The following is a 40702-nucleotide window of genomic DNA, read 5'->3' as shown; positions in this document are numbered from 1 at the left end:
TCGAGCCGTGGGCCGAGCGCGACTGGGTGGGGCGCGAGCTGCAGCTGGGCGACGTGCAGGTGCGCGTGCTCGAGGAGACCGGACGGTGCGCGGCGACCGAGGTCGATCCGACGACGGCGCGGAGGGACGTGCCGGTGGTGCGGCTGCTGCACGAGCACTACGGGCACGAGAACGTCGGGGTGTTCGCGGAGGTGCTGTCCGGCGGCGTGCTGCGTCCGGGCGATGCGGTGACGCTCGACGCGGTGGTGGCGGCGTGAGGCTCGTCGTCGCCGAGCGGCGGATGCTGACGGCGGACGTCTGCGAGTTCGTCCTGCGGCGGGCCGACGGCTCGGCCCTGCCTGCCGCCGAGCCGGGCGCGCACGTGACCGTCGCGACGCCCTCGGGCGAGAAGCGCAGCTACTCCCTCACCGGCGACCTGCGCGATCGGAGCCGCTTCACGATCGCGGTGCGCCGCTCGGCGGAGGGACGCGGCGGTTCGCGCAGCCTCGTCGACTCCGTCTCGGCGGGCGACTCACTCGAGGTCGAGGGGCCGCGCAACTCCTTCGAGCTGGTCGAGGCGCCCGCCTACCTCCTGATCGCCGCGGGCATCGGCGTGACGCCCATCCGGGCCATGCTGATCGAGCTGGGGCGCCGCGGACCGACGGACGTGGAGCTGCTGTACCTGGCCCGCTCGCGCGAGCAGGCCCCGTACCTCGACGAGCTGACCGCCGCGGTGCCCGCACTGACGGTGCACCACCGCCGTGAGCACGGGCCGGTCGACTGGTGGCCGCTGCTCGCCGACCCGGGCGAGCGGCACCTCTACGTGTGCGGGCCCGAGGCGCTGCAGGACGAGGTCCGCGCGCTGACGATGCACTGGCGGCCGAGCCGCGTGCACGCGGAGGACTTCGCGGGGGTGTCGGCGTTCGGCGCGCTGAGCGAGCCGTTCACCGTGGAGTGGCAGCCGACCGGGGCCGAGATCGCGGTACCTGCCGCCCGGACGATGCTGGCGACGCTCGAGGACGCGGGCATCGACGTGCCGAGCTCGTGCGGCAGCGGGACCTGCGGGACCTGCCGACTGCGCCTCGTGGACGGGGAGGCGGACCACCGGGATCTGGTGCTGACGCCGGCGGAACGGCAGTCGGCGGTGATGCCGTGCGTGTCGCGCGGTGTCGGACGGGTGGTCGTCGCTCCGGAGTGACTCCTGTTCACAACGAAGGGAGGATCCGTTCCCGCGGCCCCGGATCCGCGGGGATCGGGAGCTCGGGACGGATCCTTCCTTCGTTGTGAACGCGAGTGGCGTCAGCCCTCGGCCTTCGACGGCTTGCCGTCGGCCGGCAGTACCTCGACGGGGGTGTCGCGCGTGTCCTCACCCTCGGCCTGCGACGGCTTGTCGGACTGGTCGTCCGGGTCCTGGACCGGGGACGTCGTGTCGCTCATCGGAGGCCGTCCGGGTCGTCGGAGGCGGGCGACGGCTGCACGTCGGCCTCGAACTCGGTCCAGGCCCGGTCGAAACCGGCTTGCGCCTCGGCGGGCTCGCTCGCGAAATAGCCCTCGTAGATCGAGTGGCCGCCGTGCTCGGGCAGGTCGTCGCGGGCGGCGAACTCCTGGGCGAGGGTGCCCACCTCGTCGTCGCGCGTGCTCTGGTCCCGCAGCCATGCGGGGAAGGTCTGAGTCATGGGACTCCTTTCTCCTGCGTCCATCCCACGCCCCGCGACCCGGAGCGGCAACCCCTTGCGGGCGCGTCGATAACGGCCGAGGACCCCGCTCGAAAGCGAGGTCCTCGGCGGTGAAAGGTGGTCAGCTGTTGAGGTTCTGGACGGCGTAGTCCGCTTCCTCCGCGGTGAACTGCTCGCCGTACTCACTCGTGAGCTGGTCGCGGATGGCGTCGGGCGACATCGCCATCTGCTCCTGGTACATCTTCGCCTTGGCGAGTGCGTTGGCGTTGTAGTCCGCCGTGAGGTTGTCGACGGCGTACTGGGCCGCCTCAGGGGAGAACTTCTCGCCGTACTCCGACACGAGTTGGTCGTAGATGCCGGCCTTGCTCATCTGCAGCGTGTCGGAGTACATCCCAGCTTTGATCAGCGCGGAGGCGAACTCGACCGGGACAGCCGGTGCCGCGGGCTCCTCGACCTCTTCGACGGGCGGTGCCTCCTCTGCGGGTGCCTCGACCTCGACAGGAGCGGTCGTCTCCGCAGGAGCCGGCGTCTCTGCAGGAGCCGGCGTCTCTGCAGGCAGAGACTCGGCCGTCGGCAGCGTCGACTCCGCGATCGCAGCAGGAGGCTGCTCCTCCACCGCGTTGTTCACCGCGGCACCGATGCCGAAGACGACGCCGACGGACGAGATCGTCGCGATCGCACCCAGGACGATGCCGGTGACGGCCATGCCCTTCGACTGCCGCTTGCGGAGAGCGAGGACGCCGAGCACGACGGCGGCGATACCGACGAGGGCTCCGAATACCGGAACGAGGCCTACCAGGAAGGCGACGATTCCGACGATCAAGGCGGCCAATGCGAGACCCGCCGCCTTGCGAGGAGAGACGGGCGGAGGAGGCAGGGTGCCTGTCGCGGTGGGGTGCGGTGCGGAAGGGGCCGGATAGGCAGGGCGGGGCTCCTGCGAGCCGCCGGCGGGCGGTTCGGGGTTCGTCATCGGGCGAGTATGGCAGAGCGGATCATCACCCTGACAGGAGAGAAGTACCGGGTCCGGGTGACGACGGGACGGCGCGATGCAGCGCACCAAAGGACGTCCGCTCTGGTCACGATCCGGCGGGCTCCCTCGATCCGGCGAGGAAGGTCGCCGGATCGGGCCGGGGGGCACCGTCCGCGACGGATTGCTCCCCGCGCTGATCGAGTAGCGCGCGAAGCGCGCGTCTCGAGATCCACGATCTCCGGGACTCGGTCGGTCTCGATACGCGCCTCCGGCGCTACTCGACCAGCAAGGAGGGGCAGAACCTCAGTGGGGAGGGCGGCTCAGCCGCGATGGTGGCTGACGGGAACTCCTGGCTGGGGTTCTGCGGCGGCCGACCGCGATGGATCGGACCGTCCCCCTTGCTGATCGAGTAGCGCGCGGAGCGCGCGTCTCGAGATCCACGACGTCCCGGGACTCGGCGGGTCTCGATACGCCCCTGCGGGGCTACTCGACCAGCAAGAGGAGGGGCGCCGCGCGCAACCCTGCTGATCGAGTAGCGCGCGCAGCGCGCATATCGAGATCCCCGATGGCGGGGCTACTCGACCAGCACGCCCGCCTCCTCGAGCAGCACCGACGTGCGCACCACGCGCTCCGAGGCCGCCGTGACCACCGACACCGGGCCGGACAGCGTCAGCGACGCCGTCGTCTCCTTCGTCGCGCAGTCCGGGCCGACCCAGAGCTCCACCTCGCCCGGCTCGACGATCCGCGGGCCGGAGCGGCCGGTGAACGCGAGGCGCGCGGCGGGCACCTGGAAGCGCACCTGCGCCTCCTCCCCCGCTGCGAGCTCCAGTCGGGCGTAGCCCAGCAGCTGGGCGACGGGGCGGGTGACGCTCGCGTAGACGTCGCGGGCGTAGAGCTGCACCAGGTCGGAGCCGCTGCGCGAGCCCGTGTTGCGCACGCGCACCGAGACGGTGAACGCTCCGTCGGTCGGCACCGAGTCGTCGAGCAGCGACAGGTCGCCGCGCGAGAACGTCGTGTACGAGAGCCCGTGCCCGAACGGCAGCACCGGAGTGCTGTCGGCGCTCGTCACGTCGGACGGGCCGCCCAGGATCGGGTGCAGGTACGAGAACGGCTGCGCTCCGGCCGAGCGCGGCAGCGACACCGGCAGGTGGCCGGACGGCACGACGCGGCCCGAGACGACGCCCGCGATCGCGCCGGCCCCCTCCTCCCCGGGGAAGAACGCCTGCAGCACGGCCGACGCGCCCGAGAGGGCCCAGTCGATCGCGTAGGGGCGTCCGGTCAGCAGCACGAGCACCACGGGGGTGCCGGTGGCGACGACCGCCTCGACCAGCTCGCGCTGGCGGCCGGGGAGCTCGAGGCTCTCGACGTCGTTGCCCTCGCCGACGGTGCCGCGGCCGAACAGGCCGGCGCGGTCGCCGACCACGACGACCGCCACGTCGGCGGTGCGGGCGAGCTCGGCGGCGGGGGCGATCCCGGAGTCGTCGTCGCCCTCGACCGCGCAGCCCTCGGCCACGAGGATCTCGCCCGCGAACTCGTCGGCGAGCGCCTCGCGCACGGTCGGGATCTCGAAGCCCAGCGGCACGCCCTCGTGATGGGCCAGCACGTGGTTGGCGAAGGAGTAGCAGCCCATGAGGGCCTGCGCGCTGTCGGCGTTCGGGCCGATCAGGGCGAGGCGTCGCGGCGCCGCGAGCGGCAGGACGCCGTCGTTCGAGAGCAGCACGAGCGACTGCTCCGCGAGACGGCGGGCGACGTCGCGGTGCGCGGGCGAGTCGAGGTCGATCGACTCGGGCACGTCGTCGAAGCGGGCGTCGAGCAGACCCAGGCGCTCCTTCTGCGCGAGCAGGCGCAGCACCGCGCGGTCGACGAGCTCCTCGCTCATCGCTCCGGAGGCGATGCGGGCGGCGAGCGGAGCGAGGAACGCGTCGCCCGTGGGCAGCTCCACGTCGATCCCGGCCTCGAGCGCGAGCTCGGCGGCCTCGCCGAGGTCGGCGGCGACCGCGTGCATGAGGTGCAGGAACGCGACCGAGAAGTAGTCCGAGACCACCACTCCGTCGAAGCCCCACGCGCCGCGCAGCACGTCGGTGAGGTAGGCGGGCGTCGCGCCGACGGGGTCGCCGTCGATCTCGGCGTACGAGTTCATCACCGAGCGCGCGCCGCCGTCGCGGATCGCCATCTCGAACGGGGGCAGCAGCACGTCGGCGATCTCGCGCGGTCCGGCGTGCACCGGTGCGTGGTTGCGGCCGCCGCGGGAGGCGGAGTAGCCGATGAAGTGCTTCAGCGTCGCGTCGACCCCCTCCGACTGCATGCCGCGGACGTAGGCGGTGCCGAGGGTGCCGACGACGTACGGGTCCTCGGCGATGCACTCGTCGACCCGGCCCCAGCGGGGGTCGCGGATCACGTCGAGCACGGGCGCGAGGCCCTGGTGGATGCCGAGCTCGCGCATGGACGCGCCGATCAGGCGGCCCATCTCCTCGACGAGCTCGGCGTCGAACGACGCGCCCCAGGCCAGCGGGGTGGGGAACGTCGCGGCCTTCCACGCCGCGAGCCCCGTCAGGCACTCCTCGTGCACGATCGCCGGGATGCCCAGCCGTGTCTCCTCGACGAGGCGGCGCTGCTCGGCCCACAGCCACTGCGCGCGCTCGATCGGATCGACGGGTCGCGTGCCGTACACGCGGGTCAGGTGTCCGAGCCCGTGCGTCGTCGCATCCTCGTAGCGGGTGGAGGTGGCCATCTCGCCGGCCAGCGGCGCGACGACCTCCCCGCCCTGGTCGACCCAGTAGCCGACGAGCTGGGCGAGCTTCTCCTCGAGCGTCATGTGCTCCAGGAGCTCGGCGACGCGGGCCGAGGGGACGTGCGGTTCGGCCACGGCGTGACCCTCTCTGCTGGAAGCGGACGGCGGGGTGGAGGTCATCCCTTCACCGCCCCGGTGAGGCCGCCCACGATGCGGCGCTCGAAGACGCTGAAGAAGATGAGCGCGGGGATCATCGACAGCGAGACGAACGCGAGCACCTTGGCGGTGTCGACGGAGTACTGCGACGAGAAGGCTTGCACGCCCAGCGGGAGCGTGAAGGTCGACTCGTCGTTGAGGATGAACAGCGGGAGGAGGTAGCTGTTCCAGCTCGCGATGAACGCGAGGATGCCGGTCGTGATGACCCCGGGCATCGCCAGGCGCACGACCATGCGGAAGAAGAAGCCGATCCGGCTGCAGCCGTCGATGAACGCCGCCTCCTGGATCTCGTCCGGGATCGCCCGCAGGAACGGGACCAGGATGATGATCGTGGTCGGCAGGCCGAACGCGATCTGCGGCAGCACGACTCCGGCGAGCGAGTTCATCAGGCCGAGGCTCTTGATCACCAGGTAGAGCGGAGTGATCGCGACCGTCATCGGGAACATCAGGCCCGCCGCGAAGAGCGCGTAGAACACTCCGCGGCCCGAGAAGTCGTACCGGGCGAGGACGTAGCTGGCCATGAGGCCGAGCACGACGACGCCGAGGGTGGTGGCGAGCGCCGCGATCGTGGAGTTGCCCACCTCGCGCCAGAAGATGCCTCCCGTGATGACGTCGAGGTAGTTCTGCACGTTCCACGGCGAGGGGAACCCGGCCGGGTCGGTGGTGATCTGCGCGTTCGTGCGGAAGCCGCCGATGATGATGTACGCGACCGGGGCGAGCATCAGCGCGATCACGACGATCGCGACGACGTAGGCGACGGTGGTTCCGCGGCCCCTCGGCGGGCGGCGGCGCTTCACGGCGAGCGGACGCGGAGTCTCCGGGGTGATCGGCGGGGCCGTCATCGTGGTGGTCATCGCTTGCCTCCGGTCAGTGCGCCCTCGGTGTCCCGCCGCAGCACGAAGCGCTGGTAGAGCAGGGCGACGACGAGCGAGATCAGGAACAGGATCACCGCGACGGCGTTCCCGTACCCGTAGTTGCCGGCGTTGCGGCCGTTGGTGACGAGGTAGGTCGCCATCGTCGAGGTGCCGGCGGTCGACGAGACGTACTGGCCCCAGATGATGTAGACGAGGTCGAACAGCTGCAGGGCGCCGATGATAGAGAGGAACGCCCAGATGCGCAGCGTCGGGGCCAGCAGCGGCAGGGTGATGCGCCGCTGGACCTGCCAGTAGGAGGCACCGTCGATGGCCGCGGCCTCGGACAGCTCCTCGGGGATGCCCTGGAGACCGGCGAGGAAGAGGATCACGGCGAAGCCGATGTACTTCCACGTGATGATCAGCATCAGCGTCCACATGGCGATCGCCGGGTTCGCCAGCCAGTCCTGCTGCAGGGCGCCGAGCCCGATGTTCTCGAGCATGCCGTTGACCGCTCCGCGGGTCTGGAGCATCAGGCTCCAGCCGGTGCCGACGACGACCTCCGAGATGACGTAGGGCACGAAGATCAGCACGCGGATGATCGACTGGCCGCGCAGCTTGCGGTTGAGCAGGAGCGCGATCAGGATCGCGGCCGGACCCTGGAGCACGAGCGAGAGGATCACGATCGTGCCGTTGTGGGACAGCGCCTCGTGGAAGGTCGGGTCCTGGAGGATCGTGAGGTAGTTGCGGAAGCCGACGAAGTCGGTCGGCACTCCGTAGCCCTGCCAGCTGAAGAAGCCGTAGTAGGCCGCCATCACGACCGGGAAGATCACGAAGGCGAGGAACACGATCAGCGCGGGGCCGACCAGGATCGCGACCTCGAGCCGGCCCGCCCAGCCGAGGCTGCGGCGGCGCCGGCGCACCGGGGGTGCTGCGACGACCGCAGCACCCCCGGTGGTCTCGCGATCGCGGGGCGCATCCGCTCCGAGGAGCGGGCTCTCGCGAAGCGCCATGGTTACGCCTTCTTCGCAGCGGCGTTGACGGCCTCGACCAGCTGCTCCGGGTCGCTCTTGCCGGCGAGCAGGTCGACGACTCCGACGTTCAGCGCGTTGCCGACGTTGAGGCCGTAGACGGTGTCGAGCCACTGCGACACGTAGGGCGCCGAGTTGTAGGCCTTCAGGATGTCCTGGAGGTAGGGCTCGGTGACGGCCTCCTGGGCGACCTGGTTGACCGGCGGGGCGTTGAAGGCGGCGTAGTACTCCTTCTGCACGTCGGCGGTGGCCAGGTAGTTCAGGAAGTCCACGCACTCGGCGGGAGCGTCGACCGAGCAGGAGTAGCCGTCGACGCCGCCCATGATCGAGCCGGGCTCGCCCGCTCCGCCGTCCACCTCGGGGAAGGGGAACCAGCCCAGGTCGGGCAGAGGCTGCTCGTCCGGGGTGAGCGAGGCGATGACTCCGGGGTTCCAGGCGCCCATGAGCTCCATGGCGGCCTGGTGGTTGGCGAGCAGGCCCGCCGAGCTGCCGGCGCCCTGCTGGGCGGCGGTGGTGAGGAAGCCCTCGTTGAACGGCTCGGTCTCGGAGAAGGTCTGGAGGTCCTCGCCTGCCTTGACCCAGCACTCGTCCGAGAAGTCCTTCGAGTCGGCCGCCTCGGCCATGGTGTCGGCGCTGCACTCGCGCAGCGCGAAGAAGTAGTACCAGTGCGCGGCGGGCCAGGCGTCCTTGCCGCCGAGCGCGATCGCCTGGGTGCCGCTGCCCTTCAGGGCGGTCACGGCCGAGTCGAGCTCCTCGAGCGTCGACGGCGGGGTGCTGATGCCCGCCGCGCTGAAGAGGTCCTGGCTGTAGAAGACGCCGCCGGGGAGCACCGCGACCGGCATCGCCCAGACCTTGTCGTCGAGGGTGTTGGCTCCGAAGGAGCCCTCGGTGATCTCGCTCTTGGCCTCGTCCGAGATCTTGTCCGTCAGGTCCATCAGCTGGCCGCCGGCGACCATGGCCGCCATCTTGCCGCCGCCGCGCTGGAGGAAGATGTCCGGCGCGTCGCCGGAGTTGAGCGCGGTCTGCAGCTTGCCGTCCAGGTCCTCGTTCTGGATGGCCTGCGGGGTGATGGTGACTCCGGGGTTCGCGGCCTCGAAGTCGGCGACCGTCTTGTCCCAGAACTCCTGGCCGGGGCCCGTGGTGGAGTTCTGCCAGAGGGTCATGGAGACGGTGCCGTCGGAGGAGCCGGAGTCCTGGGAGGAGCATCCGCTCAGTGCCGCGGCCGCGCCGAGCAGGGCGACGGTGGCCACTGCGATCTTTCTGAACTTCATCGTTCGACCTGTTCTCTTCATCGAGTGGGCGCCGCCAGGGAGAGCGGCGCCGAGGTGCACCCGCCGCGTCAGCGGTGGGCGAGGTCAGTCTCCGTACTGCTCCGCAGGACCGTCAAACGTTTTCGAAATCATTTTCCACACGGCGTCGGCGCGGGTTACGGTCGGTCCTGTGAGTCACCGTCCGACCATCCACGACGTCGCCGCTGCGGCCGGAGTCTCGGTCGCGACGGTTTCGAAGGCGGTCAACGGCCGGTACGGCATCGCCGCCGCGACGGCCACTCGCGTGCTCGACGTGGTGCGCGAGCTGGGCTACGAGTCGAGCCTCGTCGCGAGCAGCATGCGCTCGCGGCGCACGGGGGTGATCGGCGTGCTGGTCGCCGATTTCGAGCCGTTCAGCGCCGAGATCCTCAAGGGCGTGGGCGCCGAGCTCCGCGGCTCGCGCTTCGACCTGCTCGCCTACAGCGGCTCGCACCAGGGCGAGGGCGAGGGCTGGGAGCGGCGCTCGCTGAGCCGCCTGAGCGGCACCCTGATCGACGGCGCGATCATGGTCACTCCGACGGTCCTCACCGCGGCGTCGGACATCCCGCTCGTCGCCATCGACCCGCACACCGGCCGGGCCGACCTGCCCACGGTCGAGTCCGACAGCTACGGAGGCGCGCTGCAGGCGACGCGGCACCTCGTCGAGCTCGGGCACCGGCGGATCGGCTTCGTGGCCGGCCGCCCGGACCTCCGCTCGGCGCGCCTGCGCGAGGCCGGCTACCGCGCGGCACTGTCGGAGGCGGGCATCGGGTTCGACGAGCGGCTCGTGCACGTGGGCCTGTACCAGCACGACACCGCGCGCCGGCCCGCCTCGGCGCTGCTGTCGCTCCCGGACCGGCCCACCGCCGTGTTCGCCGCGAACGACGTGTCGGCCATCGCGATCATCGAGATCGCGGCGCGGATCGGGCTCGACGTGCCGCGCGACCTGTCGGTCGTCGGCTTCGACGACGTCCCGGAGGCGTCGCGCCTGGATCCGCCGCTGACGACCGTCCGGCAGCCGATGCAGACGCTCGGCTCGACGGCCGCCGAGATGCTGACGGCGCTGATGGCGGGCGAGACGCCGCGCTCGCTGCACGTGCGGCTGCCGACGCAGCTGGTGCAGCGCGCGACGACGGGGCCGCCGCCGGGGCGGTGAGCGTCTGGCGCGGCGGGTCTCGAGACGCCCCTGCGGGGCTGCTCGATCAGCGAGCGCGCCGCTGCTGCCGCTGACCGAGTAGGACGCGCAGCGGCCGAGTCGAGGTCCGCCGCCACCCGAGCAGATGCGAACCGCTCGACCACCCGCGGTAACCTTATCAAGACCATGCGATTTGGTAATGTTATCAGCATGCGCGATGCCGTCGACAATCCCTTCAACCCCGGCTCCGACACTGTTCCCGAGATCTGGGCGGGACGCACGGCCCAGCTGAGCGACTGGCGCGACATCCTCCGTCCGCGCCTGCATCGCGGGCTGCCGGAGCGGGGCCGCACGATCCTCGGCGAGCCGGGACTGGGCAAGTCGTCACTCGTGCGGCGCATCGCGCAGGATGCGGCGGCGGGAGGCGACTGGGTGACCCCGCAGCTGCGCATCCCCTCGGGCGCCGATCCACTGAAGCTCCTGGCCGGCGCACTGCTGGTGCTGGCGGACGCCGCCGGGCTCGCGACGGCGCGCGAGAAGCGGCTCGCCGGCGTCCTCGAACGGGTGCAGGCCGTCGCCGCGTCCGGGATCTCGCTCACCCTCCGCGGGAAGGAGGGCCCCGAGCCCCACACCGCTCTCACCGAGCTGCTCGTCGAAGTGGGCCGCGCGGCGATCGCGCAGGACGTGGTCGCGCTCATCCACCTCGACGAGGTGCAGAACATCGTCGACGAGAGCGCCCTCTCGCAGCTCCTGATCGCCCTCGGCGACGCGATCACGCACGAGGTGCCCGTCGAGTTGCCCGGAGGAGTCCGGGTGACCCGCTTCCTGCCGCTGGCGGTCTACCTGACGGGCCTCCCCGACTTCGAGGACCGGGCCGGTGCTCAGAAGGGCGCGACGTTCGCGCGACGGTTCAAGACGACCGTGCTCACGGCGATCGACGACGACGACATCGTCGCGGCGCTCCAGGATTTCGTGCTGCCCGGCTGGGACGTTCCGGACGAGCGGGGCGGGTCGACCCGCATCCGCATGGAGAGCGACGCGGTCGCGGCGGTCGTGGAGCTGTGCCGCGGCGAGCCGTTCCTGTTCCAGCTCGCGGGCGAGAGCGCCTGGTACGCCGGGACCGGCACGACGATCACCCGGCAGCAGGTGCTCGCGGGGTGGCGCGGAGCGCAGAGGGAGGCTGCGGCGCACGTCGAGCGCATCCTCGGGCGGCTGCCTCCGCGCGAACTCGCGTTCCTCGAGGCGATGGCGTCGATGCCCGCGGGCGACCGCACCCTCACCCGCATCGCCCGGGCGATCGGCCTCTCGAAGCCGACCGAGGCGGGGACCACCGCGCAGCGCCTCGACACCGTGCGCGGGATCATCGACCGCGGAACGCTGTACCGGTTCCGGCACCGGGCCATCGAGGCGTACCTGACGAGCGAGTGGCCGCGGGCGGAGTGAGGGAGCCCTGCTGATCGAGTAGGGCGCGCAGCGGCCGTATCGAGATCCACCACCGCCCGGGACACACGGGTCTCGATACGCCCCTACGGGGCTACTCGACCAGCAAGGGGGGGCGTCCCTCCGCGCTGATCGCGGAGCCCTGCAGGGGCCCGCTCCCTGCTGATCGAGTAGGGCCGCAGGACTCCCTCCCTGCTGATCGAGTAGGGCGCGCAGCGGCCGTATCGAGATCCACCACCGCCCGGGACACATGGGTCTCGATACGCCGCGACCAGCAGAGGACGACGTCGCCCCCGACCCCCCCGTCAGTGGGTGTTTCTGTGACGATTCCCATCTATCCGCGCACCGGCGCCGAACCTCCGTGCAGAGTCGTGGGTGCACCGCTGGGGCGGTGCCGATCGCCCGCGCTCGGGACCGTCGACCGGAGGAGTCACGCCATGCTGGGAGACCGAGTACCGGATCCGAGGCTCGCAGCTCTGGACGAGCTGGACATCATGGGCACGCCCCCCGAGGAGCGCTTCGACCGGATCACCCGGATGGCGAAGGACCTCTTCGGCGTGGCGGTGGCCGAGATCCACTTCCTCGACGAGACCACCCTCTTCACGAAGTCGCCGCAGCTGCCCGGCTGGCCGCTCGAGTATCCGCGGGCCGGCACCTTCTGCGACGCGACGCTCCGCGAGCAGCGGATGCTCGTCATCCCGGATCTCGGGACCGACGGCGAGTTCGCGCAGCACGAGAACGTCGCGGGCGCCCCGCACGTGCGCTTCTACGCGGGCCGCCCGCTGATGGTGGAGGCCGACCTCGCGGTCGGCACCCTCTGCCTCCTCGACTTCGTCCCGCGCGACCTCTCGGCCGATCAGCAGGCGCTGCTCGACGAGCTGGGCGACTGGGTCGAGCGGGAGCTCCGCGACCGGGTCGAGCGGGACCGCGCTGCCGACGTCCAGATGCGCCTCAGCCCCGCCGACGAGACGCACCCGGCGGGCTACGAGCTCGCCGGCCTGTCCATCCCGCTGCACGGGCTCGCGGGCGACTTCTACAGCTGGCGCGGCGACGACGAGAGCATCGACCTCACCCTCGCCGATGTGATGGGCAAGGGAGCGGCCGCGGCGATCGTGGGGGCGGGGGTCCGCTCGGCGTTCCACGCCCGCTCCGGATCCACGCCGAGCGTCGCCGTGGCGGCCGTCAACGAGCAGCTGCTCGACGACTTCGCGGTGACCGGCACGTTCGCCACCCTGTTCCACGCGCGGCTCGAGACCGCGACGGGGCGCCTCGACTTCGTCGACGCCGGCCACGGGCTGTCGGTGCTCCTGCGCCCGGACGGCTCGTTCCAGCGCCTCGCGTCGCTCGGGCTGCCGCTCGGCATCGCCGCCGAGGGCGGCTGGGCCGACCAGACCCTCGAACTCGCGCCCGGCGACTCCCTCCTCTCGTTCACCGACGGCCTGCTCGACCTCTACGACGGCACCCTCGAGTCGCTCGCCGAGGCGACCGCGCTCGCCCGCTCGTGCGGCAGCACGCAGGAGTTCTTCGACGCGATCCGCGCCCTCGCCGCCTCGGAGAAGGCCCTCGACGACATCACGGTCCTGGTGGTGACCCGCACGTGAGGCGCGGAGAACCGCACCGAGCACGCGTCCTCCTCCTGGCGGCGTCGGCCCTCGCGCTCGCGCTCCTCGGCGCGCCCGTCGCGGCCGCCGCCGAGAGCGCGCCGTCCGCGGACGTGCTGGTCCCCGACTCCGGCGCCTACTTCGGAGCGAGCCTCGACTGGAGCATCGACAGCGCCGCGCAGCAGAGCGAGCGCCTCGGCGCCTCCTCCGCCGTGCTCGAGCACTCGGCCACGCTGCCGGTCTCGGACGACGAGACGACGTACCTGGCCCAGTTCCTGCGGCAGGCGGAGGGCGAGGGCGCGCTGGCCGCGATCACGCTGCGCCCCTCCGGTGACCTCGTCGGGTTCGACGAGTCCGACGCCGCCGAGACGGTCGACGCTCTCGCCCGCGCCCGCCAGGACGACGCGCTGCCGCTCTACCTGCGCTTCGCGCCGGACATGAACGCGGACTGGGTGCAGTGGGGCCAGGATCCGGACGCCTACATCGACGCGTTCCGGCTCTTCTCGGAAGCGGTGCGGGCCGACCTGCCCGGCGCCGTCGTGGTGTGGTCCCCGGTCGCGGGCGGCGCCTACCCCTTCACGGCGGAGCCGGACGGCGCCGACTCGGCGCTCGACACCGACGGCGACGGCCGGCTCGCAGCCGGCGACGACCCCTACGGCCCCTACTACCCGGGCGACGAGTACGTCGACTGGGTGGGCCTCTCGGCCTACCACGACCCCAGCGGAGGCGGGCAGCCGCTGAACGAGGTTCCTCGCGCCGGCGCCCTCGACACGGCGCTCGACGGCGGCGGCGACCTCGACTTCTACGAGCGCTTCGCAACCTCGACCGGCACCCCGATGATGCTCGAGACGGCGGCGTTCTTCAGCCCCGGCGCGGGCGGGCCCGGTGCTCTCGAGATCAAGCAGGAGTGGTGGCGCCAGGTCCTCACGGCCGCCTCCGAGCAGGAGCACCCGCTGCTGGACGTCGTGCTCTGGCGCGACTCGTCGTCGGCCCGCGCCGTCGTCGGCGAGGTCGTCATCGACTGGAGCATCTCGACCAGCGAGGAGACGGCGTCGGCGTTCCGCGCCGACGCCGCCGGCAGCGAGCTCGTCTTCGGTCCGCTCTACGCGCCCTACGGCACGGCCGGGCCGGTGAGCACGGGCGGCGGCACCATCGGCGGCGCCGCCGCGTGGATCGTCGTGGCCGCCGTCCTGCTCGCGGCCGTCGCACTGACGGTCTGGGGACTGCTCCGGGGCCGCACGAGCCGGCTCGCCTACGTCGGGCCGCCCTCGCGCGATCTGCGGATCGACCTCCTCCGCGGCGGCGCGATCGTCTTCGTCGTGATCAACCACCTCGCCCTCGTCTCGGTCTTCCAGAACGCGACGCAGGAGGCGATCGGCATGGTCTCGGGAGCGGAGCTGTTCGTGCTGCTCTCGGGCGCGGTCCTCGGACTCGTGCACCGCCCCAAGATCATCGGCGGCGGCATCGGCGAGGTGACGCTGCGCACCGGCGCGCGCGCCTGGAAGCTCTACGTCACGGCGATCGCGGTCACCCTGATCGTCGGGTTCGTCAGCCTCGTGCCGTTCCTGAACGCCGTGCCGGCGACGACCTACGTCGACCAGGGCACCGGAGCCGCGGGCAGCGAGGCCACGGGCCGCGTCTACGACCTGTACTCCGGCTTCGACGGGCTCGTCCGCTACCCCGTCGATCCGACGGTGATCGTGGACCTCGCGCTCCTGCGCATCGGACCGTGGCAGGTCAACGTCCTCGGCCTCTACGTCGTGATGCTCGCGCTCGCGCCGCTGATCCTGTGGGCGCTCTCGCGGCGCCGCTGGATCCTCGTGCTCGCCGTGAGCTGGGGCGTCTACGTGCTGCAGATGCTGCTGGGCCTGCGTCTGCTGCCCTCGCAGTTCGAGGACTCGTTCCCGCTGCTCACCTGGCAGGCGCTGTTCGTCACGGGCATGGTCGCCGGCTTCCACCGGCGCGAGATCCTGGGCTGGTTCGCCACCCGCGCCGGGCGGATCGTGCTCGCCGTCTCGGTGATCGCCACGGTCGCGCTCGCGCTGTTCTCGTGGAACAACCCGTACCTCTCGAGCGCCTACGACCTGCGGCTGGACCTCGTGCCGGCGAACACGTTCTCGTCGATCTACTCCGTCGCGTTCGAGCGGACCACGCTCGACCCGGGCCGCGTGCTGAACGTGCTGCTCGTGACGATCACCGGGTACGCGCTCCTCAGCGTGCTCTGGAAGCCGATCCACCGGGTCCTGGGCTGGTTCCTCATCCCGCTGGGCCAGGCCACCCTCTACGTCTTCGTGATGCACGTGCTCTTCGTGCTGATCGTCGCCAACCTCCCGTTCCTCGATCGAGGGAGCATCGTGATCGACTCGCTCGCCTACGTCGTCGTCCTGGCTCTGCTCTGGGTCATGGTCAAGACGCGCTTCCTGTTCGGGATCGTGCCGCGATGAGCGCCCACCGGGACGAGAAGAAGACGACGAGCGGAGTGACGGGGCCGGGCACCGAGAGCACGCTCGTCTCGCCGGGGCGCATGCTGCTCCTGCGCATCATCGTGCTGCTCACGATCGTGCTCGGCGTCAACTACGTCGCCTGGCGCTGGATCGCCTCGCTGAACTGGGACGCCTGGTGGATCGCCGTGCCGCTGGTGGCGGCCGAGACCTACAGCCTGATCGACGTCTGCCTCTACGGCATGACGATGTGGCGGGCGCGCGGCCGGCCGGCTCCGCCCGAGCCCGACCCCGAGGCCACCGTCGACATCTTCATCACCACCTACAACGAGCCGATCGAGCTCGTGATGGAGACCGCGCTCGCCGCGCAGGCCGCGCGGATCCCGCACTCGACCTGGGTGCTCGACGACGGCGACCGGCCCGAGATGCGCGCCGCCGCCGAGGGCGCCGGGCTCGGCTACATCACCCGCTCGCAGGCGTGGAAGGACATGCCGCGGCACGCGAAGGCGGGCAACCTCAACAACGCCCTCGAGCAGACGACCGGCGAGTTCCTGCTGATCCTCGACGCCGACCAGATCCCGCGGCCCGAGATCCTCGAGCACACGCTCGGCTATTTCCGCGACCCGGAGGTGGCGCTCGTGCAGACCCCCCAGGTCTTCTCGAACGTGGCCACCGGCGACCCGCTCGGCAGCCAGGCCCCGCTGTTCTACGGCCCGATCCAGCAGGGAAAGGACGGCTGGAACGCCGCCTTCTTCTGCGGCTCGAACGCGATGCTGCGCCGCGAGGCGCTGATGCAGCTCGGCATCACCGGCTACATCCGCGAGCTCGACCGGAGCATCGCGCGGGCGCTGCGCACCGCCTCCCGCGCCGTCGCCAAGGCCCGCTCGCACCCCGCCGCCCGCGACGCCGCGGTCGCCCGCGCCCTCGACGACGTGTCGGCGGCCATCGCGCACGCACGCACGGCGCTCGCCTCCGGAGCGCCGATCGGCTCGATCACGTACGACCTGCACCGCGCCGTCGACCAGGCGAGCTACTCCCTCGTCGCCTCCGACGTCGCCGGACTCGAGGAGGACCTCGCCGAGATCCGGGCGCTCGCGCGGGCCGACGGAGGCGACGGCGACACGATCGTCGACATCGAGCAGATCGTCTCGTCGCTCGCCGACCGCGACCTCTCGCCGCTGAACGCGCTCGAGTCGGTGCAGGCGGTGCTGCAGGGCATCGCCGTCGACCGGCCCGACGAGGCGCAGCCGATCATGCCGCTGGCGACCATCTCGGTCACCGAGGACATGGCGACCTGCATGCGCCTGCACGGCCTGGGCTGGAAGACCGTCTACCACCACGAGCTGCTCGCCGACGGCCTCGCCCCCGAGGACGCCGGCACCATGCTCGTGCAGCGGCTGCGCTGGGCGCAGGGCACGATGCAGGTGTTCCTCCGCGAGAACCCGCTGCTGCAGCGGGCCCTCTCGATCCCGCAGCGGCTGATGTACTTCGCCACGATGTGGAGCTACCTCAGCGGCTACGCGGCCGTCGTCTACTTCGCGGCGCCGATCGTGTTCCTGATCCTCGGGATCCTGCCGGTGTCCTCGCTCGCGGCCGACTTCTTCGTCCGGTTCATCCCGTTCATGATCGCGAACCAGCTGCTGTTCCTCGTCTCGGCGAAGGGCACACCGACGTGGCGGGGCCAGCAGTACAGCCTCGCCCTGTTCCCGGTCTGGATCGAGGCGTGCCGGACCGCCGTGAACAACGTGATCCTGCGCATCCCGCTCGGCTTCGCCGTGACCCCGAAGACGCGGCAGGAGTCGACCGGCACACCGTGGAGACTGATCAAGGTGCAGCTCGTGGTCATGGTGCTGCTCGTGATCGCGATCGTCGTCGGCGTCTTCCACCTCGTGGTGAACGGCGCCGAGCCGATCGGCACCGGTGTCAACATCGCCTGGGCGATCTACGATCTGGTCGTCCTCAGCGTCCTGTTCCAGGCCGTCCACTACCAGGGCTTCTCCCCCGAGGAGTCCCCCGTTCCCGAGAAGGAGTCCGCATGACGTTCACCACCGAGAAGATCGAGCCCGACATCGCCGTCGTCCGCGGCGAGGGCAAGCTCAACATGGTCTCGGCCCCCGAGCTGCGCACCCTCGTGCTGCGCGTGATCGAGGAGGGCGAGAACCGCGTCGTCGTCGACCTCAGCGGCATCGAGTTCATGGACTCCTCCGGACTCGGCGCCCTCGTCGGCTGCCTCAAGAGCGCCCGGCAGGCGGGCGGCGACCTGCGCATCGCCTCCCCGAGCCCGCAGGTCTCGATGGTCCTCCGGCTCTCGAACCTCGACCGCGTCCTGGCGAGCTTCGACAGCGCCGAGGACGCCTACCGTGTCTGAGCGCTCCGTCGTCTTCCGGACTCCTCCGGACGGTGTCGAGACCGTGCACTCGGCCCTCGAGACGCTGTGGCAGGACCGCACCGACGTCGACGAGATGGAGCGGATGATGTTCGAGACCGCGCTCGTCGAGCTCGTCTCGAACGTGGTCCAGCACGCCTCCTCGACGACCACGATCATCTGCGAGCTGAGCCTCGTGGCGGATGAGCACGTCCTGCGGGCCACGCTGGTCGACACCGCCGACCCGCCGCTCGTCGACACCGAGACGGTGGTCGAGATGCCGGACGAGTTCGCCGAGTCCGGCCGCGGGATCCCCTTCATCCAGGCCCTGGTCGACACGTTCGAGCACGAGCGGGAGCACGGGCGCAACGTCTGGACGATCGCGAAGCACCGCCCCGCCCCGACGCCGTGAGACCGGTCCTCGCCCGCCGCCGCGTCCGGGAGCTGCCGCCCGTCGACTCCCTCGCCCTGACGGCGAACGGGTTCGACGAGCAGACCCCGCTGGTCAAGCAGCTCCCGGTCCTCGGGCTGTTCCTGGTCGCCGTCGCGCTGAGCGTGTCGGTGCCGACCCTCGTGGTCACGAGCGCGACCGCGCTGGTCGCGGCGGTGCTGATGATGGTCGCGGCGACCGCGCTGGCCGCGGTGATGCCGCGGACGGACGCGCTGGGCCGGGTGGCGCTGGTGATCCCCGCGATCGACTTCCTGGCCGTCGGCGTGCTGCGCTTCGCGACCGGCGAGAGCGCGTCGATCTTCGCCTCCCTCGCCGTGCTGCCCACCGTGTGGGTCGCGGCGGGGCCGGGCCGACGGCACATCGCCCTGGCGAGCCTCGGAGTCGTCGCAGGTCTCGTCCTCCCGTTCCTCCTCGGGTCGACGCTCGAGGAGAACCCCAACGAGCTGGCGCGCGGCGTCTTCTCGGCCGGCGCCTTCGGCCTCGCGGCCCTGGTCGTCAACGAGCTGTCCCGGATGGCGCGCGAGCGCGTCGCCGACATCAGCGCGCGCGAGAAGCTCACGCACCTCGAGCTGACCCAGGCGTCGGCCGTGCAGCAGGCGCTGCTGCCCAAGGAGCGCGCCGAGCTGCACGGCTACGCCTTCGCCGGAGTGTGCCTGCCCTCGCGCGCGATCGGCGGCGACTTCTTCGACTGGTACGACATCCAGGGCGGGGCGGCCTTCACCGTCGGCGACGTGATGGGCAAGGGCGTCGGAGCCGGCATCATCGCCGCCACCGTCCGCGCGGTCGTGCGCAGCGCCCGCAACCACGACGACCTCGCGGTGGCCGCGTCGCGCGCCTCCGAGAGCCTCGCCTCGGACCTGGGCGACACCGCCTCCTTCGCCACGATGTTCCACGCGCGCCTGGACGAGACCACGGGCGTCGTCCGCTACCTCGACGCGGGGCACGGGCTGACGCTGCACGTGCGCGCCGACGGGTCGTGGGACCGCCTGGCCTCGCACAACCTGCCGGTCGGGATCGGCGAGGACGCCTGGGCGACCGCCGAGCTCGTGCTGCTGCCGGGCGACTCGCTGGTCAGCTGCAGCGACGGGATCCTCGACCTGTACGACGGGCGGGTGGAGTCGCTCCGGCACGTCGCCGCGCTCGTCTCGCAGTCGGCCGACGCGGCCGACGCGGTGGCGCGGATCAGCGCACGCGCCGAGGGCGGCGCGAACGACGACGACGTGACGGTGCTGGTGCTGGCGCGTGCGGTGTGAGCGCGGCGCGCCTCCGTTACCGGCGGTCGTCCCCGCGCTGCTGATCCGTCACGAACGGCCGTCGCGGAAGCGCGGGGGCGGCCGTCCGTGACGGATCAGCCGACGGCCCCGCCCGCGACGCCGCCCCTCGGTCGTGAACGGCGCTCCACCCCTCGCCCGCCGCCCATCCGTCACGAATCGCCGCCTCGGAGGCGCAGGAGCGGCCGATCGTGACGGATCGCGGAGAAGCCGGCGCGTCAGGGCGTCGGCATCCCGCCGTTCACGTTGAGGGTCTCGCCCGCGACGAAGCTCGACTCGGCCGATGCCAGGAAGACGTAGGCGGGCGCGAGCTCGGCCGGCTGGGCCGGCCGCCCCATCGGCGACTCGCTCGAGCCGAAGTCGGGCAGGCTCTCGGGGTCGACCCCGTCCGTGACCTGCAGCACCGTCCAGGTCGGCCCCGGCGCCACGACGTTGACGCGGATGCCCTTCGGCGCGAGCTGCTGCGCGAGCCCCTTCGACAGGTTGTTGATCGCGCCCTTGGTCATCGCGTAGTCGAGCCGGTCGGGGGCGGGAGTGTGCGCCTCGGCCGACGCGGTCGTGATGATCGTGGATCCGGGCGCGAGGTGCGGCACCGCCGCCTTCACGATGCGGAACATCGCGAGCACGTTGACCTGGAACGTCTCGAGGAACTGCTCATCGCTGAGCTCCAGCAGGTCCTGCTGCCACACCTGCTTGCCCGCGACGTTCACCACCGCGTCGAGCCCGCCGAGCCCCTCGACCGCCTGCTCGACCAGCTCGGTGCAGTACCGCTGGTCGCGCAGGTCCCCGGGGAGCGCGAGGGCCGTGCGCCCGGCCGCGCGGACCAGCTCGATCACGAGCTGCGCGTCCTCCTCCTCCTCAGGCAGGTAGGCGAGCGCCACGTCGGCCCCCTCGCGGGCGAAGGCGATGGCGACCGCCGCGCCGATCCCGGAGTCCGCCCCCGTGATGAGCGCGCGCCGGCCGGTCAGCCGGCCCGTGCCGCGGTACGTGTCCTCCCCCAGATCGGGCCGCGGGTCGAGGCGCGACTGCAGCCCGGGCTCCTCCTGGTGCTGCACGGGAGGCGTGGTGTTCGGGTACTGCGTCGCCGGGTTCGTGAAGGTGTACTGATCGGGCATGGTCTCCTGCTGCTCCCCGGCCGGGTCTCGGGCCGTCGCGTCCAGTCCACCTCACGCGTCCAGCTGCGGGAGGGGGCTGTCCCGCATCCGGAGCCGCTGGTAGGAGGACGGCGGGCGGAGGCGGTCAGCGGCGCTGGATCGTGGAGCCGCGGATCACGAGACGGGTGGGCAGGTACTCCGTGCCGGCGGCCGGCGATCCGCCGATCGCCTCGAAGACGCGGTGGGCGGCGGCGCGGCCCAGCTCCTGGAGGTCGGCGTCGATGCTCGTGAGCTGAGGGCGGGCGTTGGTGGCGAGGACCAGCCAGTTGTCGAAGCCGACGACGGCGACGTCCTCGGGCACCTTCCGGCCGAGGTCGCGGGCGCTGTCGAGGGCGCCGCGGGCGATCTGGTCGGAGCCGCAGACGATGCCGTCGAGGTCGGCGTGGCGCTCGAGCAGCACGGCGGTGCCGTCGCGGCCCCACGACTCGGACCACTCCGAGAACATGACGTCGCTCACCAGCTCGAGATCGGCGTCGCGCATCGCATCGCGGACGCCCCGCGCGCGGTCCTGGGCGGCCTGGTAGCTCGGATCGCCGGTCAGGTGCGCGATCCGCCGACGGCCCAGCCCCAGGAGGTGCTCGGTCGCGAGCCGACCGCCCTGGTAGTTGTCGGCGGCGAGGGAGACGTCGGTCGGGTCCTCGGACGGCGCGTAGACGTAGACCACCGGCACCGGCAGGTCGTGCCCGAGCGACGGTCGGGGGTTCGTGCTGCTGCCGACGACGAGGATCCCGTCGACGCGGCGGTTGAGCAGCGCCGCGAGGTGGTGCTGCTCGCGGATCGCGTCGCCCCGGGCGTCGCAGAGGAAGACGTTGACGGCGCCGGCGCCGAACGCGTCCTCGGCGCCCATCAGGATCGGGATGACGAAGCGGCCCTCGAGGTCGTTCGTCAGGATGCCGACGGTGCCGGTGCGGCCCTCGACGAGGCTCCGGGCGAGGGCGTTCGGCGTGAACGAGAGCTCGCGCGCGGCCTCCATGACCTTCACCCGGGTGGCCGGGGCCACGCTCCGGCCGTTGATCGCCTTCGACGCGGTCGCCATCGAGACTCCCGCGAGCTTCGCGACGTCGCTCAGTGTCGAGGTCCTGGACCCTGAGGATCGTGATTGCGCCATTTTTCGCCTCCGTTACGCAAAGGTAACAGTCGGCTCTCTTGACGGTGGTGCAGCACGTCGTCTTTACTGAGCGAAACGCATTTCGGTGTTTTCGCTAGACCTGGCGCCATCCCCCACCAGGTCAGCTCAAAGAAGAGCAATGAGGAGAAAGATGAACGTCACTCATCGTCGGTTCGGCCGCCTGGCCGCCGCAGCACTCGCCGGAGCGATGGCCCTGTCGCTGGCCGCCTGCTCGGCCTCGTCCGGAGGCGGCGACGCCGACCCGGCCGCCGGCGGCACCGAGGGGACGGACGACGGCACCACCCTCACCCTGTGGACCCGCGCCCCCCTCGAGAAGCAGGCCAAGGCTCTCGTCGAGGCGTACAACGCCAGCCACGAGAACCAGGTCGACCTGACCGTCGTCCCCAACGACGACTACGTCGCGAAGGTCGGAGCCGCCGCCGGCTCCGACGGACTCCCCGACCTGTTCGCGGCCGACATCGTCTACATGCCCAACTGGACCGAGCAGGGCCTGTTCCAGGACCTCACCTCGAGCATCGACGGCCTCGACTTCAAGGACTCCATCAACGAGGGACACCTCGCCGCCGGCACGTACGACGACAAGGAGTACGCGCTCCCCTTCGTCCTGGACCTCTCGATGCTGTTCTGGAACAAGGAGCTCTACAAGGAGGCGGGACTGGATCCCGAGCAGGGCCCGACCACGCTGGCCGAGTTCGCCGAGGACGCGAAGGCGATCCAGGCACTGAACAAGCCCGACACCTACGGCACCGCCACCGGCCTCAACTGCGGCGGCTGCCTGGTCTTCACCTGGTTCCCGACCATCTGGGCCGGCGGCGACGAGGTCATGAACGAGGACGGCACCGAGTCGCTCCTCGCCAGCGACACCGCCAAGGAGGTCTACTCCACCTGGAAGGACCTCTGGGACTCCGGAGCGGTGCTGCCCTCCTCGCAGGACGAGGCGGGCCCGACCTGGACCGCCGGCTTCACCGAGGGCAAGGTCGGACTGCAGTTCTACCCGGCCACGCTGCTCTCCTCCACCCCGTTCGAGGCGGGCGTCTCGGGCATCCCGGGCCCCGACGGCGGCAGCTCCACGTTCGTGGGCGGCGACGGCATCGGCATCTCGAAGGACTCCGAGAAGTCGCCCCAGGCGTGGAACTTCCTCAACTGGATGATGTCGGAGGACGCCCAGGTCGGCGTCCTCGCCAAGAACAACGACGTCGTCTCGCGCTCGGACCTCGCCAGCAACCAGTACTCGGAGCTCGACCCGCGCCTGGTCACGATCAACGAGGTCGCGTCCGAGGGCGACACCCCGTTCTCGACCAGCTTCCAGCAGGCCTTCAACGCACCGAGCAGCCCCTGGCTGACCCTCGTGCGCGACGCGGTCCTCGGTGACGGCGAATCCGTCGACGCCGACAACGACGCGATCACGTCGATCCTCGGCCAGTAGGCCGCTCCACCCACCCGCTCGGGCCGGACGCCGTCCACGGCTCCGGCCCGAGCGCCCCACAGAAAGCGTCAGCACACGATGACAGCCACCGCCAGCGACGTCGGCCGCACCCGGGTCCGCCGCCGCGCCCCCGGACTCCTCGGCTGGGCGTACGCCGCCCCGACAGCGCTGTTCGTCGCGCTGCTCTTCCTCGTCCCGCTCGGGCTCGTGCTGCAGATGTCGGTCTCGGACTGGCCCCTGCTCGCGGGCAACCGGGGCGTCAACTTCCCCACCAACTTCGGCGACGCCGTGACGGACCGCTTCTTCTGGGCGTCCATCCGGTTCACGCTGCTCTACACGGTCCTGACGACCGTGATCCTGCTGGCCCTGAGCCTCGCCCTCGCGCTGATCGTGCAGGAGTCGACCCGGTGGAAGACCTTCCTCCGCACGGCGTTCCTCATCCCGACCGCCCTCGGCCTCGCCTCGGCCTCGCTCCTCTTCTACGTCCTCTACTCCCCGCTCGCCGGGCCGTTCGCGGGGCTGATGGAGAGCTGGGGCATCACGTTCCTCGGCACCCCGACCGGCGCGCTCTGGTCGACGATCTTCCTCATCGTCTGGCGCTTCGCGGGCTTCTACATGCTGCTGATGATGGTCGGCCTCCAGGGGATCCCGGAGGAGGTCTACGAGGCCGCGCGCATCGACGGCGCCTCGCGCCTGCAGACGTTCACCGGAGTGACGCTGCCGCTGCTCAAGCCCACCCTCGCCCTGACCACGGTGCTCTGCGTCACGGGGTCGCTGCTCGCGTTCGAGCAGTTCTACATCCTCACCAAGGGCGGGCCGGACAACTCCACCATCACGGTCGTGCAGCTCATCTACAGCATCGCCTTCCAGGGCCAGAACGATCTGGGCGTCGCCGGAGCCCTCTCGGTGATCGTGCTCCTGGCGCTCGTCGTGCTGAACATCGCGCAGATCCGCTCCTTCGGAAAGAAAGACGACTGATGACCCTCTCCACCGACCTCGAGCGCTTCGCTGCGGCCGAACCGGCCCCGGAGCCGTCGCCCTCGCACTCCGCCCGCCGACCGCGCGGCTCCCGCCTCGCCGGCATCGCGGTGCAGACCCCCTTCTGGGTCCTCACGGGCGGTCTCGCCGTGATCTTCCTCTACCCGCTGATCTGGACCGCGATCTCCTCCGTCGCCCCGCGCGCCGGCACGGGTCAGACCGAGGGCTGGGGCCTGGGCAACTACGCCACCCTGGTCGACTACCAGGCCGGCATCTGGGTCTACCTCGGAAACTCGCTGCTCGTCTCGGGGCTCACCGTCGTGCTGACGCTGGGAACCTCGCTGCTGGGCGGCTACGCGTTCTCGCGCTTCGAGTTCCCGGGCAAGAACCTGCTGTTCCTCTCGACCCTCGCGATCCTGATGGTGCCGTACGCGACGCTCCTGATCCCGCTCTACGTGCTGCTGAACATCGTCGGCCTCTCGAACTCGCTCGTCGGAGTCGCCCTGGTCCTGACGATGTTCCAGCTGCCGCTGTCGACGTTCCTCATGCGGATCGGCTTCGACGCCGTGCCGCGCGAGCTCGACGAGGCCGCGAAGATGGACGGCTGCACGACCTGGTCGGTGCTCTGGAAGGTGCTGCTGCCCGCCGTGAAGCCGGGACTGATCACCGTCGGACTCTTCGCGTTCCTCGCCGCCTGGAACGACTTCATGGCGCCGCTGATCCTCATCACCGACTCCGACCGCATGACCATGCCGCTCGCGATCTCGAACCTCCGCGGCCAGGTGCAGGGAGTCGTCGACTACGGCGCGACCGAGGCCGGCGTGGTCGTCCTCGCGCTGCCGTGCATCCTCCTGTTCCTGCTCCTGCAACGCCACTACGTCCGCGGCTTCATGTCCGGCGCCTTCAAGGGATGACCATGACCATCGACACGCACCCCCGCACCCCTACGTCCCGCGACCGCGACGCCCTCGCCCGGACCGTCGCCCCGGCCGTCCCCGCCGCCGGCGCCCTCACTCCGCTGGGCCTGGACGAGGTCGTGCTGACCTCGGGCTTCTGGGCCGACCGCCAGCGGGTCAACGGCTCCGCCACCCTCGACCACATCGAGTACTGGCTCGAGCGCGAGGGCTGGCTGCCCAACTTCGACCTCGCCGCCGCCGGCACCCTCGCCGGCCGCCGGAAGGGCCGCGAGTTCGCGGACTCGGAGGTCTACAAGTACCTCGAGGCGCTCGCCTGGGAGATCGGCCGCACGGACTCCGACGCCCTGGACGCCCGCTTCCGCGCGCTCGTCGCCCGGATCGGCGCGGCGCAGGAGCGCGACGGCTACCTCAACACCCGCTTCGGCCGCGAGGGACAGCAGCCTCGCTGGTCGGACCTGGAGTGGGGCCACGAGCTCTACTGCCTGGGCCACCTCTTCCAGGCGGCGGTGGCGCGCGAGCGCACCCGTCCGGGCGCCGACGACGGACTTCTGGCGATCGCCCGTCGGGCCGCCGATCTGATCTGCCTCGTCTTCGGCGAGGGAGGCATCGAGTCGGTCTGCGGCCACGCCGAGGTCGAGACCGGTCTCGTCGAGCTCTCCCGCGTGACCGACGACGACCGCTACCTCGAGCTGGCGCGCCTGTTCGTCGAGCGTCGCGGCCACGGCGTCCTCGCCGACATCGAGTGGGGCCGCTCGTACTACCAGGACGACGAGCCGATCCGCTCCTCGACCGTCATGCGCGGCCACGCGGTGCGGGCCAACTACCTCGCCTCGGGCGCGGTCGACCTCGCCGTCGAGACCGGCGACGAGGAGCTGCTGGACGCTCTGGACCGCCAGTGGCACGCCACCGCCTCCCGCCGCACCTACATCACCGGCGGGCAGGGCTCGCACCACCAGGACGAGGCCTTCGGCGACGACCACGAGCTGCCGCCGGACCGCGCCTACTCCGAGACCTGCGCCGGCATCGCGTCGGTGCAGTTCAGCTGGCGCCTGCTGCTGGCCCGCGGCAGCGCCGAGTACGCCGACCTGATCGAGCGGACGCTGTTCAACGTGGTCGCGACCTCGCCGTCGCGCGACGGCCGGGCGTTCTACTACGCGAACACCCTGCACCAGCGCCGCCCCGGTGCCCCGGCCGACCCCTACGAGGCGTCCGTGCGCGCCTCCTCGTCGCTGCGCGCCCCGTGGTTCGAGGTGTCGTGCTGCCCGACCAACGTCGCGCGCACCTTCGCGAGCCTCGCCGCCTACCTGGCGACGAAGGACGCGCACGGGATCCAGCTGCACCAGTTCGCGTCGTCGCGGATCACCACGACGCTCGCGAGCGGCCAGGCGATCGACCTCTCCGTCGAGACCGCCTACCCGGACACCGGCCGGATCGCGGTGCGCGTGCTCGAGAGCGGACCCGCGCCGTGGACGCTGAGCCTGCGCGTGCCCGGCTGGGCCGCCGAGCCCCCGGTGACCCTCCGCCGCGCCGACGGCTCGGTCAAGACCTTCGAGAAGCGGCTCCGCGATGGCTACCTCGAGCTCGGCGCGACCTTCGCACGCGGCGACGAGATCGTCGTCGAGTTGGCCCTGCCCGCGCGCTTCGTCCGGGCCGACCCGCGGGTCGACGCCGTGCGCGGCTGCGTCGCGGTCGAGCGGGGCCCCCTGGTCTACGCGCTGGAGTCGACCGACGTGCCCGAGCAGCTGCACGCCGCCGACGTCTCGACGCTGCGCTTGGACACGGGCGTCGAGCCGCGCACCGTCGGCAGCGACGTGCAGGTGCGGCTGATCTCGATCGCGCCGGTGGAGGGCACGTGGCCCTACTCCTCCTCGCCCTCGGCGAGCAGCCGGGTGGAGGGGCACTGGCCCGTCTCGCTGACTCCGTACTACGACTGGGCCGAGCGGGGTCCCTCGACGATGCGGGTGTGGATCCCGGTCGCCGACTGAGGTCGAGGGGCGGTCGCCGACCGCTCGGACGAGGGCCGTCGTGGAGCAGTGCTCCGCGGCGGCCCTCCGTCGTTCGCAGGATCGTTCAGGTCGGCTGTTTTCGAAGTTTTCGTCCGGGTGCCAGCCCGCATGTCTTTAACGGCGCCGTTTCCTCTTGTCGTGAGGCGCGCCGGGCGAAACTCTTAAAAAGGCTTTCGTTCTCCTGAGGAAATTGTTACCGTGCTCGTGGCCCCTCCTGCCCACCGGCTCGAGCGACCCGTCCCTTCCTCACTGCCGAACAGAACGGGAGCGTCCGCGACGATGCGAACACCCAGAAGAACCCGAGCGGTCACGACCGCACTCGCCACCGCCCTCACGGCGGTCCTCGCCGGTTCGGTCCTCGTCGCGGCTCCCGCCTCGGCGGCCACCGCCTGGGACCCTTACGACGAGGGCCTGCAGAACAGCAACGAGAGCCTCGGCTACCCCACCTTCACCAACGGCGCCACGGCGATCCCGTCCACGACGGCGACCTACGACCCCACCGTCTCCCACCTCGGGAAGATCTACGCCGCCGACCTGGCCGCCGGCGCCGGCTCCGCCCCCGGCAAGGACTTCTGGCTCGACCGGATGCTCTCCCGCGACGGCGTGCAGCCCGACGAGGCGGGCGGTCTCGACTTCGTCTCGGACCAGCCCGCGAACATCGACTACGACAACAACGGCGTCTTCTTCTCGCGCGGCCGTGCGGTCTACATGCAGAACTCCGACGCGGGCCTCGGCTTCCGCGGCCGCATCGCCTACATCGAGGACCTCGGGCAGAGCGGATCGACGCTGACCGCGAGCGTGAACGGCGCCGCCGTCTCCCTTCAGGAGAACCAGGCGAAGCGCCACAACACCCCCAGCTACTGGTACTCCGAGTACACCGGCGGCGGGCTGCTGGTGAAGCAGACCAAGTTCATCTCGCGGCAGAACGTCGCGGTCGAGCGGCTGCAGATCAGCACCACCGACGGATCCACGAAGACGGTCGCCCTGCGCGCCGAGTCGGGCCTGGCCCGCACCGCGGCCGGCAGCGAGCTGACCGGCTCCGTCACGACCGCCCACAACGTCACCCAGGTGGCGACCCGCTTCTCGGGCGACGGCTTCGGCGTCGACGGCACCGCGCTCACCCGCACCGTCTCGGCCTCGGCCACCCCGGCCGACGTGAAGCTGCAGCTCGGCTTCACCACCACCGAGATCCCGGAGAGCACCACCGAGTTCCAGTCCATCGCCGCGGCGACTCCGGCGTCCGCGTTCACGACGCAGACCACGAGCTACAACACGTGGTGGGTCGAGAACATCCCCTACCTCGAGACCCCCTCGGGCGAGATCGACAAGACGCTCTTCTACCGCTGGTGGCTGCTGCGCACGAACTTCCTCGACGCGCAGGTCCCGGGCAACGACTACCAGTTCCCCACCTCGATGGAGGGGGTCTTCGGTCAGGCGTACAACAACGCGATCGTCCTCACCGCGGGCATGTTCATCGAGGACATGAAGTACTTCCGCGACCCCTCCAGCGCCTACGGCACCTGGCTGTCGGCCGGTGAGACGGCCCGCGAGAGCCGCTACATCGACAACCCCGGCAACCCGGTCAACTGGAACAGCAGCTACACCAACTACATCTCCGAGGCCGCGTGGAACTCCTACGCGCTGCACGGCGGTGACGCCGCGATCGCCGACAAGCTCGCGACGTACGCCGAGGACGACATCGCCGGTCAGCTGGCGGAGTTCGACAAGAACAAGAACAACCTCCTCGAGTACGCCAACCCGGCCCTCACCGGCAACGACGTCGACGCCGTGTCGTTCTCGTGGCGCAACACCGAGGCGTGGAACTCGTACCCGATGGACCGCCCCGAGAGCGCGTACCTCTACTCCGGTGCCGTGGCCGCCGCCGAGGCGTACCGCCTCGCCGGGGACACCGCCGGAGCCGACCGCATGACGGCCAAGGCCGAGGCGATCAAGAAGTCGGTCCTCGACGTCCTCTGGGAGGACAAGCGCAGCACCGCCGACGAGGCGGGCTTCTTCGGCAACATGATCAAGGCCTCCTACTCGGACGGCTCCTCGGGCCTCCCCGCCGGATCGAAGATCCCGTGGAAGGAGGTCAACATGTACTACCCGTACACCGTCGGCCTCATGCCCAAGCCCGGCGACGCCGACTTCGACCAGAAGTACCTCGACGCCTTCCGCCTCTTCGTCGACAGCGAGCAGTACGCCCCGTTCCCCTTCTACACCGCCAACCAGAAGGACGCGAAGGCCCGTGCTCTGCGCGACGCCGGATCGGGCAAGCACTACTCGAACAACTTCTCGACCATCAACTCGACGGTCATGTTCCGCCTGCTGTCCTCGACGCTGCGCGACTACCCGAACTCGTACCTGACCAGCGACTACTACAAGAAGATGCTCTACTGGAACGCCTGGGCCAGCTACGAGAAGGGCGATGTCACCCGCCAGAACGAGAACGAGTTCTGGTCGCACGGCTCGGCCGCCGACGGCGGTTCGATCAAGTACCGCTCGTGGATCCACCAGACGCAGCTCGGCACGACGAACTTCACCGTCGTCGAGGACGCGATGGGCCTGCAGGCCCGCACCGACTCGGTCCTCGAGCTCTCGCCCATCGACATCGACTGGGACCACTTCACGGCGAACAACCTGAAGTACCACGACAAGGACCTCACGATCGTGTGGGACGAGCCCGGCGGGACCCGCCACTACGGCGACACCCCCGAGGGCTACTCCGTCTACCTCGACGGCGAGCGCGCCTTCACGATCGACAGCCTCGTGCCGGTCGAGTTCGACACCGTGACCGGTGAGGTCACGACCGACGCGACCGTGCTCTTCTCGGCCGCGAACGCCGTGAAGCCCGCGCAGGACGTGCGCTTCGCCTCGACCGATCGGGTCGTCGACCTGCTCGGCAAGGCCGGCGTCGACATCGACCCGACGACCAGTGCGGCTCCCGACCTCGCCCAGGGCAGGACCGCTACGGCCTCCTACTCGGCGAGCGGCAGCACCCCCTCCGGCAAGAGCCTCGTGCCGGCGAACGCGGTGGACGGCTCCACCGTCAACGAGCCCTTCTGGGGCACCGCCGGATCGCCGAACGCCAGTGACTGGCTCGAGATCGACCTCGGCAGCGCGCAGAAGGTGAACCAGGCCGGGATCTACTTCTACCGCACCTCCTCGGGCACGACCATGCAGGGCTACTCCGCCCCGAAGTCGTACTCGGTGCAGTACTGGGACGGCACGGCCTGGAAGTCGGTGACGGCCCAGGCCCGCACGCCGAAGGTCCCGACCGGCAACGAGAACACCGTCCGGTTCGCCGACGTGACGACCCAGAAGATCCGGGTCCTCGTCTCGCACCAGCAGGGTCAGAAGACCGGCATCAAGGAGGTGCAGCTGAAGAACGTGGCCGCGGCCTACACGCCGGCCGAGAACGCGGCTCCCGTCGTGTCGATCCAGCGCCTCGCCGTCGCCGACCCGAGCATCGCCCGGTTCGTCGGCACCGCGTCCGACGACGGGCTGCCGATCGGCGAGCTCACCCAGGCCTGGACCGTGGTCGCGAAGCCCGCGGACTCGACGGCGACCTTCACCGACGCGGCCTCCGCGGCGACGACGGTCCGCTTCTCGAAGCCCGGCTCGTACACGCTCCGCTTCACCGCCTCGGACACCGTGAAGCAGACCACCTTCGAGCAGGTCGTCGAGGTCTCGGACGTCCGCCCGCTGGGCCCCGAGGTCGGGTCGTACGCGACTCCGTCCGCCTCTTACGTCGCCCCATGGAACCGCCTCGCCTCGATCAACGACGGCGAGACCGTGCCGGGCGTGCAGACCGAGCAGACCAAGCTCTGGGGGACGTACGCCGACGGCGCCCGTCCGGCGAGCCAGACGCTGACCTATACGTGGTCGACGCCGACGCGCCTGGCCGGAGCGGGAGCCTCGTTCTGGAACGACGCCGCCCAGGGCAGCGGGGGCGGCGTCGCCCTCCCCGCCTCCTGGTCGCTCGAGTACCTCGACGGCACCACCTGGAAGCCGGTCGCCCTGCGCCCCGGCACTCAGTACCCGGTGAACGCGATGGGCACTCCCAGCGAGGTGGCCTTCACCCCGGTGACGACCACGCAGCTGCGCGCGACCTTCCAGGCCAGCCGCTCGACCAGCGGCGCCCACTCGGCGATCGGCGCCTCCGAGTTCGACGTGTACGCCGACTACCCGGGCTCCTTCGAGGCCGTGGCCAAGCGCACCACCGTCAACACCCCGGTGACGCTGCCCGCGACCGTCGTCGGCGTCTACTCCGACGGATCGCGCGGCGAGCTGCGCGCGACCTGGGACGCGATCCCCGCCTCCCGCTTCGCCACTCCCGGCACGATCACCGCGACCGGTGTGCTGACGGGCTCGACGCAGGCGGTCACCGCGACCATCAGCGTCGGCGACAGCGGCAGCGAGATCGCCTCGATCGAGCAGCAGACCGCCACCACCGCCCTCGGCAAGGCACCCGTCCTCCCGCGCACTGCGGTCGCCGTCTTCAGCGGCGGCACCGGGGCGAAGGAGTCGCGCGCCGTCACGTGGGACGCGGTCGCTCCGGCCTCGTACGCCACCGCCGGGACCTTCACGGTGCTCGGCGCGATGGCGGGGACCACGGTCCGGCCCAGCGTGACCGTCACGGTCGAGCCGGGCGCCGCCACCGCTCCGAAGGCACCGGCGGCACCCGCCGTCGCCGTCGCCGGCGACGCGGCCACCGTGTCGTGGACGGCTCCGGCCGACGGAGGAGCGGCGATCACGGGCTACACCGCGACCGTTACTCCGACCGCAGGCGCGGCGATCACGCGGACCGGCACGACCACGAGCGCGGTGTTCGCCGCCCTGCCCGCAGGGACGTACACGGCGAGCGTCGTCGCGACCAACCCGGTCGGCACCTCCGCCGCGTCGCCCACCGCGACCTTCACCATCGCCGCGGCCCCCGCGCTGAAGGTGACGGCGTCGACGAGCTCGCGCTGCATCAACGGCAAGGTCGTGCTCACGGTGACGGCGAAGAACGAGGAGTCGACTCCGATGGGCATCACGCTGCGCACCGCCTACGGCACCAAGGTGTTCACCGGAGTGAAGCCCGGCTCCTCGGCCACGCAGGCGTTCACGACCCGTCTCGGCTCGATCCCGGCGGGCACCGCCACGGTCGACGCCACGGCCACCGTGAACGGCAAGGCGCTGAGCCGCACCGTCGAAGCGCCCTACACCGCTCGCACCTGCTGAGCGCCGGAGGGGTGGGAGCGTCGATCCGCTCCCGCCCCTCCTCCACCCCGCGACACCCTCCCGCGCTCGCCCCGGCGAGTCCGACCCGAAAGAAGACGCGATGACGCCTCGAACCCTCTGGACCCGAACCGCGGCCGCGGCCGCCGGGTGCCTGCTCCTCACCGCCGTCGCCGGCCAGGCGGTCGCCGCCGAACTCGACGACGACTCCGTCTCGGTCGACGTGACGATCACCCCGCTCACCGGTCCCGGTGCGCTGTCGATGACCGTCGACGGAACCTCCACCGCCCTGACCGAGACCGGATCGACTCCCGAGCTCCGCCGCTTCACCGGCTCCCTCCCCACCGTGACGGTCACCGACACCCGCGCGGCCGACGAGATCCCCGACGAGGCGGGCTGGTACGTCATGGGCTCCGCCTCCGAGTTCATCGGCGGGGCGGGCCAGGAGGCGATCCCGGCGACGCAGCTCGGCTGGTCCCCCCGGCTGATCGACGGCGGCGAGAGCGGAGTGGTCTCGGCCGGCTCCGACGTCGGCACCGTCTTCGACGAGGCCCCCGGCAACGTCGGCCTCATCGACCAGGAGTTCCTCGCGCTGACCGACGACTCGGCCGGCGTCTCGGCCGAGGGCAGCTGGACGTCGACCGCCGAGCTCGTCCTCGAGACCCTGCCCACGACCGAGGCGGGCGACTACAGCTCGACCCTGACGCTCACGCTGATGGAGTAGCGGGCGCCCGTCCCGTTCCACCCCTGCGGCCCGCGCGAACGTCTCGCGCGGGCCGTCCGCACACCACCCGCTCGATGAGGAGCCACCCGTGACCGATCCGCACCCCCTCCCCCACGCCTCCCGGCGCGCACTGCTCGGCGGCGCGCTCGCCGGCGGAGCGGTCCTGCTCGCCGCGCAGCCGGCACAGGCCGCACCCCTCGCCGCCGCCGGCCTCGCAGCAGCACCCGCACAGGTGCTCCTGCGCGACGCGTTCCAGCCCGTCCCCGGCTGGGAGCGGCGCGGCGTGATCCTGCAGAGGGACCTCCCGTGGGAGACGGACATCCTGCAGGACCCGAGCTGCGTCTACGCCTCCGGCTCGGGACCGCTCTTCAAGGTCTGGTACGGCTCGCTGCACGGCATCGGGTACGCGACCAGCGAGGACGGCCTCACCTGGACGAAGCGCCCCGAGGCGCTCCTGCTCCCGACGCTCGAGACCGAGCGCGGCTACCTCAACCAGCCCAGCGTCGTGCTGAAGGACGGCCTGTGGCACATGACCTACTTCGGCATGGACACTGCGGGCATCGGCCGGATCCACTACGCGGTGGCGACGCAGCCGGACGGCCCGTTCCAGAGGAAGGGCGTGGTGCTCGCGCCCACCGCGGCGTGGGAGGACGGCTTCCTCTACAACTCGTCGCTCCTGTACGACGCCACGGCCGGCCTGTGGAAGATGTGGTACACCGCGGGCAAGATCGCGTCGGCCGGCGGCGAGCCGGAGTTCATCTGCTACGCCACCGCCACCCGCCCCGAGGGGCCGTGGACGAAGCACCCCGCCAACCCCCTCGTGCGGCCGATGGAGGACGGCGGCTGGGCGTCGCTCGGAGTCGGCGGTCCGAACGTGAGGAAGCTCGCCGACGGCACCTACGAGAGCCGCGTCATCGGCTGGCAGGCCGACCACCCGTCGCGCGGGGGCCGCATGACCTCTCCCGACGGCCTCGCCTGGACGCTCGACCGCTCGCGCCTCGACCTCGATCTCGGCGTCGTCGGCGGGCCCGAGGACTCGATGATCTACCGCTCCTACGCCGTGGAGCACCAGGGTCGCACCCACCTGCTCTACAACGTCAAGAACAACCGGCCCGGGTGGAACGAGACGATCCAGCTCGCCGTGTGGAGCGACTCCGTCGCGATCATCGACCCCGCCAAGTGGGCGATGACGCACGCGGCCGTCGTGCCCACCGGGGCCTCGTTCGAGGTCCGGGACGGAGCGGCCCGCAGCCTCGGCAACGCGCCGCGGACCTCGCCGCAGGCCCTTCAGGGCAACACCCTGCTGCCGGCGCCGGACTACGCGGTGTCGGTCGCCGTCACGCCCACCGCATCGACGCCGGAGGGTCGCGACACGGTCGTGATCGCGCGCAGCACGACCCGGGGCGACCACTACTACGCGGGGATCTCGGCATGGGGGAACCGCTACGCCATCGGCCGCTTCGCGAACGGGCAGAACACGAAGCTCGCCGGAGTCGGCTCGGCGAGCGAGATCATCGCCGGGGTGCAGCACCGCCTGCGTTTCGAGCTCGAGGGCGCCGAGCTGCGGCTCTTCGACGACAGCATGCTCGTGCTGTCGACGACCGACACCACGCACCGCCCCGAGGCGAGCTACGTGGGCCTGCAGAGCAGCTACGGCTTCGGCACGGCGGAGTTCCGGGACCTCTCGGTCACGCGACTGGGCGCCGCGCCGGTGCAGTACGCCGCGACCGCCACCGTCAGCACGCGGTGCCTGCGCGGCAGCGCGTACGTCACGGTGACGTGCAGGAACCAGGAGTCCGTGCCGCTGCGCGTCGTGTTCGACACGGCCTTCGGCGCGCGCACCTTCGCGAGCGTCGCTCCGGGGTCGAGCGCGACGCACGCGTTCACGACGCGGACGACGTCGCTCGCCGCCGGATCGGTGACCGTCTTGCTCGGCGAGGCGGACGCGGTCGAGCAGCGGGTGCTCGGGTACGCGCCGAGGGCCTGCTGACGGGAGTAGGCGCAGGGCCGCGCGCGTCCGCGGGTCCAGGCGGTCCTGCGGATCGCTCCCGACGTCACCCTGACGAGTGACACCATGGGAGGACCGACCCGGCAGGAGACGCCATGACCCGCCGCACCCCGAGCTCCCTCGGCCTGACCGTCGCCGTCGCCGTGCTCCTCAGCGGCTGCACCGCCTCGGACACCCCGAGCGCCACGACCACTCCAGCCACCGCGACGGCGGCTCCCGCGCCGACCGAGATCGCGACCGGCCTCACCACCCCCTGGTCGATCGTCTTCGCCGGCACGACGCCGCTCGTCAGCGAGCGCGACACCGGCCGGATCCTCGAGCTCGACGACAGCGGCGATGCCCGCGAAGTCGCCGAGCTCGACGACGTCGTGCACCAGGGCGAGGGCGGGCTGCTGGGTCTCGCGGTCGATGAGCAGAGCCGCCTCTACGCCTACTCGACCGGCCCCGACGGCAACCGCATCCAGCGCTTCGACCTCGCCGGCTCTCCCGGGTCCCTCCGGCTCGACAACGAGCGCACGATCCTCGACGGCCTCCCGTCGGCGACGTTCCACAACGGCGGGCGGATCGCCTTCGGCCCCGACGGACTGCTCTACGCGGGAGTCGGCGACGCGGGCGACCGTGCGAGCGCGCAGGACATCGGCGCACTCTCGGGCAAGATCCTCCGGATGACCGCCGACGGAGGCGTCCCCGACGACAACCCGTACCCCGCCTCCCTTGTCTACAGCTCCGGCCATCGCAACGTGCAGGGACTGGGCTGGGCCGAGGACGGCACGATGTTCGCCAGCGAGTTCGGGCAGGACACCTGGGACGAGCTGAACATCATCACCGCCGGCGCGGACTACGGCTGGCCGGCGGTCGAGGGAGTCGCGGGCGACGACGACTTCGTCGACCCGGTGCAGCAGTGGGCGCCCGCCGACGCCAGCCCGAGCGGAGTCGCGGTGCTGGACGGCACCGTCTACCTCGCCAACCTGCGCGGCGAGCGCCTGCGCACCGTGCCGGTCGACGATCCCTCCTCCGCGACCGACCTCTACACCGGCGAGTACGGGCGGATCCGCGCCGTCACTCCGGCCCCGGACGGCTCGCTCTGGTTCGTCACCGGCAACACGAACAGCCGACTGGAGCCGCGCGAGGGCGACGACCGCATCCTGCGCATCGACCCGCTCTGACCCGGGCGGCCGCGCAGAACCCCAGCTGAGAGGGGGGCCTCTCGGCTGTCAGCCGCGATCCCCCAGCCTCGGCCGATGTTGCGCACACGACCCCGCCTCTCGTCGTCGGGCCGCGCCCTCGGGACGGGCGGAGGGGGCGCCGACCGCGGTCGACGCCCCCTCCGCTCCCATCCTGCGACGACTACATCCCGTCGGCGATCATCGCCTCGGTGACCTCCACGTGGCGCTCGAAGGCGAGCTCGCTGAATTCGTTGTCGAAGTTCAGCCCGTAGGGGTAGATGTGGATGCCGGCGCAGCGGAGCTCGGCCTCGGGGCCGTCCCACGACTTCACGAGTGCCGTGGCCTGCGGGCCGGACCAGACACCGGTGGAGCACTTGTCGTAGAACGCGCCCGTCACTCCGACTCCCACCGAGTGGGAGATCTCGTGGAGGGCGGTGCCCTCCACCTGGTACCGGCGGTCGGCGCCGAAACGGATGGTGCCGTTGCCGTTCCCGTCCGCGTCGGCGGTCGGGACGGACGGCTCGTAGTAGACGTTCAGCACCTTCGTGATGTCGGTCTGCGCGTTGAAGCGCGCGACGGCGGCGTCCATCGCGGCCGTGATCCGGGCGTACGCGTCCGCCTGGTCCGGCGTCGGGTTCGCCTCCTGATAGAGCGTGTAGGTCATCTCGCCTTCGGCGGCGACGGCCGGCGCGGCAGTCGTGCCGACGGCGGTGAGGGCGAGGCCCGCGGTCGCGGCGGCTGCGAACAGGGTGCGGAGGGAGTGGCGGGTGCGGCTCTGCATGGTCGTCTCCTTCGATGTGTTGACGTGGACATCACGTCGATGAGTTCCACGCTAGGGCGCTGCGCCTCCCAGGAACGGGACTGTGAGGGAAAACTCAGAAAGGCCTTTCTTGCCACTACAACCGCGTTCAGCCTCTTCAGAGAAACAAAATTTCGGACATTTCGCCGGCTATTCGAACCTGAGGAGCCGGGATGGCCGCATCTGGTCACTGCTGCGGCAGGAGCGACGTCACGACCGCGCCGACTCGGCCGTTCCGTGCTCGTGCTCGGCCAGGCGCTCCCCCCGGGTCTTCGTGCTCAGGATCTGCGCGGGCAGCAGTGCGATCGCGACGATCGTGACGACCCCGAGCGGGGCCGAGAAGAGGAACGCCTCGGCTACCCCTCGCGCGTACGCCTCCTGCACGACCGTACGGAGGGGCTCCGCCAGCGCGGCGACGTCGCCGATGCGCGTCAGGTCGACGGAGTCCACCTCGAGACCGGCCGCCTCGAGCTCGTCGCCTCGCGCTTCGACGCCGGCCTGTGCGCGCCAGGAGAGGACCGCGCCGAGCAGGGTCACGCCCATCGTGCCGCCGAGACTCCGGAAAAATGCGACTCCGGCGCTGGCCACGCCGACATCGCGGGGGTGCACCGAGATCTCGGCCATGAGGACGAGGTTCTGCATGACGCAGCCGATGCCGATGCCGATCAGTGCCAGGAAGGCCCAGAGCAGCGGGAGCGGCGTGGAGGCCGTCAGCGTGCCGAGCAGGAGGACGCCGAGCGTGAGCGACGAGGCACCCAGGACCATCCAGACCTTCCAGCGTCCGGTCCGGCTGATCAGGGCGCCGACGACGGTGGAAGCGATCGTGACCGCGATCACCTGCGGCAGCACGCTTAGGCCGGACTCCGTCGGGCCGGCACCTCGGGCGAGCTGCAGGTACTGGCTGAGGAATACCGCCGTTCCGTAGGTGGCGACTCCGACCGAGAGGCTCGCGAGGACGGTGAGGACGAACCCCCGCTGCCGGAAGAGCCCGAGGGGGATGATCGGTTCGCGTACGCGTGACTCCACGAGCACCGCGATGGCGAGGATCAGCAGGGATCCGCCGAGGAGGCACCAGGAGATCCATGAGTCCCAGGCGAAGGAAGCGCCGCCCAGGGAACCCCAGACGAGCAGCCCGGAGACGCCGGCCGTGATCAGCAGCGCTCCTGCGTAGTCGATGATCACGGGTCCGCGGCGCACGGGCAGCCGGAGCGTCACGACGACCACGATCAGGGAGGCGACGGCGATCGGGATCGCCGCGTAGAAGTTCCACCGCCATCCGACCGCGTCGGTGACGACACCGCCCAGGAGAGGTCCGCCGATCGTGCCGAGCGCCATGACGGCGCCGAACAGACCCATGTACTTGCCGCGCTCGCGGGGACTGATGATGTCGGCGAGCACGATCTGGACGAGGGTGAGGAGGCCTCCCGCGCCGACCCCCTGCACCACGCGCCCCGCGATCAGGATCGCGGAGTCGGGTGCGAGGCCGGAGATCGTCGAGCCGAGGATGAACAGGACCAGCGCGGCCGCCACGAGGCCGCGCCTGCCGAGCACGTCCGCGAGCTTGCCCCAGACAGGAGTGCTGACCGTGGTGGCGAGGAGCGCGGAGGTGACGATCCAGGTCAGGGTCGCCTGGCTTCCGCCGAGGTCGGCGACGACTCGGGGCAGCGAGGTCGAGATGATCGAGCTCGAGAGCATCGCGACGAGGAGGCCCAGGAGCAGACCGGTCAGGACCGGACCGACGCGCGCCGGAGCAGGGGCCGGGGATGCCGTGACCGTCCTGGTCGGCGCGTCCTCGGCCGTCATCGGGAGGGGCCCTCCGCCGCAGCGGCGTCGAGATCGTCGAGGAGGTGCTGCACGCGCCGACGCGCCCGATCGAGGACACCGGCTCCGGGGGCCACGTGGACCCGTCCCGCCTCCACGGCGTCGAGTGCCGCGACCGCCACCTCGCGCGGCGACAGCGCGTCGCCGACGGAGCGGATCGATCGCACCGGTCCGTCGTTCGGAGGCAGCACGCCGAGTGCGGCGGAGTTCTGCCCGAGCGGCGTGTCGACCAGACCCGGGCACAGGACGGTCGCTCCGAACTCCTCTCCGTGCTCCCGCAGCTCGAGATCGAGCGTCTCGGTCAGCCCGACCACGGCGTGCATCGTCGTGGTCTACGGCGTCCTCGTCGGCAGAGGGGCGAGCCCGCCGGAGGAGGCCGTGATCAGGAAGCGACCGCGGCCCTGCTCGAGGAACAGCGGAGCGAAGGCGGTGACGCCGTGGACGACCCCGAGGATCTTCACGTCGATCATCCGCCGCCACGTCTCCTCGGTCTGCTCCCACAGCGGCGCGGCCGGCGGGACGACACCCGCAGTGGCGCACAGAAGATCGACCGAGCCGAACTCGGCGACCGCTCGAGCGGCGAGCCGTTCGACGTCCGCGCGATCGGCGACGTCGACCCGCACTCCGACGGCCTCGACGCCCGCCGCGCGCAGTCCCGCGACGGCGGGTTCGAGGGAGTCCTCACGGATGTCGGCGATCACGACTCGCGCGCCGCGGGCGCCCAGCTCCTCGGCGAGCCCGAGCCCGATCCCGCTGGACCCGCCCGTGACGACGGCGACGGTGGAGGAGTCGACCCGCATCACCGCTGCTCCGCCTTCTGCGCGCGAGCCGCGTTCACTCGCGCCAGGAGCGCCGTCAACTCGGGCCTCGGCAGGTGCTGCCCGGCGCTGAGCGAGCGGATGCGACCGAGGGGGATGCGCATGCCGCTCGCGTTCGCGTCGATGCCCAGCGCGTCGGAGGCGTCGCCGGCCCGCTCGGCCTGCACCTGCTGGAACAGCGAGCCCAGCTGCTGCGCCCCCTCGGGGGTCTGCAGGAGCTCCCCGAGGGTGGAGTCCTCGGTCAAGGGCGCGACGATCTCGTCGCCCCGGATCTCGACGATCGAGGTGAGCCGCACGTCCCGGCTCGAGGCCGCCGCGTGCACGGACCACTCGCCGCCCTCGACGATCCAGCCCTCGTGCCCCAGGTCCCAGTGGACGAGCTCGCTGCGCGGCACGTCGATGCGGACGGTGGCGGAATCGCGCACGCGAACGCTCACGGAGGAGAAGCCGCGGAGCTCGCGGGGCGCGCGCTGCACCCCTCCGCTCTTCGAGACGTAGATCTGCACGACCTCGCGGCCGTCGCGGCGGCCGGTGTTGGTGAGGACGACCTCCACCTCGAGGCCGTCGCCGGTCGCGACGACCTGCAGCGAGTCGTAGCGGAAGGAGGTGTAGGACAGGCCGAAGCCGAAGGGGAAGGCGACGTCCTGCCCGAGACGGTCGTGGCCGCGGTATCCGACGAAGAGGCCCTCTCCGTAGCGCACGTGGAGCTGGTCACCGGGATAGGTGAGGAAGGACGGGGAATCCTCGAGCCGCAACGGCACGGTCTCGGCGAGACGCCCGGACGGCTCGGCAGCCCCGACCAGCACGTCCGCGACCGCTCCGCCTCCGGCTTGCCCGAGGATCGTGGCGTCGAGGACGGCCGGCACGAGCGCCGCCACCTCGTGCAGCCGGACGACGCCGCCGTGGACGACGACGGCGACCGTGCGCGGCTGGGCGGCGGCGACGGCGCGCAGCAGCTCGACCTGCTCCGCCGGGAGGTCGATGTGCAGCCGGTCGGTGCCCTCGGCCTCGTCCTCCGCCGTGAGGCCGATGAAGACGACAGCGGCATCCGACTCCGCAGCCGCTCGCGCCGCCTCGGCGCGCAGC

The 40702-nt window shown here is 71.3% G+C and carries 32 protein-coding genes (1 of these 32 cut by a window edge); 18 read left to right on the top strand and 14 right to left on the bottom strand.

Annotated elements, in window-relative coordinates; all coding sequences use genetic code 11:
* The coding region (locus ASF46_RS19305; RefSeq protein WP_162240144.1) for an MOSC domain-containing protein at positions 1-257 on the top strand (257 nt) is incomplete at its 5' end.
* Entirely contained in the window at positions 254-1177 is a 924-nt protein-coding gene (locus tag ASF46_RS00820; protein ID WP_056866023.1) for a PDR/VanB family oxidoreductase, read from the top strand. The genes ASF46_RS19305 and ASF46_RS00820, both read left to right, overlap by 4 nt.
* Positions 1178-1278: 101 nt before the next feature.
* Here the strand turns inward: ASF46_RS00820 and ASF46_RS18990 are convergent, their stop codons facing one another.
* From ASF46_RS18990 to ASF46_RS00790, 7 genes are all read right to left on the bottom strand, one after another.
* The gene (locus ASF46_RS18990) at positions 1279-1416 is read right to left on the bottom strand and encodes a hypothetical protein (protein ID WP_157602116.1); all 138 of its coding nucleotides are present in this window, start codon (positions 1414-1416) and stop codon (positions 1279-1281) included.
* On the bottom strand, positions 1413-1655 hold the full coding sequence (locus ASF46_RS00815; protein WP_056866022.1) for a hypothetical protein: 243 nt from the start codon (positions 1653-1655) through the stop codon (positions 1413-1415). The genes ASF46_RS18990 and ASF46_RS00815 overlap by 4 nt, the downstream gene beginning before the upstream one ends.
* A gap of 121 nt (positions 1656-1776) precedes the next feature.
* Positions 1777-2478 carry an Ltp family lipoprotein gene (locus tag ASF46_RS18645; RefSeq protein WP_235576816.1) on the bottom strand — a complete coding sequence of 234 codons (702 nt, stop codon included), beginning with the start codon at positions 2476-2478 and terminating at the stop codon, positions 1777-1779.
* Between the two features lie 721 nt (positions 2479-3199).
* Positions 3200-5440, bottom strand: coding sequence for a glycoside hydrolase family 3 N-terminal domain-containing protein (locus ASF46_RS00805; RefSeq protein ID WP_235576898.1), 2241 nt, complete (start codon positions 5438-5440; stop codon positions 3200-3202).
* Positions 5441-5532: 92 nt separating this feature from the next.
* Complete coding sequence (locus tag ASF46_RS00800) at positions 5533-6426, bottom strand: carbohydrate ABC transporter permease (protein WP_416351477.1); 894 nt, start codon at positions 6424-6426, stop codon at positions 5533-5535.
* Complete coding sequence (locus tag ASF46_RS00795) at positions 6423-7436, bottom strand: carbohydrate ABC transporter permease (RefSeq protein ID WP_056866020.1); 1014 nt, start codon at positions 7434-7436, stop codon at positions 6423-6425. The genes ASF46_RS00800 and ASF46_RS00795 overlap by 4 nt, the downstream gene beginning before the upstream one ends.
* Before the next feature lie 2 nt (positions 7437-7438).
* A complete protein-coding gene (locus tag ASF46_RS00790; protein WP_056866019.1) occupies positions 7439-8725 on the bottom strand; it encodes an extracellular solute-binding protein in 1287 nt (428 codons plus the stop codon).
* Positions 8726-8894: 169 nt separating this feature from the next.
* Here ASF46_RS00790 and ASF46_RS00785 point away from each other — a divergent pair, with 169 nt between their 5' ends.
* The 8 genes from ASF46_RS00785 (at position 8895) to ASF46_RS00750 (ending at position 19429) form a co-directional block, all read left to right on the top strand.
* Positions 8895-9899, top strand: a complete 1005-nt coding sequence (locus tag ASF46_RS00785; protein ID WP_056866018.1) for a LacI family DNA-binding transcriptional regulator — start codon at positions 8895-8897, stop codon at positions 9897-9899.
* 189 nt (positions 9900-10088) lie between these two features.
* Positions 10089-11321, top strand: coding sequence for an AAA family ATPase (locus ASF46_RS00780; RefSeq protein WP_056866017.1), 1233 nt, complete (start codon positions 10089-10091; stop codon positions 11319-11321).
* A gap of 434 nt (positions 11322-11755) precedes the next feature.
* Entirely contained in the window at positions 11756-12919 is a 1164-nt protein-coding gene (locus ASF46_RS00775; protein WP_056866016.1) for a PP2C family protein-serine/threonine phosphatase, read from the top strand.
* The gene (gene opgC, locus ASF46_RS00770; protein ID WP_056866015.1) at positions 12916-15363 is read left to right on the top strand and encodes an OpgC domain-containing protein; all 2448 of its coding nucleotides are present in this window, start codon (positions 12916-12918) and stop codon (positions 15361-15363) included. Before ASF46_RS00775 ends, opgC begins: the two co-directional genes overlap by 4 nt.
* 80 nt (positions 15364-15443) lie before the next feature.
* Positions 15444-17399 (top strand): glycosyltransferase family 2 protein, encoded by a 1956-nt coding sequence (locus tag ASF46_RS00765; RefSeq protein WP_056867376.1) that lies wholly within the window; start codon positions 15444-15446, stop codon positions 17397-17399.
* Positions 17396-17728, top strand: a complete 333-nt coding sequence (locus tag ASF46_RS00760; RefSeq protein ID WP_055785281.1) for an STAS domain-containing protein — start codon at positions 17396-17398, stop codon at positions 17726-17728. The genes ASF46_RS00765 and ASF46_RS00760 overlap by 4 nt, the downstream gene beginning before the upstream one ends.
* The gene (locus ASF46_RS00755) at positions 17721-18137 is read left to right on the top strand and encodes an ATP-binding protein (protein WP_056866014.1); all 417 of its coding nucleotides are present in this window, start codon (positions 17721-17723) and stop codon (positions 18135-18137) included. Before ASF46_RS00760 ends, ASF46_RS00755 begins: the two co-directional genes overlap by 8 nt.
* A complete protein-coding gene (locus ASF46_RS00750; protein WP_056866013.1) occupies positions 18134-19429 on the top strand; it encodes a PP2C family protein-serine/threonine phosphatase in 1296 nt (431 codons plus the stop codon). The genes ASF46_RS00755 and ASF46_RS00750 overlap by 4 nt, the downstream gene beginning before the upstream one ends.
* A 236-nt stretch (positions 19430-19665) precedes the next feature.
* Here ASF46_RS00750 and ASF46_RS00745 read toward each other — a convergent pair whose 3' ends face one another.
* A complete protein-coding gene (locus ASF46_RS00745; RefSeq protein ID WP_056866012.1) occupies positions 19666-20562 on the bottom strand; it encodes an SDR family oxidoreductase in 897 nt (298 codons plus the stop codon).
* A 124-nt stretch (positions 20563-20686) separates the two neighbouring features.
* Entirely contained in the window at positions 20687-21709 is a 1023-nt protein-coding gene (locus tag ASF46_RS00740; RefSeq protein WP_056866011.1) for a LacI family DNA-binding transcriptional regulator, read from the bottom strand.
* Between the two features lie 151 nt (positions 21710-21860).
* Between ASF46_RS00740 and ASF46_RS00735 the strand changes: the two genes are divergently transcribed.
* From ASF46_RS00735 to ASF46_RS00700, 8 genes are all read left to right on the top strand, one after another.
* Positions 21861-23156: an ABC transporter substrate-binding protein gene (locus ASF46_RS00735; RefSeq protein ID WP_056866010.1), complete on the top strand. Its 1296-nt coding sequence runs from the start codon at positions 21861-21863 to the stop codon at positions 23154-23156.
* A gap of 78 nt (positions 23157-23234) precedes the next feature.
* Positions 23235-24134 carry a carbohydrate ABC transporter permease gene (locus ASF46_RS00730; RefSeq protein ID WP_056866009.1) on the top strand — a complete coding sequence of 300 codons (900 nt, stop codon included), beginning with the start codon at positions 23235-23237 and terminating at the stop codon, positions 24132-24134.
* A complete protein-coding gene (locus ASF46_RS00725; protein WP_082485094.1) occupies positions 24134-25048 on the top strand; it encodes a carbohydrate ABC transporter permease in 915 nt (304 codons plus the stop codon). Before ASF46_RS00730 ends, ASF46_RS00725 begins: the two co-directional genes overlap by 1 nt.
* Positions 25049-25050: 2 nt before the next feature.
* Positions 25051-27036 (top strand): glycoside hydrolase family 127 protein, encoded by a 1986-nt coding sequence (locus ASF46_RS00720; protein ID WP_056866008.1) that lies wholly within the window; start codon positions 25051-25053, stop codon positions 27034-27036.
* 300 nt (positions 27037-27336) lie between these two features.
* Complete coding sequence (locus tag ASF46_RS00715) at positions 27337-32283, top strand: Ig-like domain-containing protein (RefSeq protein ID WP_056866007.1); 4947 nt, start codon at positions 27337-27339, stop codon at positions 32281-32283.
* 100 nt (positions 32284-32383) lie between these two features.
* On the top strand, positions 32384-33004 hold the full coding sequence (locus ASF46_RS00710) for a hypothetical protein (RefSeq protein WP_056866006.1): 621 nt from the start codon (positions 32384-32386) through the stop codon (positions 33002-33004).
* A gap of 88 nt (positions 33005-33092) precedes the next feature.
* The gene (locus tag ASF46_RS00705; RefSeq protein WP_056866005.1) at positions 33093-34994 is read left to right on the top strand and encodes a hypothetical protein; all 1902 of its coding nucleotides are present in this window, start codon (positions 33093-33095) and stop codon (positions 34992-34994) included.
* Positions 34995-35107: 113 nt separating this feature from the next.
* Positions 35108-36178 carry a PQQ-dependent sugar dehydrogenase gene (locus ASF46_RS00700; protein WP_056866004.1) on the top strand — a complete coding sequence of 357 codons (1071 nt, stop codon included), beginning with the start codon at positions 35108-35110 and terminating at the stop codon, positions 36176-36178.
* A 181-nt stretch (positions 36179-36359) separates the two neighbouring features.
* On the opposite strand, the gene ASF46_RS00695 is transcribed toward ASF46_RS00700, so the two are convergent.
* The 5 genes from ASF46_RS00695 to ASF46_RS00680 all read right to left on the bottom strand — a co-directional run.
* Positions 36360-36959 (bottom strand): hypothetical protein, encoded by a 600-nt coding sequence (locus ASF46_RS00695; RefSeq protein ID WP_056866003.1) that lies wholly within the window; start codon positions 36957-36959, stop codon positions 36360-36362.
* Positions 36960-37187: 228 nt separating this feature from the next.
* On the bottom strand, positions 37188-38780 hold the full coding sequence (locus tag ASF46_RS00690) for an MFS transporter (RefSeq protein WP_056866002.1): 1593 nt from the start codon (positions 38778-38780) through the stop codon (positions 37188-37190).
* Complete coding sequence (locus tag ASF46_RS19515) at positions 38777-39121, bottom strand: hypothetical protein (protein WP_200919643.1); 345 nt, start codon at positions 39119-39121, stop codon at positions 38777-38779. Before ASF46_RS19515 ends, ASF46_RS00690 begins: the two co-directional genes overlap by 4 nt.
* 9 nt (positions 39122-39130) lie before the next feature.
* Positions 39131-39598 (bottom strand): SDR family NAD(P)-dependent oxidoreductase, encoded by a 468-nt coding sequence (locus tag ASF46_RS19510; protein ID WP_200919642.1) that lies wholly within the window; start codon positions 39596-39598, stop codon positions 39131-39133.
* Positions 39598-40702 carry the 3' portion of a glycoside hydrolase family 3 C-terminal domain-containing protein gene (locus ASF46_RS00680; protein WP_056866001.1) on the bottom strand. Its footprint extends 332 nt past the window's final position, so the window shows 1105 of its 1437 coding nt (coding positions 333-1437); its start codon lies beyond the right edge, outside the window; it ends in the stop codon at positions 39598-39600. Before ASF46_RS00680 ends, ASF46_RS19510 begins: the two co-directional genes overlap by 1 nt.

This window comes from Rathayibacter sp. Leaf296, assembly GCF_001423045.1.
Classification (GTDB): domain Bacteria; phylum Actinomycetota; class Actinomycetes; order Actinomycetales; family Microbacteriaceae; genus Rathayibacter; species Rathayibacter caricis.
This window is presented reverse-complemented; position numbering and strand designations above follow the sequence as displayed.

What these genes read in the sequence shown, in the direction of transcription:
- ASF46_RS18990 (WP_157602116.1), bottom strand. Translation starts at nt 1,416, where the DNA reads ATGAGCGACACGACGTCCCCGGTCCAGGACCCGGACGACCAGTCCGAC.
- ASF46_RS00815 (WP_056866022.1), bottom strand. Translation starts at nt 1,655, where the DNA reads ATGACTCAGACCTTCCCCGCATGGCTGCGGGACCAGAGCACGCGCGAC.
- ASF46_RS00805 (WP_235576898.1), bottom strand. Translation starts at nt 5,440, where the DNA reads ATGACGCTCGAGGAGAAGCTCGCCCAGCTCGTCGGCTACTGGGTCGAC.
- ASF46_RS00800 (WP_416351477.1), bottom strand. Translation starts at nt 6,426, where the DNA reads ATGACCACCACGATGACGGCCCCGCCGATCACCCCGGAGACTCCGCGT.
- ASF46_RS00795 (WP_056866020.1), bottom strand. Translation starts at nt 7,436, where the DNA reads ATGGCGCTTCGCGAGAGCCCGCTCCTCGGAGCGGATGCGCCCCGCGAT.
- ASF46_RS00790 (WP_056866019.1), bottom strand. Translation starts at nt 8,725, where the DNA reads ATGAAGTTCAGAAAGATCGCAGTGGCCACCGTCGCCCTGCTCGGCGCG.
- ASF46_RS00780 (WP_056866017.1), top strand. Translation starts at nt 10,089, where the DNA reads ATGCGCGATGCCGTCGACAATCCCTTCAACCCCGGCTCCGACACTGTT.
- ASF46_RS00775 (WP_056866016.1), top strand. Translation starts at nt 11,756, where the DNA reads ATGCTGGGAGACCGAGTACCGGATCCGAGGCTCGCAGCTCTGGACGAG.
- ASF46_RS00765 (WP_056867376.1), top strand. Translation starts at nt 15,444, where the DNA reads ATGCTGCTCCTGCGCATCATCGTGCTGCTCACGATCGTGCTCGGCGTC.
- ASF46_RS00760 (WP_055785281.1), top strand. Translation starts at nt 17,396, where the DNA reads ATGACGTTCACCACCGAGAAGATCGAGCCCGACATCGCCGTCGTCCGC.
- ASF46_RS00745 (WP_056866012.1), bottom strand. Translation starts at nt 20,562, where the DNA reads ATGCCCGATCAGTACACCTTCACGAACCCGGCGACGCAGTACCCGAAC.
- ASF46_RS00740 (WP_056866011.1), bottom strand. Translation starts at nt 21,709, where the DNA reads ATGGCGCAATCACGATCCTCAGGGTCCAGGACCTCGACACTGAGCGAC.
- ASF46_RS00735 (WP_056866010.1), top strand. Translation starts at nt 21,861, where the DNA reads ATGAACGTCACTCATCGTCGGTTCGGCCGCCTGGCCGCCGCAGCACTC.
- ASF46_RS00730 (WP_056866009.1), top strand. Translation starts at nt 23,235, where the DNA reads ATGACAGCCACCGCCAGCGACGTCGGCCGCACCCGGGTCCGCCGCCGC.
- ASF46_RS00725 (WP_082485094.1), top strand. Translation starts at nt 24,134, where the DNA reads ATGACCCTCTCCACCGACCTCGAGCGCTTCGCTGCGGCCGAACCGGCC.
- ASF46_RS00720 (WP_056866008.1), top strand. Translation starts at nt 25,051, where the DNA reads ATGACCATCGACACGCACCCCCGCACCCCTACGTCCCGCGACCGCGAC.
- ASF46_RS00715 (WP_056866007.1), top strand. Translation starts at nt 27,337, where the DNA reads ATGCGAACACCCAGAAGAACCCGAGCGGTCACGACCGCACTCGCCACC.
- ASF46_RS00710 (WP_056866006.1), top strand. Translation starts at nt 32,384, where the DNA reads ATGACGCCTCGAACCCTCTGGACCCGAACCGCGGCCGCGGCCGCCGGG.
- ASF46_RS00700 (WP_056866004.1), top strand. Translation starts at nt 35,108, where the DNA reads ATGACCCGCCGCACCCCGAGCTCCCTCGGCCTGACCGTCGCCGTCGCC.
- ASF46_RS00695 (WP_056866003.1), bottom strand. Translation starts at nt 36,959, where the DNA reads ATGCAGAGCCGCACCCGCCACTCCCTCCGCACCCTGTTCGCAGCCGCC.
- ASF46_RS00690 (WP_056866002.1), bottom strand. Translation starts at nt 38,780, where the DNA reads ATGACGGCCGAGGACGCGCCGACCAGGACGGTCACGGCATCCCCGGCC.
- ASF46_RS19515 (WP_200919643.1), bottom strand. Translation starts at nt 39,121, where the DNA reads ATGCACGCCGTGGTCGGGCTGACCGAGACGCTCGATCTCGAGCTGCGG.
- ASF46_RS19510 (WP_200919642.1), bottom strand. Translation starts at nt 39,598, where the DNA reads ATGCGGGTCGACTCCTCCACCGTCGCCGTCGTCACGGGCGGGTCCAGC.